This is a genomic window from Ureibacillus manganicus DSM 26584, from assembly GCF_000772945.1.
GTDB lineage: Bacteria > Bacillota > Bacilli > Bacillales_A > Planococcaceae > Ureibacillus > Ureibacillus manganicus.
In genome coordinates this window covers 1-57,671 of sequence record NZ_JPVN01000017.1, presented here as the reverse complement: position 1 = coordinate 57,671, position 57,671 = coordinate 1, and the positions used below count along the sequence as shown (strand labels likewise).

Below are 57,671 nucleotides of genomic sequence, written 5' to 3'. Positions count from 1 at the left end.
ACAGGAATAATCTTTATGAATTGAGGTAAAAGAAGTCCTATTGCAATACATAGAGAGGTAAAAACTATATTTCGAATGACATTATTCAATTAGACTCATCTCCTTTAAAAACGCTTGTCTCTGAATTTACGGTCAGAGAGCATGTTTCTGTATTAAAAATAAAATCACAGTACTTTTCTACTTGAAAAGTAGAGTAGTATTTTTCTTCAAGTGGTATCCATATGTTTATAAACTTATCTAACATCTTTTCATTCCTTTTAGATAATCGTCTAATTTGTTCTTTTGGACTCATCGTAAGGAAAACTTTATAATCGTAAATTGATTGCAGTTTCGGATGAAGACTGTAGACTCCCTCTATGATCGTAAGCCTCGCAGGTTGTAATTCTTTTCTACTAGACGAACCATCTGAGCATTGAAAAGCATTATAAGAAAATGCGCTATTCTCCTTCAAAGGATGAATAACTTCTTCTATAAATCTCTCGTAGTGAATATTTCCCCCAGGCTCATTTAATCGCTCATTAGTCCTTAAATTTGGTGGTAGGAAAAAATCGTCCATATGGATCACATTACAATCGAACTTTCCTCTAAGAAATGTTGAAAGTGTACTTTTGCCACTTCCGCATCGACCTTCTAAAGCCATGATGATTGGGGCCTTACTTCCCTCTACTATTTCATGAATTACTTCTACTAAAGGTAAGAATCGATCACCAAAATCATCTGTTTGTATTTCTTTCAAATCCTGATTAGCTGATTTACTACTCATTTCTGCAATCCCCCACTTAAAAAAGGGAATCGATAATGATTCCCCTCAATTTGGTAATGAAGTTGACTTATCTTTATGAGTTCACTGTTTCTACTTGTCTATTCCATTCATTTGCAATTCCTAACAGTTGATCGCTGAAAATTTCCATATCCATCACTTTTAGATTTTTTGAAATGATTGGCTTAAACTTCATATGATCCAATATATCCTTTTGAAGTTCAATACCTGGTGCGATTTCAGTAAGCTCTAAACCATCCTTCGTTAATGTAAAGACAGCTCGCTCAGTTACATAAATTACATTTTTAGAATGGGTAGATGCGTATCTTCCGCTAAATGTAATTTGTTGAACATGATTCGTAAATTTAGAAACTTTACCTTCTTGTAGGATTTGTAATCGACCATTATCAATGGCAACTTTTAGCCCATCAGCTGTGAATGTCGTTAGAAAAACAACCTTTTTAGCAGTTTGCGTTATATCGATAAAACCACCACAACCAACAGCTCTTCCACCAAAGTTTGATACATTCACATTTCCGAACTCATCGACTTCTGCTCCACCCATAAAAGTGACATCGATACCAGTTCCATGATAATAATCAAATAAGTATTCGTGCTCAAGGATTGCATCTGCATTCCTAGCTACACCAAACTCATTTTTCCCTACTGAACTACCACCAACGACTCCAGATTCCATCGTTAATACGATATCTTGCCCAATGCCTTCTTCGTTTGCAATGTTTCCAATAACATCTCCCGGAATCCCAATCCCTAAGTTAACGACATTATTTTTCTGCAATTCTTTAATTGCTCGACGTCCAATAATTTTTCGAATATCGAGTGGAATTGCATCGATTGATTCTTTTGGTGTACGAATATCGCCAGCGAATACTGGTGAAAAGACTTCACTAAATGTTTGTCTATGGTCCTTTGCAGGGTCTTCTACTAGTACATACTCATCGATTAAATAACTTGGAACCACTACTTGCTTTGGATGGAAAGATTCTTTTTGCGCTACATATTTTACTTGTGCAATCACTTTTCCACCATAAGCTTTAGCTGCCTGTGCAGCAGACAAAATTTCTAATTTGAGTGGTTCTTCATCTGTTGTAAGGTTCCCAGCTTCATCGATACTTGTTCCACGGATAAATACATAATCTAATGGAATCGATGGATATAGTAAAAACTCCTCGTCATTGATATGAATCACTTGAACAAGATCATCTAGAGCTTTAGTTCTTTCATTAAATTTACCGCCTTCAATTCGTGGATCGACGAAAGTCCCTAATCCGACAGGCGAAATTTGTCCTGGCAATTTATTTGCCATTGCACGCAATAGATGTGTTAGTTGACCTTGTGGCCAGCAGTAACAATCTACTTTATTTTCTTGAATTAACTTTCTTGCCTTTGGAGCTAACCCCCAATGTCCGCCAATAATTCGGCCAATTAAACCTTCCTCTGCGATATGTTCAATCCCATTTGTCGTGTCAGATTGCCCTGCAGTATGGAACACAGTCAAATTTTTTGGATGGCCAGTTTCTTTGAAATTTTCCCCTATGGAACGCAATATTTTATCACACTGACCAATTCCCCCAAAACCAACTAGCCCAATGGTACTATTGTCTGGAATTTTTTTCGCAAGTTCCATTGCATCTATTAAATTTGCCATATGATCCCCCTTGTTTATGTTCGTTCTCAACTTATGATTGAGGTATCGTAAACCTATGACATTACAGCAGACTTTTGTCCATTAAATGCATTACTAATATTCATCACAGAATGATTAAATAATTCTTTAGGCATTTCTTTTAAATTTGGAGAAATGATTGGCATAAAGTCCATATTGCTTAAAATGTCTCTTTCAATATCAATGCCAGGTGCATATTCTATTAACTCCACACCTTCTTGACTTAGTTTGAAGACAGCACGTTCAGTAACGTAATACACATGCTGTTTTTGCTCCCGAGCATAATTACCGCTAAATGTGATTTGTTTAACATTTTTTAAGAATTTGCGGTGTTTACCTTCAGTTATTATTTTTAATTTGCCATTAGAGATTTCAACATCAAGTCCACCTGCAGTGAAAGTTCCTAAAAATACTACCTTTTTAGCAGGTTGAGTAATATCGATAAAACCACCACAGCCAACGGCACGATCTCCTAATTTACTAACATTGATATTTCCTGCTGAATCCACTTCAGCCATTCCCATGAAGGTAAGGTCAACGCCGGCACCATTGTAGTAATCAAACAAATATGGATGCTCAATGATTGCATCAGCATTTTTCCCAATACCGAAATCAGTTCCTCCAGAAGGAACACCACCGATAACTCCTGATTCAACAGTTAAGTGAATATCTTTTAAAATACCTTCTTCACTAGCTACTGGTCCGATTGTATCTCCTGGAATACCAATTCCAAGATTCACTACTGCATTTGGGAATAATTCCATTACTCCACGTCGACCAATGATTTTCCTTACACCTAAAGGAATTGGTTGAAGCGCTTTTTGAGGGACTTTAATATCCCCAGAGTAAACTGGATCGTAAAATGCAGAAGATGTTTGTTTATGTTCAGTTGTTGGATCTTCTGCTAGAACGATTGCATCGACAAAAATGCCTGGAATAACAACGTCTTTCGCATGAAGAGTTCCTTTACGAGCGATATTTTTCACCTGAGCAATTACCTTTCCACCAAATCTTTTTGCTGTTTGGGCAACGGAAAGTGCTTCAAGTTTAATCGCTTCGTCTTCCATAGTGATGTTTCCAAATTCATCTGCAGTAGTACCGCGGATGATGGCTACATCTACATGAACTGAATTGTAAAATAAATACTCTTCACCCTTTATATCAATCACGTCTACTAAACTAGTCGTTTCTTTTGCTTTGTTATTCATTAACCCGCCTTCAACTCGAGGGTCAACAAACGTACCTAGACCTACTTTTGAAAGGTTTCCACTTTTACCAGAGGCCATTGCACGGAATAGATGTGTCAATTGCCCTTGTGGTAAGCAATGACACTCTACTTCGTTTTTGTGAATAAGTTCTCCCCATTTTGGAGCTAATCCCCAATGTGCGCCGATGATTCTATTTACAAGACCTTTATATGCTAAGTGTTCAATTCCATCAACACGATCACTGCAACCTGCACTGTGTATTAATGTTAAATTGGATGGCTGTTTTGTCTCTAAATATCTTCTTTCAATTTCTTTCAAAATCGTATCGCAGGAACCCATAATCGCAAATCCAGCCACCGCAATACTTGAATCATTTTTTATTAAATCAACTGCATCTTTGACAGATAGTAATTTATTTCCCATCAAGTACACCCCTATTTTAGAGAATAAAGCCCCCACCAACATTAATAACTTCAGATGTAATATAAGAAGCTTGGTCAGATGCTAAATAGGCAATCATGTTAGCCACATCTTCTGGTTTACCTGCTCTGCCCATCGGAATTTTTGAAATCATCGTATCCCAAACTTTTTCTGGTACACCACGTGTCATATCTGTTTCGATAAATCCTGGACAAATCGCATTACATGTCACATTAAATTTAGCTAGTTCACGAGCTGCCGTTTTTGTTAAACCAACCACACCTGCTTTTGCTGCTGCGTAGTTTGCTTGCCCGATATTTCCTAACCAACTTGCAGATGAAATGTTAATAATGCGACCCGATTGTTGTTCACGCATATGGATTGCTGCTGGTTGTAAAACGTTGAATACACCAGTTAAATTTACCCCAATCACACTATCCCATTGTTCTTGGTTCATTTTGTGAAGCATCGCATCGCGGTTAATACCTGCGTTATTTACCAAAATATCTAATTTGCCATGTTGAGTAATTGCATATTGTACTAATGCTTCAGCATCTTCACGTTTTGCAACATTCGCAACATATGAATCTACTTTATAACCTTTGTCACGGAATTCAGAAGCTGTAATTTCTAATCCTTCCGCGTTAATATCTGAAATAATTACTTGTGAGCCCAGACTTGCTAACTTTTCGGCAATTCCGCGTCCTAAACCTCGGGCTGAACCTGTAACAATGGCTACTTTTCCTGTTAAATCGATCATTGAAATTCTCTCCTTATATTAAAAATTACTCAGCGTTTTCGATAATAGTAGCGATTCCTTGGCCTCCACCAATACACATTGTGATAATGGCACGTTTTAGACCTCTACGTTTCATGTCATAAATTGATTTCACAGTTAAGATTGTTCCACTCGCACCAATTGGGTGTCCTAGTGCAATTGCTCCACCATTCGGGTTAACTTTTTCTTCATCAATTTCTAAATCTTTAATAACTGCTACAGATTGTGCAGCAAATGCTTCATTTAATTCGATTAAATCGATATCATTTAATGTTAATCCTGCTTTATCTAATACTTTTTTCACTGCAGGTGATGGCGCAAATCCCATAATTTCTGGGTCAACACCAGCTACCGCTTGTTCGCGAATATAAGCAAGAGGTTTTAATCCTAATTCGTCTGCTTTTTCTTTAGACATAATGACTACTGCCCCTGCGCCTTGGTTAATACCAGATGCATTCCCTGGAGTAACAGTTCCATTTTCAACAAATGCTGGTTTAAGTTTTGCTAACTTTTCAAGGGAAGTGTCGCGAGGATGCTCATCCTTATTAAAGATTGTTACTTCGCCTCTTCTGCCTTTTACTTCAACAGGTACAATTTCATCGTCGAAGTAACCGTTTTCAATTGCTTGTTTAGCCTTTTCTTGGCTCTTTAATGCAAATGCGTCTTGTTCTTCACGAGAAACGTTAAAACGTTCAGCTACTTTTTCAGCTGTAACACCCATTGCATATTTTCCAAATGGATCTGTTAATGCAGTTAATAAACCATCTTCTAAAATGTCATGACCCATTTTATATCCGTATCTGCCTTTTCGAACGTAGTATGGAAGTAAATCCATATTTTCTGTTCCAGCTGCAACGATAATATCCGCTTGGTTTGTTTGAATTGCTTGCACTGCACTATTAATAGCTTGTAGTCCTGAACCACATAGACGATTCACCGTTAATGCTGTTGAATGAGTAGGAATTCCTGCTTCAATTGCACACATGCGTGCGATAAAAGCGTTTTCAGCAACTTGCCCAACACTACCAACAATGACTTCTTCAACTGATTCCGCTGCTACACCCGCTCTTTGTAATGCTTCTTTAATTGCAATTGCACCTAATTCAGAAGGATGTAGATCCTTAATTGTTCCACCCATAGTTCCAATTGCCGTTCTTGCTGCCCCTACGATTACTACTTCTTTCATTTCATTATCCCCTTTCAAATGGTTGAAGTTTTGTTTACAATTTTAGAATCTAAACGATTAGATTTTTTGATATAGTTAGAGATTTCCATGTTGGAAAATCCACTAGTTTCGTGAATCTAAACGTTTAGATTTTATTTCAAAAAAATAATAGTTATTTAGATAACTAGCTTAATTATAAAATCATTTTTCTGATTTGTAAATACTTTTAGAATTATCTGTTAATTATTATTCAAATTAATGAGGATTTTGTGCGGAGGCCGCTTCATGGACAGTTCCTGCGCTTTTTCTCGCACTTTTGTCCATGAGACAGCTTCTCATGGACAGTTCCTTCACTTTTCCTTACGTTTTTGTCCATGAGAGCCCTGATATTGGACACTTCACCTACTTTTTTCATTCCTACTGTCCAATATCGCCACGTTATTGGACACTTCACTTACTTATTTCACTCCTACTGTCCAATATCGCCCGGATATTGGACACTTCTCTTACTTTTTTCACTCCTACTGTCCAAAATAGCTCCGATATTGGACAACTCACCTACTTTTTTCACTCCTACTGTCCAATATCGCCACGATATTGGACAACTCACCTACTTTTTTCACTCCTACTGTCCAATATAGCTCCGATATTGGACAACTCACCTACTTCTTTCACTCCTAATGTCCAATATAGCCACGATATTGGACAACTCACCTACTTCTTTCACTCCTAATGTCCAATATCGCCACGATATTGGACAACTCACCAGCTTTTTCCACTCCTACTGTCCAATATCGCCACGATATTGGACAACTCACCTACTTTTTTCACTCCTACTGTCCATTACAACCCATCACATACACACTTCCCCAACTTCCTCACGCTTGTGGATCACTCGTGCACATACGGAATCGTTAGCGGACCTAATGGCAACACCGCCACGGACATGTTTTCACCGTATTGTTCTCTTAATTCCTCTATAGTCTTCTCAATGTTATCTGTCGGCTTCAACAATGAATTTGTCACTTGTTCTTCTGATAATTGCGAATAAACATAGACATCTGCCCAAGTTTGGATCACTGCTTGTTTTTGCACTTGCCATTGATCAAACATTTTGAATTCAGGATTATTAATCATATCAAGCAACTCTTGTGGTGTTTTTGCTAATTGCAGTATTTTATAAAAGTTCCCATGGTCTGGAATACCATCTGAACATTCAGAAGCAATAATGATTGTGCCACCCTTTTTCACAATCTTTTGTGCTGCACTCATCCCTTTTACCGCTTGATATAAATTTTGGTCTAATGGATAACCAGAATTTGAAGTGATCACCACATCAAAACGTTGTTCACATTTTACCATTGCATGTTCTTCAACATAGGCACAACCTTTATCGTGTGCTTCATATAGCTCTCCAGCAAACACTGCAGTAATTTCTTTTTCTCTATTTAACGTAACATTTAGCATGAAATCAGGTTTACACATTCTATTGATTTCCCTTGTCATGTCTTGCACTGGATTTCCTTGCATGTTACCCCAAGTCGCTTTTGGGTCGCCAATCATTTTCGCATTGTGGAATGTCATGACCGTTTCAATTCCCGCAATACCCGGCATAATTCCTTTTGGACCACCTGAATATCCCGCAAAGAAATGAGGTTCGATAAACCCAGTGACGATTCTAAAATCGGCCTCTACATATTCATTGTTTAAATAAACATCGCAACCAAATCTACTTTCCCCTACTTTTACGAGTGCTTCGTTATTGTGACATTGATTATTAATAATACGAACGTTTTCAACAACCCATTCACCTAACATCTGAATAAATTCTTCTTTTGTTTGATCGCGGTGGGTACCTGTTCCATTAATAATAACAAAATTTTCCAACGGTACATGATCTAACTCCTTTATTAGCAAAGGAACTAATATATGATTCGGAGTTGGTCTTGTAATGTCACTAATTACAATTGCGACTTTATCTGTAGACTTTACTCGTTCCTTTAAAGGTGAACTTCCGATTGGGTTTCGTAAAGCTTCAATAACAGCTTCTTCCTCATTATCACATTTCGGTACATGTTTCGGCTCAACGATAAATGTATCCTCTGGAACATCAATCAACAGACCATCTCGGCCATAAAGTAAATTTACCTCCATTTGAAACTCCCCCTTCACACAAACTTATTTGCCGTGTTTCATCAACAACCGTGTAATTTGTTCTGCTGTATTTTCCAACAGCTCCTGTGCACCTTGAATTGCTTCATTTAATGTTAGTGGTCTATTGATAATACTAAAGACAGCTATAACGCCATATTGATATAGTTGCTCAATGCCTTTTCCTACCGTTCCTGCAAGGATAATTGTAGGGACGTTTTGTTTTTGAGCGATTTGTGCGACTCCCATTGGTGTTTTTCCAAAAACAGTTTGATCATCAATTTTCCCTTCACCTGTAATAACAAAATCAGCATCTATAATCACTTCTTCTAATTTTGTATACTCGATGACGATATCAATGCCTCTTCTAGTTTCTGAAGGGAAAAATGCTTGGAAAGCACCCCCGATTCCACCAGCTGCACCAGCTCCTGGACGGTCATGAAGGGAAACGTCAGTAACTTTTTCAATTTGGTCAGCCCAATTCTTCATTCCTTCATCCAAAAGTCGCACCATTGTTGATGTTGCACCTTTTTGCGGACCAAAAACGTGAGAAGCACCTTGAGGCCCAATCATTGGATTTTGTACATCAGATGCAATAATAAATACGCTATCCTTAATTCGACTGTCAAAACTACTTAAATCGACTTCTTTAATATTAATTAATTCCCCACCACCATGGGCAACCTCACTGCCATTTACGTCAAGAAGTTTCATACCAAGTGCTTGGAGCATACCAGCTCCACCGTCATTTGTAGCAGAACCACCAAGGCCGATCACAAATTTTCTAAATCCGTCATCCAGCGCTGTTTTTATTAACTCTCCGACACCATATGTAGTAGTTTTAAATGGATTCAACTCTCTTGAATCGATTAAATGTAAACCCGATGCACTAGCCATTTCAATTACACAAGTTTCAGAGTCTCCAAGGACACCATACGATGCTTCCACTTTTGCACCAAGTGGCCCTGTAACAGTAACTTGTTTTTGATATCCATTCGTAGAGGCAACCAATGTTTCCATTGTGCCTTCCCCACCGTCAGCCATTGGAATTAGTACAATATTTGCTTCAGGATCAGCCTTCTTTATGCCTTTTTCGATGGATTTTGAAACTTCAATTGCATTTAAACTTCCTTTAAAAGAATCCGGTGCGATAACAATTTTCATATTTTGTCCCTCATTCTTTTTATAATCGATAAAATTAGAATAATACTCTATAACTCTTAGTTAGAATTATAGAGTATTCGTTTTAAGCATTCGGCATAAACAATGTTTTAAAACCTTGACCCTGTTTCACAGAATTTATGGCCGCTTCCCAATCGTCTAAAGCAAATTTATGTGAGATTAATTTACTTAAAGAAACTTTGTTTTCCTTCATTAATGTTAAGGCGATGTCCCATGAAGTTGGATTTGATGCGAAACCATTTACATATTTAATCTCTTTCATTAATAGTAAATCAGAGTTAAATCGAATCGGTTTCCCAAATAAGCCAACTTGTATAAGTTCCCCTTGTTTTCTTAATAATTGGATACTATTATCTAAAGAAGATTCATGGCCAGCACATTCAATGGCAACATCAAATCCATAAGGTCCACCTAATTCTTGTAATCTTTCAAAAGCTTCAGGATTTTCAATATTAATGGCTTCATAGGCACCAAATTCTTTTGCAATTTCAAGTCGATCCTTATCTCTTGACGTTCCAACCACAACCACTTTCGCACCATTCGCAACACTTACTTGTAATGCAAGCATTCCCATTGCCCCGACACCGGATATGACAACATGATGGTTTGATGTAACAGTTCCTCTTTCGATCAAACATCTCACAACACAAGCTAAAGGTTCAGATAATGCTGCTTCGTCAAGACTAATATTTTCTGGGATTTTATAGACAGCTCTAGATGGAACAATTAAATATTCCGCAAAAGCACCGTTCACTCCAGAACCTATCGATTTTCTTGAGTTACATAACATCAAAACCCCTTGTTTACAATAAATACATTTTCCACATGTCACAGCTGCCGTTAAAGAAACAACTCGATCTCCAATAGAAAAATCTTTCACGTCACTTCCAAGCTCAACAATTGTTCCAGAAAATTCGTGACCCATCACAACGGGCATATTTACTGGATATTCATCGTAAATAATATGCATATCCGTACCGCAAATCCCTGCAGCATGTACTTTTATCTTAATCTGTTCGTTAGATTCAATTGCAGGTTCCTGTATATCTTGTAGAGCGACACCTGAGTAACCCTCGTTCACCTTCAATAATGCTTTCATTGTTTCACCTACTTTTTATGAAATAAATGATGCTTCAGTCGTTAAATAAAATTTCACCAGTTCATCATCAATTGTTAGCCCTAATCCAGGTAAATCTTTTGGAGTTGCAACTCCATTTTGAATTGTATAATTTTCACCTGCGATTAATGAGAAGCTACTATTTTTTCCTTTCGTTGACACAACCTCGATCATTTCAACATTTGGAAAGGCTAATGCTACATTTAAATGAAGCGATGCATAATAGTGTGGGAATAATTTCAGGTTGTGAGCTGCTGCTAAAGAAGCAATTCTTTTCCATTCAGTTATTCCACCACAAAGCGTTGTATCAGCTCTTACAACATCGACTACTTGGCGGTTCATGATGTCGAGAAACTCCCAACGCCCTGCTATAAATTCACCCATTGCAATTTTTGTATCGATTTTATTTCTTAAAAGAGACAAACCTTCCTTATTTTCAGGTGGTAAAGGTTCCTCGATAAATGAAAGATAACAGCCTTCCTTCTCGGCTTTATTGACCCATCTTGCAGTTTCATGAAGATCTGTCCAACTACCATTCGTATCAATTGCTAATGAAACATCATCTGGAAGGAATTTTCTAAGAGCGACAAAGCGCTCATAGTCTTCTTCCATCGAAGCCCCACCGACCATTAACTTCAACTGTTTGTACCCATGTTCGACGTACTCCTCATATTCCTGACAAAGTTGTGTAATATCTTTGTTTGGAGCGTAGTACCCACCAGCCATTAGGACAGGAATAGATTTTTTATAGCCTCCTAATAATTCATAAAGAGGCATATTCGCTTTCTTCCCTTTTAAATCCCATAAGGCTAAATCTACAAGGGAAAGTGCTCGCATGAATAAACCTTGACGTCCATTTAAACGATTCCCAATATATGCTTTTTCCCAAATAGCTTCTATATTATTAACATCTTCACCAATAACAAATGGTGCAATATTTTTTAAAATAGCCGTGCTTAAATCTCCACCGCGCGTGAAAGCAAGTCCAACTCCAATGCGGTCAAGATTCGTAATAACCTCTACCAAACAATATTCTCTACTATTAACTGAATAACTTCCTAGCCAAACTGGATCATCTAGAGGAATATTTATAGTAGATACTTTAATATTTTTGACAATCTCCATTCTGGCACTTCCTCATCATTCATCTTAAAAGTCCAATAAACGAACCTTACTTTTTCACAGGTTCAATTAACTCGATTAAATACCCATCTGGATCGATACAATAAACAATTTTTGCACCTTTGTTTAAACCAGCAGTTGAAACAATCGGTAAATTTGACCTGAACTGTACACCTTTTGAAGCCAGTTCACTATAGACCTTATCTAGATCACTTACGTATAAGCAGAAATGACCTGAACCATAATCGCAAGGTCTGACGCTACTTGGATGACGTTCGACTCCTACATATTCTAAAAGTTCTACCATTGCATCACTACCTGGCACCTTTAAAAAGGCTACTCGGATTTTTTCAGCAGGAACATTTACAATCTTCATGATATATTCCTCTGTCGCATCTCTTAGTGAATACAGTTCCAAGCCTAATAATCCACAGTAAAAATCTAAAGATTTCTCCATCGATTGAACTGTCACACCTGCATGGTAAAAACCAGTCACATATCCTCCCACTATCACTCACCTGCTTTCAAAAATTAAACAATCTTCCAATCTTTTGATTCCAGAATAGCTGATAAGTCCTTCATAAATTGAGCTGCAACTGCACCATCGAGGATTCTATGATCAAAAGATGCCGTAATCGTTAAAATAGGCTTTACGACAATTTCATCAGCTTCATTGACAACTGGTTGTTTCACCACTGAGCCAACTGCTAGTATTGCAGCTTCTGGCTTATTTATGATTGCGTTAAATTCATCTACCCCAAATGCCCCTAAATTTGAAATTGTAATTGTACCTTCATTCATATCATTTGGTGTTAATCGATTTGTTCGAGCTTTTTGAATTAGATCATCTCTTTTTCTCGCAATGTCAACTAAAGATAATTGATCTGCATCTTTAACGACAGGTACAACTAAACCACCATCAATTGCCACTGCTAAACCTACATTGATCTTATTATTCTTTTGAATACGCATTTCATTTTCAGTTTCTATGAAATAGTTATTTACAATTCTATTCTTCTGAATTGCCTGCGAAACTCCTTGAATTATAAAATCATTTAAAGAGATTTTAATATTTAACTCGCTTAGCTTATTTTTTATGTCATTGATGTTTGTGACATCAATACTTTTCTTAATCATAAATTGTGGAACATCGCGGAAACTTTCCGTTAATTTCTTAGCAGTTAGTGAGCGAATAGTAGTTAACTTTTCAAATTCGACATTTGAATCTATTACATTATGTTCTACATTCGTCGTTTGGCTTACAGGATTCACTTGTTTTGAATAAGAAGTTATATCCCTTAAAATCACTCGATTTCTAGGGCCAGATCCTTTAATTGACTGAATTTCTTCTGCTGTCAGTCCCATTTCGTGAGCCTTTCTTCTTGCAGCAGGTGATACTGGTTTGTTTGGAAAACGCGGATACATTGGCGCATTTTTCGAACTTGTAGCCGCCACTATTATCGACTCTTCTTGAACTACAGGCGGGTCCTGAACATTCACTGGATTAGTAGTTTTTTCATCAGTACCTTTTTCACCATTTTCTAAAATACAAATCGTTTCTGACACTTTAATCGAATCACCTTCATCAAAAAGACGCTCAATTACAGTACCTGCAGTTGGTGCTTCGATTTCAAGAACAGATTTATCTGTTTCAACTTCAAGTAAAACATCGTTCTTGTTTACAACATCACCAGCTTGTTTTAACCACTTCACAATTGTTGCTTCTTCCATCGTTAAACCCATTTTCGGAAGGTTAACAGGTATTTTCAAATTTTCTCCCTCCCCTCAGCCAATTATTTTACTTCAATATAAAGCGCTTCTTTAACCGCTTTTACTATATCTTTTACTTGTGGTAATACTTCTTTTTCTAATTCAAGATTGTATGGAATCGGAACATCTTCCGCGCCAACTCGAATAATTGGTCCGTCTAAATAGTCAAAAGCATCTTGTTGAACTTGACTCACGATTTCTGCACCCCAACCAAACGTTGTATGTGCTTCGTGTACAACGACTAAACGGTTCGTCTTTTTAACTGACTCAATAACTGTTTCAGTATCGAGTGGAGCCAAACTTCGAAGATCAATAATTTCTGCATCAATACCTTCTTTTTCAAGCTCTTTTGCTGCATCTAAAGAGAATTGCACCATTCTTGAAAGAGAGACAATCGTTACATCAGAACCTTTTCGTTTAATATCTGCTTTACCTAGAGGAATTGAATAGTCTTCTTCAGGAACTTCTCCCTTCGTGTTATAGAGCATTTTATGTTCTATAAAAATGACTGGACCATTCTCTGCAACCGAGGACTTTAATAATCCTTTCACATCATAAGGTGTTGATGGACAAACTACTTTGATCCCTGGGAATTGGGCGAATAATCCTTCTAAACTTTGAGAATGTTGAGCCCCATTTCCTCGTCCCCCACCGCCTTGCGTACGGATAACAAGTGGAACTTTCGTTTGCCCGCCAGACATATAACTAAATTTTGCAGCCTGATTTAAAATTTGGTCAATCGCTACTAAAGTAAAGTCAACCCACATAATTTCAATGATTGGTTTTAAACCTGTCATAGCTGCACCGATTCCAAGACCGATAAAACCTGACTCTGAAATTGGTGTATCAATTACTCGTTCCCCGCCAAACTTGTCGTAAAGTCCCTTTGTTACTTTAAACACACCACCGTAATGACCAATATCTTCACCTAACAAAAATACCGATTCATCTTCTCTTAATATTTCATCCAAAGCCTCATTAATCGCTTCCGCGTAAGTAATCTGTCTAGTCATATACACATCCCCCTAAAAAACATCTGTGAAGATTTCATCATAGTTTGGTTGCTCGCTATTAAGAGCAAATTGATAGGCTTTTTCGACTTTCAATTCAATTTCATGAGAGAGCTGTTCAACAATTTCGTCTGTAACAAGCCCTAGCTCGATAAGCTTATTCGTAAAGAGTAGAATTGGATCTTTCTTTTTCCATTCATTGACTTCTTCTTTCGTACGGTACGTTTCAGCATCCCCAAACATATGACCTTGTTGTCTATACGTCTTCGCTTCGATAAATGTCGGACCACCATTATTACGCGCTCTTTCTACTGCTTCTTGCGTTACTTTACTTACTGCTTCTACATCGTTTCCATCAACGATAACAGCTGGAATATGGTAAGCTAATGCTCTTTCTGCAAGATGTTCGTTTGGCACCATATCTGCAATTGGTGACATTTCAGAATATAAATTATTCTCACAAACAAATACGACAGGTAATTTCCAAATGGACGCTAAATTTAATGCTTCATGGAATACACCTTGATTTGTTGCACCATCGCCAAAGAATGTAACAGAAACTTGGGAAGTTCCTTTCTTTTTAGCGGTAAAAGCTGCACCAGTTGCAATTGGAATCCCTGCACCGACGATTCCATTGGCACCTAAAAAACCAATCTCTAAGTCAGTAATGTGCATTGGTCCGCCTTTTCCTTTGCAATACCCGTCAACTTTCCCCATCATTTCTGCAAATAACTTCTCCATAGAGGCACCCTTTGCAATTGCTTGACCTCTTGAACGATAAGTTACCGTTAAATAATCATCTTTATTTAACTGACTGCAAACGCCCACAGCAACGCCTTCTTGGCCAATATATCCGTGCAAAGAGCCTCCCATTAGCCCTGATTTGTACAATTCAATCGATTTCTCTTCAAATTTCCGTATCGTAATTAATTGATCTAAAATTCGTAAGCTTTCTTCTTTCGAAAATAGCAAGTTTGCTGGATCTGATACTTCGAGGTTGAACAATTGTCGTCATCCTTTCCTTATTTCGCTTTTACTTGATCACGGTCAGATACTAACTCTCCACCAATACTAAAAAGGTCTGCTTTTAGTTCGATGAGTTCGATTCTTACATTGTCTGGAGTAATTTCTAAACTGTCGCACACTGCCTTTGTTACTGATGAGACAAGCTCTCTTTTTTTCTCGATACTTCTTCCTTCAACAAGTTTTAAAGCTATATATGGCATACATTTACCCCCTGTTTGTTTTTAGGAAAAATAAAAATGGGGTATTTAAAGATAAAAGTAATTTATCTACTTTTGAATCTTCAATATCCCCAAATTTTTAAGCTCTTGCACCCATACCACCATCGATACGATAAGCAGCTCCTGTTATATAAGAAGCTTTGTCTGATGCTAAAAAGTATATTAAGTTAGCAATCTCTATCGGATCTGCATATCGATTCATTGGTATTTTCGCCTCGTATTCCTTTCTAGATTTCGAAAAATCACCTGGTGTTCTCATGCTATCAATTGAATCGATCATTCGAGTTTTTACAGGACTTGGGCAAATGGCATTCACGCGAATATTATTCGTTACATTTTCAAGAGCGGCTGTTTTTGTAAGCCCTATTAACGCGTGCTTTGAAGAACTATAGACTCCTAATCCTGGAGAACCAGCGACACCTGCAACCGATGCAAGATTTACAATCGACCCACCACGGTTTTTCATATGTCGAATACAATGTTGCATGCACAACAGTGGCGCAAATACATTTATTCGATAAACACTTAGTAAGTCTTCAAGTTGAATATCCTCAAAGTCACATAGCTTTCCTTCAGTACCAGCGTTATTAACAAAAACATCCACTGCTCCATAGGTTTCTATGATTGTCTGAAACATTGAATCTATTTCAGATTCTTCGTTCAAATCCACCTTAATCGTAAAAATATTATTGTTGTATTGTTCTTTCATTTCTTGTAGTCTCTGTTCGTTGACATCAGCAATTACTACCTTTGCCCCAGCGTTATAGAATAAGTCCGCCGTTTTAGATCCAATTCCACCTGTACCACCTGTAATAACAACAACCTTTTCTAAAAAATCCATTTTGACCCCCAAATTGTATTAATGAGTGTACACATCAGAATTTACTGAGGTAATAAAATTGATGGTAGATAAGTAGCAACTTGTGGTACAAATACAACCAAAACTACGACGGCTAACATAACTAAGAAGTAAGGGATAACATAAGGGATTGTCTCTTTTAGTTTTCCTTTTCCTATACCGACCGCAATATTTAAAATCGCTCCAACTGGTGGTGTAATACCTGCAAATACTAAACTTGCTACGATAACAAATCCAAAGTAAATTGGATCATAACCAATCGTTACTACTAATGGAGCTAAAATTGGAGCAAGGATAATTGTTGCTGCAATTGTTTCGATAAACATTCCTAAGAATACGATGAACACAACAATTAATAATAATAGAAGTGTTGGATTATCTGTAATGCTTGTTAGGAAGCCTACTACCATTAATGGAAGTTTTCCAAACGCTACTAACCAACCTAAAATACCAGCACCTGCAATAATAACTGCGATCATTGACGTTGTAGCAGCTGATTCAACAAAAACTTTGTAAAGGCCTTTCATATCTAACTCTTTATAGACAAACATACTGATAACTAATGCATACACTACTGCGATAACTCCAGCTTCAGTTGCTGTAAAGTAACCTAATACAATTCCACCTAAAACGATTAAAGGCATAATTAATGCCCAAACTGCTTCAACTGTAGCTTTACTAATTTCTTTAAAGCTTGGTTTACCATCTTCTTTTAAGTTTAATTTTCTACCAAAATAATAAGTAAGTAACATTAAACCTAATCCCATAAGTAACCCAGGAATAATCCCAGAGATAAATAATCCAACGATCGAAACGTTAGTAATTACCGCATAAAGAATCATCGTTAAACTTGGAGGAATAATCGGTCCTAATGATCCCGCACAGGCAAGAATCGTTGCCGCAAGTCCTGTAGGGTAACCCTTTTTCTTCATGGCTGGCATCATTACACTTCCTACTGCAGCAGTATCAGCAGCAGCAGATCCAGATACACCGGCAAAAACAATACTTGTTAAAACTGTTGATAATCCTAAACCACCACTAATATAGCCGACGAGTGCATTCGAGAAGTTCACTAACCTTCTCGAAATACCGCCGTGTTCCATAATCGATCCAGCTAAAACGAATAACGGAATCGCAAGTAGTGCAAACGAGTTAATCCCTGTAAACATTCGTTGAGGTATGAGGGCTAGTCCTAACCCACCGTCTGCAAATAAACTAAAGAGTGAGGAGGCTCCCATCGCAAATGCGATAGGGACCCCAATTGTAATTAATAATAAAAAACTAATCACTAGAACTATGAGCAAGATTCTCACCTCGATTTTTCATTAATTTAAAGTAAAGTTCAATTTGTGCAGCTATCATTAAAATTGCTCCTACTGGCAATGCCGCATAAACAAGTCCCATTGGGATTTGCATAACTGGTGATAACTGAGTCATGTTCATGATTGCTAATTGTGAACCGTAAAATGCAATGACAACTAGGAATAACAAACTACAAATATTTCCTATCGTAAATGTAATTTTCCAAACCTTCGTTGGCAGAACATCTTCAACTAAATCAAATCGAATATTCATACCACGGCGAATCATTGTAAACGCACCGATAAATATTAACCAAACAAACAAGAATCTTGAAAGTTCTTCTGTCCATGTAACATTCGATATTTTAAACAAACGTGCAAGTACTTGTAAAAATACATCTGCTACGAGTAGTGCAAATAATATTACACTTAAGGTATCTGCTATTTTTGCTAAGTGTTTCAATACAATCACTCCTTAGCTTTTTTAATAATTTCGTGGTACTTCTCTAATTTGTTATCTTTTACATATCCTTCAGTAACTTTTTCAGAAATTGGATCCATTCTTGATACATCAATATCTAATGTCTCCATTCCTTTTTCTTCCATCAACTCTCTTGCAGATACATTCGCAGCTAAAGAATCTTGGAAATATGCATCAACTGATTCATCCAACGTTTCAAGAACTAGCTTTTGATCTTCAGCACTTAATTTCGCCCAAGTTGCTGTACTAATATTAATTGTTTCGAATGTTAAGTTGTGGTTTGTTTCAACGATATATTTACCTAAATCCCAAATGTTAATTGTAGATAAAAATTCCGCGTTACTTTCTAATCCATCTACTACACCTGTTTCCATTGCTGATAATGCTTCTCCAGTTGGTAACGCTACTGTTTGAACACCTAACTCTTTAAATGTTCCTACGATTTGTGGAGATTCAAGTGTACGAAGCTTTAACCCGTTAAAATCATCTAAAGAGCTTACTTTCTTATCTTTACCTAAAACTGTAAATCTGTATCCTACTGGTTCGATTACTAATGTTTTAATACCAATTTGTTCTTCAATTTCTTTTTTGAATACATCCCCTAATTCACCTGATACGATTTCCATACCTTCTTCCATCGAATCAAACATTTGAGGTAAATCTAGAATTCCAAGTGGAGTATAGTAGTTTGATACTACTGCTGTATCCCCTAAAGACATGTCAACTGTACCGATTTTTAAACCTTCGATTAAGTCGCGTTGATCCCCGATTTGACCATTTGCGTATACATCAACTGTAATTCTTCCATCAGTTTTTTCTGCAATTTTTTCTGCAAATAATGTAGCTTGCTTACCTAACGTGTGATTTTCAGATAAATGGTGACCGAATTTTAATACGATTTTATCTGATGATGAACCTGACCCACCATTAGAGCTTGATCCGCATGCCGCTAACACAAATAACGCTGTGAACAATAACACTGACAAAATAATTTTTTTCATTAGAATATCCCCCTTGTTTTTTTTAATCTTTTAATCTGTTTCAAACCCACCGCAAACATTGATTGCTTGTCCATTTATATAAGATGAATAATCCGAACAGATAACAGCTGCAAACTGTCCGACATCTTCAGGTGTTCCTAATTTGTTTAAAGGAATTTTATCTAAATATTGTTGTTCAATTTCACCTGTTGTTTTGTTTTCAAGAGCTGATCGATTATTTATAATTGACTCGATCATACTTGTTCGAATAATTCCTGGGCATAAAGCATTTGTTCGAATACCATATTGGCCGTAAGCTTCTGCAAACGATTTCGTAACACTAATTACTGCTGCCTTACTCGCGGCATAATGTGCGCCATATGGTCTTCCCTTTTTCCCTGCTACTGACGAAAGATTTAATATACAACCGCTTTCATTTTCCATCATCAATTTAACAATTTCTTTCGAAAGGAAAAATGTCGTCTTAAGATTGATGTTAAACACTTGGTCCCATGATTCTTCAGTAATATCTGAAATGTTTTCTGTTCTATATATCCCAGCGTTGTTAACTAGAATGTCTACTGAATTGAAATGCTGTTTAATCTCATCAATGATTTCAGGTATTAAACCTACATTTGAAAGATCTTTTTGAATTGAAACGATTTTAGCTTCACCATTTAGGTTTTGAAGCTCAAGAGCTGTTTCGGTAATCTTTTCATTAAGATCGATGAGTACAACGTTTGCACCTTCTAATACAAACTTTGATGCAACTTCTTTACCTATCCCCTGATAGCTTCCAGTAACAATTGCATTTTTCCCTTGTAGCAACAAGCTCTACACCCCACTTTGCTTTGGTGGTTGGAACAATTCTAATGTGATTCCATCAGGATCGTAGAAGTAAATCGTATAACCACCTTTGTTTCTCCCTGCAACAATACTGATTGGTTCTTCGGCTTTAAACTTTACACCTGCAGCTACTAATCTATTAAACTCTTGATGTATATCCTCTACGACAAAAGCAATATGACCTACACCTGTATTCTTCGTTTCAAGCTCGATATCATTTCCCACTGGATTAACATACTCTACAAGTTCAATCACATGACCTGAAACTCCATGATCTACATTTGGAATCCCAAACATTACAACCTTTAAGTGAGCGTTTTCATAATTTACTAATTTTGAAGTATATTCATTGTTTTGAACTTGTTCATGAACCACTTCCAAGCCTAGAAGATCGGAATAGAAACGTTTAGATTTTTCAATGTCTTTTACTGTAAAACTAAAATGCCAAATTCCTTTTACCAAGTGATCCCTCCTTTATTGAACAGTTTCCCTGTGATATCCTAACCATTTTGAAATCTCTATGGATGTCTTTTGTAATTCACTAACGATTAGGTGTTCCTTTGACTTCATACGATCTGTTGGGCCACCCACACTAATTGCAGCTATTACATTATCTGTCCAGTTAAAGACAGGTACTGCAAAACAAGTTAAACCTAACTCAATCTCCTCATCATCCATGCAATAACCCATTTTCTTAACCCGACGAAGTTCTTCTATAAGGAATGTAGGATCTGTCATTGTATTTTTTGTAAAAGAGCTATATTGAGTACTTTTCACAATTTCATGAATCTGATCATCATTTAGATGTGCTACGATAATCTTCCCAACAGCCGTTGCGTAGAACGGTCTTCTGATTCCAAGGTCAGCACCTGTGCGAATAGAATAGGAGCTTTCGACTTTGTAAATATGAATGATTTCATTTGGTTCGATTAAGATTGATAAAAATGAAGTTTCATTTGTGATTTCAGTAAGTTTTTTCAAAAAATCAATTGAAACATCTACTAATTCTTGTTGTTGTAAACCTTTAACTCCAAGTTCAATGATCTTCAAACCAGTTGAATAACGCTCCGTTTTTGCATCAAAGGATATATAATTCATTCGTTTGAGTGAATCTAATATTCGATGAGTGGTACTTTTTGGTAAAGAGAGCCTATTTACAATATCGCTGTATGTAAGACCTGATTTTTCATCGCAAATTGCTTCTAGAACTAACAGTACTTTGTCATTTACGTTGTTTGTCATGATCCAATCGCCTCGAGCATCATATTTTGGAACTGAGTTCCATTTCATGTTATTCATGTTATTGAATATTCAGAATTTAGTCAATAAAAATTAAATAAAAATTCTGACTTATTTTGTCGAAATTTGTCTAACGGGACGATTGGACTATGACAGCAAAACTTTGAAATATCGAGAAAAAACAATACTAAAATAACGAAATTCGTTATTGTTTAACTAGCTCGCCTTTTGCAATTTTCTTACCAGACGCATCGTATTCATAGAATCCTGAGCCTGATTTTACCCCTAATTTTCCAGCTTCAACCATTTTCACAAGTAACGGACATGGGCGATATTTGGAATCTCTGAATCCTTCATAAAGCCCTTCCATTGTTGCCGTCAATGTCTCGATTCCAACAAAATCAGCTAAAGTTAATGGACCCATTTTATGGTTGGCACCAATTTGCATAGCTGCGTCAACATCTTCAGGTTTCACACCTTCCATGACTAAGTAAGCAGCTTCATTGACCATAGGAACTAATAAACGATTCACGATAAACCCTGGGAAGTCGTTACAAAGCACAGGTCTTTTCCCGATTTTTTCACCAAATTCAAGTGCAAGATTCGTGATTTCTTCGGATGTTGCTAAACCTGGAATCACTTCTAATAAGCCCATTACTGGAACTGGGTAGAAGAAATGAGTACCAACAACTTTATGTGGTCGTTTTGTTACTGAACCAATTGCAGAAATTGATAATGCAGATGTATTAGAAGCTAAAATAGCGTTTTCATTAATAGTCTCATCAAGTTGTTTAAATACCTTCTTCTTCAAATCTAGGTTTTCTGGAACTGCTTCGATCACTAAATCCACATCGTATGCATCTTGAAGCTCATTTGTTATAGTAATATTTTGTAATGTCGCATCAACATAAGATGCATCGACTAGACCTTTTTTCACTTTCTTTTCAAGTAGAGACTTAATTTTTTCAGTTCCTTTGTTCAATTGTTCCGTAGAAATATCCACCCAAGTAACAGGAAACCCTGCTTCTGCAATCACTTGAGTAATTCCTGAGCCCATTAACCCTGCACCAACGACAGCAACTTTTCTAATTTCCAAATTATCCAACTCCAATCTAATCGTTTAGATTTTTTATAATGAAGGCCTAAATAGTAATCTATTTCGGCCATACATAACATTAACAACTACTTCTTATGATTAACTCTGGTGGTAAAATGATTTCATTTTTCTTTTGTGTTTCTTTATTCTTTAATACATCAATTAATACTTCTGCTGCTTCCCTACCGAGTTGTTTATTATTCATATCAATGGAACTAAGTCCAATGAGTTCACCAAATTTATTATTATCCGTTCCCATTAAATACATATCATCAGGAACTTTAATATTATTTTCTGATAATGCTTTGTAAGCACCAAATGCTAAAGGATCTGAGGAGCAAAATATACACTCTGGTAGTTTACTATCTTTTATTAATTTAAGCGTATTGTTATATCCAGTTTCTTCGTTGAATTCTTCGCGGGTAAAGATCCACTCATCCTTTACTTCAAGTCCTTCTTTTTCCATCGTTTCTTTAAAAGCTAGAAGTCGCTGATTAAAAGTCCAGTATTCTTGTGGACCTGCGTAAAATGCAATATCCTTAATTCCTTTAGAAATGATATATCGAATCGCTTTTTGAACTGCTGCATAGTTGTCTGTTCCCACAAACCATTCATTATCAAATAACACATTTGGCTTACGATTCACAAACACATAAGGGATATTACTATCACTTAATACAGTGTAGTCAACAATTCGATCTAGCGAAGATGTTGAAAGAAACACACCATCCACTTGTTTGCTTATTAAGTTATCAATATACTTTTTTTCTTTTTCTATATCATTTTCGGTATTACATAGAAACACTTCGTAATTCTTACTCCAAGCCACTTCTTCAATCCCAGAGATTAACTCCGGATAAAAGGGGTTCGTGATATCTTTAACGATAATCGCTAATGTTGAAGTTTTTGACTTTTTTAAACTTCGAGCAATCGTATTTGGTCGATATCCCATTTCCTCAATGACTTGTAAAATCTTATTTTTTGATTTCTCACTAACGATAGGTACGTCATTAATGACTGCGGATACTGTCGCAACAGAAAAGCCAGACCTCTTTGCTACATCTTTGATCGTTAATTTCTCGGTGCCTTTCAATACTTTCACTCCAGATTATTATTAGTATTATTTCTACTATCTCTAGTATAAATAATTACTACGAACACTACCAAGGAAGAAATTTCTAATCTAATCGTTTAGATTTCTGCCTTGTACTTAAATTATAGATGCTTTTTTCTGAATAGTAAATATATTTTGTAAATTTTGTGTAAAGGGTTACAAAAATCTACTTTCGATATAGAGGGATATGTTTTTGTTGTTCCACTCATTACCATGGTAGTACTTTTCTCAAGCCTATGAGGACCTTTTCTGGCCGATTATCTAACTCAAAAGGTCTTCATCAAGCCTATGATGACCTTTTCTGGGCAATTATCTAACTCAAAAGGTCTTCATCTACCCTATGAGGACCTTTTCTTGCCGATTTTCTAGCTTAAAAGGTCTTCATCTACCCTATGAGGACCTTTTCTGGGCAATTATCTAACTTAAAAGGTCTTCATCTACCCTATGAGGACCTTTTCTGGGCAATTATCTAACTCAAAAGGTCTTCATTAACCCTATGAAGACCCTTTCCGGTCGATTATCCAGCTCAAAAGGTCTTCATCAAACCTATGATGACCTTTTCTGGTCGATTATCTAGCTCAAAAGGTCTTCATCTACCCTATGAGGACCTTTTCCGATCGATTATCCAGCTCAAAAGGTCTTCATCTACCCTATGAGGACCTTTTCCGATCGATTATCCAGCTCAAAAGGTCTTCATCGAGCCTATGAGGACCTTTTCTTGCCGATTATCTAACTTAAAAGGTCTTCATCTACCCTATGATGATCCTTTTCAGACCGCTCATCTACTCAAAAGTCTTCATCACCTCTACTAAGAGTGTTCTACAAATTGAAGTAGCAAAACGTACTGGAATTGTCTTTGGAGATCTAGAGGGCAACTTTAATCCACATAACAAAATTACTCGTGAAGATATGACAGCAATGCTTATGAGAGCACTTGAATACAAAGAGGATAGTAGACTAGAAGCAACTTCAACATCTAATAAGTTCGCTGATGAAAACAACATTAGTACTTACGCGATAGATGCTATTCAAAAAGCAACTGCTCTAAATATCATTAAAGATATCGGTAACAACAAATTTGCACCTAAAAAAGACACAACACGTGCTGAAGCAGCAGTAATGCTTTACCAGGTTCTAAAATTATTAGAAGAAATTTAGACTGCAGTTAGGGGCAGTTCAATGTCCCATTTCATAAAATGAAAAAGTCGATTTATCACAAATACTGTGATCAAATCGACTTTTTTCATGGGACAAAACAACAGTTTATTATCACAGTCAAAAAAAATAGGACGAGGTACCTCCCCTCGTCCCGCTCAACTCTAATTCACCTTAAACCCAGATACATCTTCGTCCAATAAGAACGAGCTTCCACGTTGTTTATATCCCGAGATGAAGAAGATTGCCACAATCGCAGCTGTTAGAACTGCGCCACCAACGTATGAAGCAGTCAGTGGAATACCGAAGCCCATTTTTGATTCATACAGGATATATACAAAACACATAGATGTCATAAATGTTGCTGGAACCGTTGCGATCCAGTGATTTTTGTGAGATAAGAATAAATACATTGCACCGACCCAAAGTGCAATTACAGCAGTTACACCGTTTGCCCATGAGAAGTAGCGCCATAAAATATTAAAGTCGATTCTTGTTAATAAGAATGAAATAACGAATAAAGGAATCGCAATCCATAAACGACTTAATAATTTACCTTGAGCGAATTTGAAATAATCAGCAATAATCATACGTGCTGCACGGAACGCAGTATCACCAGAAGTGATTGGTAAGATGATAACCCCAATTACTGCAAGCGTACCGCCAATTGTACCCATCATTAGTAATGAAACTTGACTAACTACAGCAGCAGGACCACCAGCTGCTAATAATTCATTTAACCCACCATAACCGCCGAATAGACTCATTGAAGCAGCAGCCCAAATCATCGCAATAATCCCTTCAGCAATCATCATACCGTAGAAAATTTTGCGACCTTGATTTTCATTTTGTGTTGTACGAGAAATAATTGGTGTTTGAGTCGCATGGAATCCAGATAATGCCCCACAAGTAATCGTAAAGAAGATTAATGGGAAAATCGGTAAACTATTTGGATGCATGTTAGCAAATGTTAATTCAGGAATTGGTGCTCCTGTGAAAATCAAACCAATACCGATACCAACTGCAGAAATAACTAAAACCGCACCGAACCATGGGTAAAGGCGACCGATAATTTTATCAACAGGAAGCAATGTTGCAAGAATATAATAAGCAAAAATAACTGCAACAATCACAGCAAGTGCAACCTGTCCATTCAATAAATTACTAATTAACATCGCTGGTGAAGTAACGAATACAGTACCAACTAAAATAAGTAATAAAAGTGCAAAAACATTTACAACGTGTTTCATAAACTTACCTAAAAATTTTGCAGCCAGTTCAGGAAGGTGCGCTCCCTTGTTACGAATAGAAATCATTCCTGTTAAATAATCGTGAACAGCTCCTGCAAAAATACATCCAACGACTATCCATACAAATGCTACAGGTCCATATAATGCTCCTGCAATTGGTCCAAATACTGGCCCAGTCCCTGCAATATTTAATAACTGAATTAGAGAGTTTTTTGGCGTTGACATTGGCACATAGTCAACTCCGTCTGCATTAACAAATGCCGGTGTTGGTCGAGCTGGTTTTGAACCAAATACTTTCTCGACAAACTTGCCATACGTGAAATAACCCACAATTAGAAGGGCAATACACACTAAAAACGTAATCATTTTCTCATCCCCACCCCTATTAGAAAATTCTGATACTTACAAAAATAATAGTATCATATCATGTTATATAACAGCAATCACAAATTTAATATATTAATATAACAGAATATGATAGGAATTTTTCAAAGTTGAAAACCCTTACATTTATTTATGCAGCAAAGAAGAAATTTATTTATGTTTCTACAAAAATTTCGGCTAAAAAAGTTTTCTACATTTTATAAACTCACAGGATTTATATGAGCTTTCTACAATTTCAACACACTTCTTTACACATGGAAACAGCTTTTAATGATCACAATTACGCTATATAATTAAAAAAAGTGAAATCTCACTATCGATTTCACTTTTCCTATTCTTACACTATATTTTAATTTCAAGACATGTGAAGGTTTAATTTTTTTCTTTTTGCTTTAATATATGCCCCATAAAATTCAACATGGTCATAGCAGCTACACGTGTAGTAGAATTAGTAGGATCATATTGTGGAGCAACCTCAACAAGATCAAAGCAAATTACATTTCCCTTTTCCGCAATGCCAATTAATATATCATTCAAAAAGTCATATGAGAATCCGCCTGGAGATGGTGATCCTGTTCCAGTGGCTAAAGAAATATCAAAACAGTCAATATCAATAGTAACGTAATATTTATCAGCTTTTGGAATTTGAGAAAGTACCCCTTCAACACCAATGGACTGTGCTTCTTTTGCAGAAATTAGATGACTATTGAATTCCTTCGCTGCTTCGAAATCTTCTTTTCTACTACTTCCAAGACCACGCAAACCGATTTGAATCATGTCTTTAATATGGCCCATCTCAGACATTCTTCTCATTGGACTACCATTTCCAAAACGTTGTCCACCTGGCGCGTCAGACCAGTCAAGATGTGCATCTAATTGTATTACTGTTATATCACCTTCGTCACTTAAAGCCCGCGCAATCGGAATGGAAATCGAGTGGTCGCCTCCCATAATTGCTGGAATTGCACCTTTTTCCCTAATTTTTCTAACTGCATATTCAATTGCGTCAAAGGAACCTTGGATATCTCCGTGGACGACATCTGCGTCTCCAACATCAACGATTTTATTCGGTGCTGCTAAGAACACTTCATCTCTTTCTGGATCATAAAATCCAGCATCGCCACGACTATAATGAGTAGACACTTCACGGATTCTTCTAGGTCCAAATCGACATCCAGATAAAAAACCTACCCCTGTATCATATGGAACACCTAATACTGCAATGTCTGCATCTAAGTTTTCTAAATCACCACATATTGGATACTTTGCAAAGGATGCAATTCCTGTAATGGGCATGTTAATTTTATTCATGATAAATCCTCCAATTTCGATAAATGTAGTAGAGTTTATTGTAAATAATTACAGTTACTCCCTATGAATCAATTAAATAGTTAATTACGGTGCAAAAATATTCGTAAAAATTACAATTGACGGAACCCCAACTAAATCAATCAGCATTGATCCACTAACTGGGATGATAAAGAACGCCTTTCGTGAAATCACTCCGTATTTGTTTGTAATTGAATCCATTACAGCTAATCCATTTGCCGTTGCACCTAAACCATGTCCAATAAATCCAGCCGATAATAAAGCAGCATCATAGTTTTTACCAGTAAATCTAAAGACAACTAACCAAGCAATTAGAATAATACACACTGTTTGTACTAATAATATGATAATTAAAGGTAGAGCAAGGTCGTACAATTCCCAAATCTTAAGATTCATCATTGCCATTGTTAAGAAAAGTTCTAGAGATATAACAGAAATAATCTCAATGCCTTTTCTATTCATTTCAACAAATTGTTTTTTGCTATTTATTGATGCAAATAGCAATCCTAAGAATAAACTAAATACATGTCCTGGAACTGTGAATCCTGTTGCATCTGTAATCCATCTTGCAACATTCGTCCCTACTCCTAAAACGATAATAATGACCGCAATTAAAGTGAATACATTTCTTACAGTAATTTGGTCCTCTATTTTAATTCCTTCTGAAGCATCTAAAGATCTATTCCAGCCTTCATCTGTTTCAATTTTTAAGTTATTTCGCTTTATTAACCAGTTACCTAAAGGTCCGCCAATTAGACTTCCTGCAACAAGTCCGTATGTTGCAGCCGCCATACCTACTGTTAATGCACCCGTTCCACCAGATTCTTCGATAAATGGAGCCATTGCAGCAACCATCCCATGGCCACCTTCTAAAGCGGCCGCACCTGAAGCAATTCCTAAAAGTGGATCAATTCCTAGTAATGATGCTAAAGCAACACCCAATCCATTTTGAAAAATAGCAAGTCCCCAACAGATTAAAAGATAATAGAATAATAGCTTACCACCCTTTTTAATAAGGGCAAAGCTGCCACCAATACCTATCGTTACAAAAAAGATAAACATAAACAGATCGCCTAAAGTTTTATCAATGGTTATCGTAATATTCGCTCCGTTTAAAATCCAAACAGCAATCGCAAAACCAAAGCCCCCAATTACTGGAGCAGGTATACAATAGTTTCTGAAGAAACTGACTTTGTTACTTAACCATTTACCTATAAGTAATAACAAAACTCCTAATGCGACTGAGGTTATCAAATTTAATGTTAGAACACCATTTTCATAGACCATTTATCCGCCTCCTTTAACCGAATTTTCTAATTATTAACGAAACTATAACATTATATTTACATTTACAATCATCAAATTAGTTTATGAATTTATAGAAAAATTTTATAGGTGGCTTTGTTTGTAAATTTTTCATATAAATTCAATACAAAAAAACCGTTCTAAGTATGATAAAAAACACACACTAAACGGTTCATGATCTTAATTATAAAGTTCTTCAATTAACTCAACGATGGGAGATTTCTCTTTTTCATTTAAATAGATTATTGAAATTTTGGTACTTACTTCAGTAATACAATCAATAGGTACTTGCACTATTGTGCCATTATCTAATTCTTCTTGTACGGCGTGCTCAGGTAAAAAACACAGCCCCATATTCTTTTTTACTAATCGTTTAGCTGCTTCCATATTATCTACATGAATAATAATTTTTCTTTGAATCTTAACAGGTTCTAACAACCGGCTAATTAGCAGCCAATCGGTAGAATTATGGTCGTAAAAAACAAATTCATAGTTGGATAGGTCTTCCTTAGTCATTCTCTCTTGCATTTTAATTAGCGGGTGATCTGGACTTGCATAAAGTCCGACATGACTATTTAAAATTAAAATCGAATTAATTTTGGGATGCGTAATTTCTCTTACAATTCCAAAATCTACTTCCTGATTAAGTACTTTAGAAACAACCTCTTCTGAATGATAAGATTGAATTGTAATGTTCAATTCAGGGAATTTGTTTATTAAATGAGGGATTATTTCAGGTAGTAAATAACTTGATACAGAGTTAGAACACCCTATACTTATTTGATCAGGTATATAAAGTTGTTGATTTAATTTATATATACCCTTTTGATACTGTTCTAAAATCTTCTCAGCAAATGGCAGAAAGTTCTTCCCTGCCTCAGTTAAAAGTGACTTACGGCCATCTCTTTTTAACAACGTTGTATTTAAGTCATTTTCCAAAGATCGAATCCGTGCTGAAATAGAAGGTTGTGATAAATACAATGCCTCCGCAGCCTTACTAAAGCTACCAGAATAGACAACATAAATAAATGCTTCTAAATTTTGAATGTTAATGATTATCTACTCCTTTGAAATTAATATGTCTTTCTTTTTTAATCTAACTAAATTACTTTCAATTAATATATATTTCTACAAGTTAAGAAGGAATACCTTTTAGTTGAATTTGATTCATCTTTTAATACAAGGAGGGCACATCATTCCATACACTTTTTAGCACGTACCACTGAAATTTTTTACAAAAATAAGGGGAATTAGTTTGAGAATATAAAAAATACCTTCACATTACATAATGGAATTGAAAGGAAAGTAAACCAATGTGAAGGTATTACTTATTACACCACTTTTCATAGTTAATTCTAATAACTCATTAAAATTGGTTCCATCTACATAAGCACCGTCACCTACATGAACTGCCGTGATAATTCGATCAGTTGTTGTCATCATAAATTCCGTTTTGTACCCAAAAAAATGAGAAGTTTTACTTTTGTGACCTATTCTGTCCCCTTGGCACTACCTTCTCTCATAATCTCCAACATTTGTTGGGCAATTTGATAGAACGTTTCAAATTCATCGTATGTAAAGTGATTAAGCTTTTTGATAATCTTTGAATATTCTTTTTCATCGAGTTTTTTATGATAATCGAATATTCGTTTTCCTTTTTCCGTTAAATTTAAAAAAACTCTCCTTTGATCTGATGAATCTTTTACCTTAAAGACAATTTCTTTATTAATTAATTTTTCCACCATCTGTGAAATTGCACCTTTTGTTTTATTTGACATTTTGGCAATTTCAGAGATTGTAATACTTGAATTTTCCCCTATTAAGTTAATCGTATGGGCCTCTACCATAAAAATCTCATCATCCGTTCCATATTGTCTTGGAATCGATTCATATTCGCTAATTTCTCTGGATAATTCGTAAAGCGTATCCATTATCGAATAGACCAATTTATTTTTATCCATCATTTTAATTCCTCCCATCTACACCAATTATACCATTATTGGTATCTTAAAATAATTAAATTTTCTGAAAATTTAATATTGATTTCAATTAGTTCAGGTGCTAAACTAATTTTAATTTACTAGGGAGGGAGAAATTATGCAACTCTTTGACACTGTTGTAAATAGAAGGAATAGTAACTCTGTAAAGTGGGATGGGGGTGAACTTATCAAATCAATTGGTTTTACAGAACGTTTTGACAATGATACATTGCCCCTATTTATAGCTGATATGGATTTTCCAGTCGCGGAACCCATTATCCAAGCTATGCAAAAAGTCATTGACAATAAAATATTTGGTTATTCAATCATTCCAGATGAATACTATCAGTCGATCCAAAATTGGTTTAGCAGAAAATATAATTGGCAGATCGAAAAACAACAGATCGTTTATAGCCCAGGAACCGTTAATGCCATCAATACATGTGTAAAAGCATTTAGCGAACTTGGAGATGGAATCATCATTCAACGTCCTTCTTACCCGCCATTTGCAACTGCTATTGAAAATAATGGACGTACAATCGTTGATAACCATCTAGTACTAGATGAAAACAACCAATATCAATTCAATTTTGAAGAGCTAGAAATACAAGCGCAAGACCCTAAAAATAAATTACTCATCCTTTGCAACCCACATAATCCTTCTGGTCGCATTTTTACAAAAGAAGAACTTCGTAGAATCGCAGAAATTGGCGAAAGAAATAACTTAATTATTATTAGTGACGAAATTCATGGAGATTTAATACGGAAAAACGCAGCCTTTCATCCATTAGCATCAATCACAAATTATGATCATTTAATTACTCTCACTGCTATTAACAAAACATTTAATGTAGCTGGTTTACATTGCTCAAACACGATTATTCAAAATGAAGAGTTAAGAAAAAAATATGAAACGGTACAAGGAATGCAGTCCCCTACGCCTTTCGCAATTGCTGCACTCATTGCAGCTTATAACGAATGTGATGAATGGCTGGGTCAACTAAAAGAATATTTGGATGGAACATTTGAATGGGTGGATCGATTTTTAAGTGAACAGATGCCTCAAGTAAAATACCGTATTCCCGAAGGCACCTATGTCTTATGGATGGATTTTAGTGGCTATAACTTAACACCACAAGAAGTGCATGATCGAATTTATAACAAGGCGAATGTTGTCTTAGAAGATGGGAAAATGTTTGGAAAAGAATATGAAGATTTCCAAAGAATCTGTCTCCCATCACCAAGAAGTCTTGTACAAGAAGCATTTGTTCGAATTGCGAAAGAGTTCAATTAAAGATAGGAGGTTATTATTATGGTAAATAAAACTTCACTAGACGTTTTAAAAGAGGCACTGGATATAGAAGATTATGTCATACGTACTCGCCGTTTTTTACATGAAAACCCGGAAATTGGACTACAAGAAAAAAACACTATTCAATATGTCACAAATGAGTTAAATAAAATGTCCATACCTTTTGAGATTGTGGAGAATGGCGGCATTATTGGCTATATAGTGGGCAACAAACCAGGGAAAAAAGTGATTTTACGTGCTGATCTAGATGCGTTACCTATGAAGGAATCGGAGTTCAATTTAAAACAAAAGAAAGAAGTCGTTTCCAAAAACGATGCCGCTGCTCATACATGTGGCCACGATGCTCATACAGCTATGCTACTAGGTGCTGCAAAAATTCTAACAGCACACAAAGAATTAATAAATGGAACCATTATTTTAGCCTTTGAACAAGCGGAAGAAATTGGTGGTGGAATCTATAATCTTTTAACTAGATTACATGAAATCGGTGCAGATGGAGTTTGGGGAACACATTTAAAATCGGATATTCCTGCAGGGAAGATTTCTGTTGAAGCAGGTCCTCGGATGGCTAGTGCGTTCGCATTTAAAGTGATGATTGAAGGAAAAAGCGGTCATGGTTCAAGACCCGATTTATCCATCGCACCACTCGATTGTTTCACAGACTTCTACCAAAATATCAAGTCAATGCGATTAACTGGATTGAATCCTTTTGACCCAATAGCTCTTTCAATTGGAACGATTGAATATGGAAATGCTGCTAATATTATTCCACAAACATTGACGTTTTCAGGAACGTGTAGATTTTTACACTTTTCTCAAGGGAAACAAGCTGAAATTAAGTTTAAAGAGATTTTAACTAAAATTTGTGATCTTCATCATTGTCAATTCAACTATATTTCAGAACCAAAAGCGATGGATCTGATCGTCTACAACAACGAACAATGTTCTCAAATTGCTACTGAAGCCGTTTCAAAAGCTTTAGGGAGCGAAGTGAATTATAAATATCCAGCATGGATGGCATCGGAATCCTTTTCAATCTATCAAAAATATTTCCCAGGGGTTTTTGCATTCTTAGGCATTGCAAATGAAGAACTAGGTTCAGGTGCAGAACATCATAATGAAAATTTCGATATTGATGAAAGCGCTTTAAAGATAGGTATTGCTTCAACAGTTGAATATGCTATTAATTTTTTGAATGCAGGTGCAGATATTAAATTTACACCTTATAAGAGATCTGTAAAAGACTTATTTATAGATAATGGTTTTCAAATTTAAGATCTTAAGAGGCACACTTTATGTTTTTCATAGTCTTTATCACCAATAATTGCGATAAGGAGAACCAGCAGTGGAGACTAACACACTAAAAAAATCTGTCTTGTTTGTTCTATTAATAACCGTTGTAGTTTCCGGTATTTCTCAAGGTTTGCTCATGCCAGTTATATCCATAATCTTTGAACAACAAGGGATTTCACCAACAATCTCTGGATTTCACTCATCAGCTTTTTATATTGGAATATTAATTGCGTCACCTTTTATGGAAATGGTTATTCGTAAATTTGGGTTTAAAAATGTAATCTTAGTCGGTTTAACCATAACATTTATCTCTAACCTTCTATTTGTCGTTTTTGAATCGATCTTCATTTGGTTCTTGTTAAGACTATTGATCGGTATTGGGGCGAATATGTGCGCACTAGCATCTCAAACATGGATTACTTCCACCGTTGGGCAAAAACAAAGAGGTCTAATTATCTCAATTTATGGATTATGTTTCGGATTAGGATTTGCTATTGGACCTTATGCTACTAGTCTAATAGAATACAATGAAAATCTACCATTTCTCATATTAGCCTGTTTAAGTATTACAGTTTTTATTATTGTCTTGTTTTTAGAAAATAGACATTCCATTCAGTATGACGAGCAAGTTAACTTTCGTTTAATGGATTTCTTTACTAGATTTAAACTCGTTTTAAATTACGCTTGGGTTGCCTTATTATTCCCTTTTACCTATGGCGTTTTAGAATCTGTCATTAATGTCAATTTACCTACTCAAGTATTACGATCCAATCTTGATTTAACATTAATTTCCGTGCTCGTTTCAGTATTTGCATTAGGAAGTATCTTATTTCAAATTCCTTTAGGAATCATGAGTGACCGTTTTGGAAGAAGAAAAATTCTAGCGATTGCAACTGCCATTGGTACTATCTCATTTGTTGTTGGTGTCATTTTCTTTAACAATATTATTTTATTAATCTCTATGTTATGTATAGCAGGTATGTTTGTTGGGTCCATATACTCTTTAGGAATTGCTTACATGATCGATTTAATACCAAAACAACTCATTCCAATGGGGACTGTATTATCAGGAATTGTGTTCAGTTTTGGTAGTATACTCGGTCCTATAATCGGGGGTGGATTATTAGAAACAATTCCTCATTTTAATGTGTTATGGATTTTTATAGTTTTACTACTCTTTATTTCTATCGTTTTAGCAAAGGGGTTTCAAAAAGCAATGTAAATTATTTATACACAAGGGGGAAATTTATGGTTACGAAGATAAACTCTAAAATAGAATCTAAAAATGAAGTGAAAAGTCCAATGAAAAAATTCAAATTTAGATTACCGAATGTCATTATTATGATGTTACTAATGATGTTAATAGCGTGTATATTAACTTATATTATTCCAGCAGGAAATTTTGAGTATTCTGAAGATGGCAAATTGATTCCTGGTACTTATCATAGTGTGGAAGGTACTCCTGTCAATCCAATTTATGCATTAACACTTATATTAGAAGGTGGAGTTAAAGCTAGTAATGTAATTATTACTATTCTTTTCATGGGTGGTTTACTAGGTGGGATATTCCAATTAGATTCGATCAATAAAATTATCAGTGCTTTAATTATGAGATTCGAAAATGCTGGACCTAATGTTCTTGTATTAGGTATGTTCTTATTAATGTCCTTCATAGGATTTTTCCTTGGCGGCGACATGATGATTGTATTTGTCACATTAGGGGTCATACTAACCCGTAAGTTAAAGTTAGATCCGATAACAGCATTAGCAGTTACATTTTTACCTCTATTTCTTGCATTTTCAGTTGCTCCAAATGGCGAAGCATATATTGCGCAACTATTTGCTGGTATTCCACTTTACTCAGGATATATTGGACGAACAATTATGTTTTTAATTTTCATGCCAATTACAGCAGCTTATGTCGTCCTATATGCTCGTAAAGTTTTAAAGGACCCTTCAAAAAGTGCAATGGGAAATACAGAATGGATCACAATGAATGGTCAAGAAGAAAGTGAAGTTAAAATTGATAAAGCACAGAAAGTTACTTGGCAAGACGTAGTCGTTATTGGAACTGTTATTATTTCTCCAATTATTTTAGCTTATGGAAATCTTGTTCTAAATTGGGCGGCACTTTATAATAACGGCGCAGTAATTACAGTATTCATGTTAGCATTTATAGTTGCTTTTGTTGTGAAAAGAAAATCATTAGATGAGATGGTTGGAGCTTTTACTAAGGGACTAAATGATATGGTTGTAGTTGCTGTTGTAATTGGTTTAGCAAGAACCGTAAGTATTATTCTAGAAAAAGGTAATATTTTGAGTACTGTTATTAACTTCATGACAAGTTCATTAGGAGACTTCTCACTTGGTATTACATCTATTTTTATTTTCTTAGTTGCACTTATATTCAACTTCTTAGTACCATCTGGATCTGGAATGAGTGGAGTGATGATGCCTATTTTACAACCCGTTGCAGATATGCTTGGAATGACTGATCAAGTATTAGTTACTTCAATACAATTTGGAGGAGGTTTAGGAAATTTAATCATTCCTACTCTTGGTGCTACTATGGGAGCGATAGCTATCGCAAGAGCAAACTTCGGTTCCTGGATTAAATTTATGATCCCTTTATTCATTATATGGATGGTTGTAGGTTCAATAATTCTCTACTACATTGCATCGATTGGATGGGTTGGGTTTTAATATTAGTGTTTTGTGATTCAGGGACAGAGGGACAGGCATAACCTGTCCCCCCTTTCCACCACTATTCTATCGCCAATTCATTAATAACCTCTTTCGTTACCTCAAGAAATTGTTCAGTTGGTAAGCTTTTTACACTATTTTTTAATGTCACTAAATTAAGTTTCGCACTAATTGTAGGATTCACTAACTTTACTAAAGGTGGCATCTTGTAATCTTTTAATTTTGTAAATAGTTCAGGTGCAAAAGCTATACCCAGCCCTTCTTTTACCATATTTAACATTGGGATTGTTTCGGTGCCCCAATAAATAATTTTTGGTGTATATCCATGAACTTGACAAGCTTCTAAAATAAAATCTGAAATTCCTAATCCCATGGTTGTATGAGGCATAAGGAAGTTTTCGTTTGATAGTTTATCTAAGCTAATCGTTTCATATTGAGCGTATGGATGATTGTGTGGTAAAGCTACATATAGATTTTCAGAAAGTAATGCTGTTGTATGTAAATCGTTTTCACTAAAAATATTTCTCATGATTCCAATATCCATTTTGTGTTGTCTGAGTTGATCTAAAATAAAAGCTGCATTTCCTTCTAATACACGTATTGTTATTTTTAAGTTTCGTTCATTTAGTCTTTTAACAACTTCAGGAATGATTGTTAAATTGGCAATGGTCGAACACCCTATTGTAACCTCCGATTGTTTCCCATTACTAAACTCTACGATTTCATTTTTCACTTGTTCGGTTGATAATAATAACTCTTTACCGCGCTTATATAATAGTTTACCTGTATCATTTACTATTACTTTTTTCCCCTTCCTTATAAATAAAGGTGTTCCTAATTCTTCTTCTAATTTCTTTAAGGCAATGCTTAAAGGAGGCTGGGTCATGTTTAGTGATAACGCAGCTTTAGATATCGATCCCTTTTCTATTACCTCAACAAAGTATCTCAAACGCTCTGAATCCATTTATCTCACCCCTTATATAAAAAATATATATTTAATAGTTATAATATATATTTTACATATTATACGGCAACATCTAGAATTTTCACCAGGGGGAATAATTAGAATTTTCACTCAAAATATTACTCGGAGGGGTTCAAATGAGATTTTTGAAATTAGTAAGCACCTTATTATTAATAGTTGTTCTAGCTGCGTGTTCAACTAGCGCTAGTAGTGGGAGTACTACAAACGGTAGCGATTACCCAAGTCGTACGATTAACATTACAATTCCATATGCTGCTGGAGGTAGTGGCGATTTACAAGCTCGTATTATTGCAGAATTTTTACAAAAAGAATTAAAGCAAACCGTAAATGTAATTTCTAAACCTGGTGGAGCTGGTTCAATTGGGATGAATGCAGTCAAATCATCTAAAGCTGATGGATACAATATTATTTTAACTGCTGTAGGACCTTCCACATTAACTCCAAATTCAAATGATGTTGGTTATACCGTAACAGAGGATTTCGAACAAATTGCTCAAATTTCAGAGGCACCTTATGGAATTGCTGTAAATGAAAGTTCTACTGTTAAATCTTTGGATGAGTTACTTGATCAAGCTAAAAATAACCCGAAATCAGTAACTTATGGAACTACTGGTGCCGGCCTTCACCAACATGTTGTAACTTCTGCATTCCTTGCTACTTTAGACGGTGTAGAGATGGAGCATATTCCATTTGAAGGTGGTGCTGAAGCTGTAAGTGCTCTATTAGGAAATCATACGACAGCATCTGTTAACACTGTTTCAGAAATTATTCCTCATAACGGGAATGGTTTAAGAATTTTAGCAGTTACATCTGAAGAAAGATTAGAAGATTTACCCGAAGTGCCTACTTTTGGGGAACTTGGCTTTGAATTAATCGGGAATGGTGCATGGTTCGGCTTTATGGCGCCAAAAGGAACACCAGAAGAAATTATTACTACATTAGATGAAGCAATTAAAAAAGCACTTGAAGATGAAGATGTTATTGCTCAATTTAAAAATGCAGGTTTACCAATACGTTATTTAAACTCTCAAGATTTTAAAACAAAAGTAGAACAAGAGAATGTTAAAAATGCAGAAGTCATTCAATCGCTTAAGTAAATAAGGAGCGTAGAACTATGAAAAAAGAAGTGATCGACCTAGGAGCAGGTACCCTGCTCTTCTCTTTGGCTACTATTGGATTTTTCTTCACTAGTCAAATAGATTCTAACCAACCATATGGACCATCATTTTTTCCTAAACTAATTCTAACATTATTAATGATTGCTTCCATTATTTTAGTTGTAAATACCATTTTTAAGTGGAAGGCAAGTAAAGATACATTCCAACTTGATAAAAATATACTATTAACAATTTTCATATTTACTGGAGTACTAATTGGATATGTTCTGCTATTCTTTGTTACTGGTTTTATCATCTCAACAATCGTATTTTTATTAGTAGCTCAGTTTATATTTGGAGTTAGGAAACCTGTTCTTTTAATCGGGGTTTCTGTGATTCTTCCTATTCTTTTATATCTCATATTCACAAAAGCTTTCAATATACCATTACCAGGATTTTTTGAGTAGGAGGGGAAATACATGTCCACAGAAGTAATTGAAGGTATTTTATATGCATTAGTACCTGCTGCTATTATTGCAAATTTACTCGGTGTAGCATTAGGTATTGTATTTGGATCACTTCCTGGTCTTACAGCAACAATGGGGATTGCCTTACTAATTCCTTTAACATTTGGTATTGACCCAGTAGTAGCATTCAGTGCCCTACTTGGTGTATACGTTGGAGCAGTTTATGCAGGTTCTTTAACTTCTATTTTAGTCGGCACTCCTGGAACAGCTGCGGCAGCGGCAGCACTTTTAGAAGGTCCTGCATTAACGAAAAAAGGAGAAGCAAAAAAGGCTTTAACTATGACAACAGTTGCTTCTGCTGTTGGTGGTTTACTCAGTTGTTTAGCGCTAATTTTAATTGCTCCACAACTTGCTAATGTAGCTTTAACATTTGGGCCACCTGAGTATTTTGCCCTTGGTTTATTTGGCATTTCAATTGTTGCAGGTGTTTCAGGTGATTCCCTTTTAAAGGGTCTTATTGCAGGGTTAATCGGTTTCTTTATTGCACTTATTGGAATGGATCCGATTACAGGGACAAACCGCTTTACTTTCGAAAATGCTAATCTATTAAATGGAATAGATGTCGTTCCAGCATTAATAGGATTATTTGCTATTTCAGAAGTACTAACAAGACTTGAAGGAAAATCTGAGCAGATGAAAGCAAGGCTAGCAGAAACGTCGATTGGTATGAAATTTACCGATTTAAAGAAAAATTGGTTTAACATTTTACGATCATCTGCAATTGGTACATTTATAGGAATTATTCCTGCTACAGGTTCTGGAGTGGCTTCATTTGTCGCATACAATGAATTAAAAAGAGCCTCAAATGAAGAAGATAAGAAGAAATTTGGAAAAGGAAATATCGACGGTATTGCAGCTACTGAATCAGCAAATAGTGCTGTAACAGGAGGTGCTCTGGTACCCCTACTAACTTTAGGAATTCCAGGGGATGTTATAACGGCTGTATTGTTAGGAGCTTTAATGATTCAAGGTCTAACACCTGGACCAACATTATTTACTACAAATGGTGATATTATTTATGGAATCTTTACAGCATTAATCATTTCGAATATTTTCCTACTCATTTTAGGTCTTGGTGCCGCTAAAGTGCTACCAAAAATTTTACAAATTCCCGAATCTATACTAATGCCTACGATCGTTGTCTTTTGTATTTTAGGTTCCTATTCTATTTCAAATTCAACATTTGATGTACTAATTATGTTAGTATTCGGTTTTTTAGGCTATTTACTATTGAAGTTTGGGATCCCATTAGCCCCTTTACTTCTTGCAATGATTTTAGCACCAATTATCGAAACAAACTTTAGACGATCAATGTTATTATCACAAAATGATTTCTCTATTTTCATCACAAGACCTATTTCAGCTGTTGTAATTATTGTTACTCTTTTCATTCTTGGGCGGATCCTCTGGAATGAAATGAAGAAAAAGAATCTAAAACAGCAGTCTATCGAAGGAGAATCATAATGAATGACAGCCTATTAAAAAAAGTTTATAACGACATTGAAAACAAATACGAAGATTCACTAAACCTTTTAGAAATTATCGTGAATATTGATAGTCCTACAGTCAATAAAGAAGGTGTAAACCTTGTCGGCCATGAAATTAGAAGAAAACTAGAGTCAGAAAATATAGATTATGAAATTTTAGAAAATGAGAATTACGGCAACCATATCATTGCAACTATTAAGGGGAAGAAAAAAGGTAAAATCTTACTAATGGGCCATAAAGATACTGCATTACCAGACGGAACAGCGAAAAATAGACCTTTCAAGATAACTGAAAATCACATTGCTGGACCTGGAGTATCAGACATGAAATCCGGTTTAGTCACAATGATTCAAGCAGCTAGTTCCCTTAAAAATTTAGCAGCAGATGAAATATGTGATATTCAATTGCTATTCACTCCAGATGAAGAATTGGGCTCACCTATTTCAAAGAGTGTAATTACTGAACTAGCTAAAGATGCTTCTTGCGTCTTCAATTTAGAACCTGGAAGACCAGACGGTTCAATAGTTACTGCACGTAAAGGATCAGCACATTTACGTATCGATATTGAAGGGAAAGCAGCTCATTCTGGCGCTTTTATCGAGAATGGAATAAGTGCCAATGATGAACTCGCACAAAAAATGATTCATATTAAGAAATTAATGAATATTGAAGATGGGATTACCATCAATTTTGGAAAACTAAATGGTGGGATTGGAAATAATGTTGTATCCCCTTGCGCTTATACAAGCATACATCTTGCTTTTTGGAAATTAGAAGATTATAAAAAAACGTATAAAGAGATTGAAGGAATAGTAAACACAAGTTATATAGAAGGAACGAAAAGCAAACTATCAGGTGACATTGGTATGCTTCCGATGGAAAAAAACGAAGGTGTTCTGAAGCTTTTGGAAATTGTAAAGAATGCTGCGAATTATTTAGACATTAATATTACGGAACAAACAACTAAAGGTGCTGCTGATGTTGGATTTACTGCCGCTTTAGGAATCCCTTCCATATGCGGAATGGGGCCAATTGGTGGAAATTGGCATGCAGAAAATGAATACATGGAGTTAAACTCATTAATTCCACGTACAAAATTACTGGCGAGCTCAATCTTATTGTTCTGTAAACAACTCTAATACGACCGTAAAGCACTATGCCAATTCGAACAATTGCATGGTGCTTTTTCAAGGGAGAAAGTAGGAATTACAATGGCAATTGGTATTGTTTTTCACTCCATTGCACTTATTACAATTATGATTATGATTGGGGCATTTATAACGAAACAAATAGAGTTTAACAATGATATAAGGAATATGTTTACGACTTTAATCGTGAACATAGCAATGCCCTGTATTATTCTTTCAAGTATATTTAAACTTGATATGACCAATGAGCTACTTTCCAATGCGTTCCTTGTCTTATTTCTATCTATTATTATTAATATATTAGGAATTATTATTGGTGGACTAATTGCTTCACGAGTATATCCCCAGTTAGATCGAACTCGTGAAATTGCTATTTTATCAGGCCTTGGGAATACCGGTTTCATCGGTATCCCCCTATGCGCAATTCTTCTAGGTCCCGAAGGTGCTCTTTATGCTGCAATGTTTGACGCAGGAGTAGATATCACTTTATGGACTGTAGGATCCTTAATTTTACAAAAAGAGAAAAAAGTAAATCTAAACACGCTAAAATCTCTTATTAACATACCTATGATTGCAATCGTATTCGGTTTAACATTTTCAATCATACAGATTAAACCTTATGTATTTTTCCTTGATTTGTTTAACCTGCTAGCTTCACTAGGTGCACCATTAGCGATGTTCTATATTGGAATGTTATTAATGAATCTTTATAAAGCGCGTGCTGTTAATTCGTTAGCGACCTACAAAAAAGCACTTTGGCTTCCGATTACAATTAAACTTATATTAGTACCTTTAATCGTATTAAGTATTGGGAATCTGTTGAGCCTAGATAATACAATATTCCAAACCGTGTTCGTACAATCCATGATGCCCTCTTTAACGTTAGCATCAATTCTTTTTTCAAAATTTTCATCAGATGATGAAATGGGTGCAGCAACGACAGCGATTTCAACAATTTTTGCAATGTTCACCATTCCATTAATGATATTAATTTTAAATATGATAAGCTTTTAGGGGTCACAGTACAGCTTTGTAGTCCTTTTCTAGCCGTTGAAAGTTCAGACGAGGGACCTTGTCCACTCGTCTCACCCTATCCCAAAAAATAAAACCTCCTAACATCCGATGTAATTTTGATAAACTTCATTCCCTAATCGATCTTCTAAAACTAAACAATTCAAATCCCACTAACAGAAAAAAAGCAGGTACCTAAAGAGGTACCCACCTTATTTTCACACATTAACACTGTCAAGTTGTTTAGTATGGGATTCTTCATCAACTTTTGTGTCGTTGATATTATCAGACCCTAACCCATCTTCTGTAGCTCCAACTACGACTGCTGCCGATGCGTCACCTATGACGTTAACTGAAGTTCTGAACATGTCTAGTACACGATCGATACCAGCTACAAGAGCGATTCCTTCTAATGGCATGTTTACTGATGCGAGTACCATGGCAAGCATAATGACCCCTGCTCCTGGGACCCCTGCTGCGCCGATGGATGCCAAAACAGCTGTTAACACAACGGTTAATAATTGTAAGAAGGTTAAGTCCATTCCATAAAATTGGGCAATGAAGACAACCGCTATCCCTTGATAAATGGCAGTTCCATCCATATTCAAAGTTGCTCCAAGTGGGAGAACAAAGCTGCTTATTTTTTTCGATACACCTAGATCCTGTGTGTTTTTCATAGTAACAGGTAAGGTTCCAGCACTACTACATGTACTGAAGGCAACAGTGGCTGCCGGAGCGATTCCTTTAAAGAATTTTAAAGGGCTCATCTTGGCAAATTTCTTAACTGCTAGTGAATAAATGAAGACAGCATGAATAATACAAGCTATGGCTACAGCTAGAATTACTTTTAATAGCGGCATTAATACATCTACCCCATATTGGCCAACTACTGGTGCGACCAATCCTAATACACCAATTGGTGCTACCCACATGACGATTCCCGTTATTTTATACATGACTTCTGCGAAACCTTCAAAGAATCGATAAACTGGTTGCGCCGGTTTCCCAACGAGTGAAATGGCAATCCCGATAAAGATCGCAAAGAATATAATTTGTAATACATTACCTGTAGCAAGTGCAGCGAAAGGATTATCTGGAATGATATTTAGTAAAGTAGCAATTACCCCACCAGTTTCATTCACTGTTGTTGCCTCTTCAGGTGCACTTATATTCAGACCCTTTCCTGGATTGATCAAAAAGGCAATAGCCAAACCGATGATGACTGCAATTGCACTAGTTATCAAGTAGTAACTAATTGTCTTTGCACCGATTCTCCCCAGGTTCCTCGGATCCCCTGTACTAGCTACCCCAACAACTAGTGATGCTAAAATTAATGGGGCGATAATGAATTTGATGAGACGTAAAAATAAATCCCCAAGTGGCTTTAATACTTCAATCGAAGGACCAAAAGCTATACCTAACACAACTGCAAGCACGAATGCAATAAAGATTTGAGCCAACAAATTTCCTTTTATCTTAAACATTTATTTCTCCCCTTTATTATTCTTTGGCATTGAACACAGATTAACTAACGTGTAATTTCGTATTACATTTTTTCTTGTGTCTGACAAAGGGGTATTTCTAAGATGTTTTAGAGTACTTTTGAACGTGTTGTTTTTCTAAAAATTCATCCACTATAAAAACGCTTACAAAAAAGTGCATGGCTATATCTTCTGTCAAAAAAAGAGATTCACCTTTCGTTATCCACTGTCCCAACAATTTCAAGACTTGCTCCTTGCCTAACTTAGAACCGCAATAGATTCTATTTCGATCAATACGTCTTTTGGTAAACGGCTCACTTCTACTGTAGATCTGGCAGGTTTATGATCCTTAAAAAAGCTGCTGTATTCTTCGTTTATAATTGGAAACTGAGCCATATCTTTTATGAAAATGGTCGTCTTCACTACTTGATCAATCGACAAATTTTCTTCGTGTAAAATGGCTTCTATATTTTGTAGAACTTGCCGGGTTTGCAGGACGATATCATTTTCTACTACTTGTCCAGTTTCAGGGTTTATTGGAATCTGGCCCGAAAGATAAAGCATATTGTTGACTTTGACTGCTTGTGAGTAAGGTCCGATTGCTTCCGGAGCTTTTTTAGTTGTGATGAATTCCATTTAATCACTCCTTTATTGAAAATTCTTTTTCTTCCCTTATTTTTTTCAGGTAGTTATAAATCGTAAATTTTGATACACCCAAGACTTCAGATAAGTACTCGACAGATCCTTTGATTAAAAATGCGCCTTTTTCCTCTAATTTACTGACACATTCAATCTTTTCTTCCATATCAAGCAAGGTTTGCGCTTTAGGAAAATCTTTTAATACAGAGTTCACCATGTCTTCCAATACTTCGTGTACAGAGGAATAGAAATTTTCGGTTTTTTGCTCGGATTTATTAAACTTTAGTAGTTCCTCAATTTCTCCGCTGATCTGAATCAATAAACTAATATCATAGTTAATGCAAAGAGCCCCAATTACATGGTTTGATGAATCTCTTAAAAAGATGGTAGAAGATTTCAGCACACTTCCTGTCTTCAAAATCGTCTCATAGTTGGTGATGTCTGCTATCTCGAGATCATCTTTTTTCAATTCTTGTAATACAAGGTTTGTGATGGGTGCTCCCTTTTTACGATTTGTAAGGTTCCCTTTAAGATAAAAAAGAGATTCCTCCAGATTACTAAAATCATGTACCGCTACCTCACACCGCTGGCCAAACATGGCGACAAGTGTGTCTGCTGTACGACAAGCTTGATCGAAAATGGTTTCATGTTCTTTTTTCACTTAACCAAATCCTTATGGTCTTCATAAATTGATGCTTCCTTCTCAAGCATTGGTACTTCTACTTTCACTGTATCTGGGTATTTGATGCCTGCCCCCGTATTCAATGCAACTACTGTTTCTCCTTCTTTAATCCATCCGCTTTCTCTTAATCTACGAATTGCTACAAACGTAGAAGCTCCCTCTGGGCAAATAAAAGCACCTTCTAATCGAGAAATCTTTTCTTGTTCCTCGACCATAGATTGGTCGTCAATCGCGATTGCACAGCCATCTGTTTGATAGATGGCATCTAAAACTAAAAAGTCCCCTAATGCCTTAGGAACATTAATGCCAAAAGCTAGTGTACTAGAGTCTTGCCAAAACTCGGACTCAGTCTTTTTCTCTTCCCAAGCTTTTACGATTGGTGCACAATTCGATGCTTGTACTGCTACCAATCTAGGCAATTTTCCTTCCACCCAACCCAAAGACTTTAATTCTTTCAAAGCCTTATAGATTCCGATTAATCCTACTCCCCCACCTGTCGGATACAAAATAACATCAGGCATCTTCCAACCCATTTGTTCGGCAATTTCTAGTCCCATCGTTTTCTTGCCTTCGATTCGGTAAGGTTCCTTCAATGTCGATGCATCGTATAGATTGTTATCCTTTACGGCTTTCGCTACAATTTTTCCTGCATCGCTGATCAATCCATTAACCAGATAGAGTTTTGCACCTGATGAAGCTACCTCATTCCTAGTGATTACCGGCGCATCCACTGGCATGACAATCGTTGAGTTGATACCCGCTCTTGCTGCATAAAGAGCCCACGCTGCACCTGCATTCCCATTGGTCGGCATCGCCAGTTCTTTTACACCTATTTCCTTTGCTTTTGAGACCCCAACTGCTGCTCCTCTAGCTTTAAAAGTACCAGTCGGAACAAGCCCTTCATCTTTCATAAAGAGATTTTCCACGGACATGTCCTTTCCTAGTGTCGGCATTGAAATAAGAGGTGTCATGCCTTCACCGAGTGAAACGACATTATTGGAATCTTCAACTGGCAATAACTCATGATATCTCCATAACGAAGGCTCCCTAGTTAGTAAATCTTCTCGTTTTAAATTTTCTTTTATTTGATCCCAATGATAGTCAACCAACAATGGGGATCCGCAAGAACACAACTGGTGTTGTTCTTTGGTGTCGTACGTCTTTTCACACTTCGGGCAAAACAGATGAGAAACAAAACTGTATTTCATTACTATCTACTCCCTTCAATTTAATTACAACTTTACCAATCCATAACTTCAATTGCAAGAAAATTTTAAATATTCAAATAAAATTTTAATTGGGTATTGTATTGTTTAAATGAAATGTTTACGATTAATTAGAAAGCATACATAATTGGAACTTTTATGCACTTAAGGCATTAGAAATCTAAAAAATTAGGAGATGGCTGTATGAATTTACGAAATAAAGCAATGGTAGTTACTCGCTTCATCCCTGGCTTAGTAGTTTGTTTTGTTGTCATGATGTTGGGGGTTTATGGTGCAGGGCTTATCGGAGATTTGCTCTTATTAATAGGGGTTTTGTCAGAAGGTAGTAGCAGTCCAATCTCAGGAATCTTCGTCGCAATACTATTGGGGATTTTGATACGTAATACAGTTGGACTCCCGGATCTATTCACTAAAGGAATCAGTTTCGCCGTAAAATATGCGTTACGTGCCGGAATCATTTTACTCGGTTTACGATTGAGTTTAACGGAAGCACTTAAACTGGGGGCATGGGGACTTCCTCTCATTATCTCTTGCATTTCAGTTGGATTGATAGTCACTCTTTATTTCACAAATAAAATGAACCAATCGGCTCGCCTGGGGGCATTAATTGCGAATGGTACTGGGATTTGCGGTGTGACTGCAATTATGGCTACAGCACCGGTTATTAAGGCGGAGGAAAATGAAATTTCATATGCCGTTGCCAATATTACCATTTTTGGTTTAGTGGGAATGCTTTTTTATCCATATCTAGCAAACTTCTTTTTTGCTGATGACCCGATTAAGGCTGGATTATTTTTAGGAACGGCCATTCATGATACAGCACAAGTAACTGGGGCAGCATTAATGTATGACCAAATGTTTCATTCGGAAAAAGTCGTAGAAGTAGCGACCATTACCAAACTTACGAGAAATTTATTTATTATTGCCGTTATCCCAATTGTCGCTTACTTCTTCTATCGAGGGAAGCGTAGTAATGGGAAAGAACAGAGCGTAAACCTTCCAAAATGGTACAAACTGTTCCCTCTTTTCATACTTGGCTTCTTGTTCTTATCATTAATCCGGACGATTGGGGATGCAACCTTATCATCGACAGGAATGGCTTTTAATCTGTTTGAACCATCTGCTTGGAAGGACTTCTATAGTTTCTGGAGTACATTTGGATCCACCTATCTGCTCGGGCTAGCAATGGCGGGCGTGGGTCTATCAACGAATCTAAAAATCTTTAAAGGAATGGGCATTAAACCATTTTACATCGGTTTAATCGCTTCCCTTTCTGTCGGAGTCGTCAGTTTGCTGCTCATTTCTATTTTTGGGGATTTGATTGTTTTGTAGGGATTGTTATAATGGGACGAAGGTACATTGGGGACAGGCACACTGTCCCATCGTTTATAATAATTGCCTTTAATATAGATTTTTTTAAAAATTGCTAGGTGCCTGTCTCTTCTAACCAGTTAAATCAGTTGCGGATTTGTTTTCACTTCACTCTTTCTAACTCAGATCTTTTCCCATTTCCCTTACGCTTGATCTTTTCTTCTGTGATTTTTTTACTAGTTTAACCTCTATAGGGAATCCTGAGTTTACTCTTGGCGGATTCAAAAATTGATTTAGTTTTTGTTCAAATATCTTATAATCATTTTTCTGTTTCGGTGTTAAAAACTGAACATAATTTGTTAATGCAAGATTTTTTAATATTTCTTGCATATGCTTTAGATTTGAATTATGGATTTCAGAATGACTACTTTTATCATAACTTACTAGCAATCTATGCTTATAGAGAATTGTTTTCACAATTTCATAGTTTTGTGGGTTTGATTGAATTATTTCTTCAAGACATTCATTAGCAGAATTAATAGTTGCTATATCTTTAAACACAGTTTCATTCGTCGCTCTTTTAATGTACCCCAATGTTTTTGTTTTGAATTCATTATTCAAATATCTATCAAAAATATTATCTTTTAATCCTTCATTGATTTTTGATTCATTTATATCAGTTAATCCATGTATTCCTACACCAGCCTCTTTTGCTTTTGCAACCTTTTCAGGTTCAACTCTTGCAACACGTTCATACTTTTTAATTGTTGGCACAGTAACACCACAGGCTTTAGCAACTTCTTTGATATCATAATTTTCGTTTTCCATTAATTTTCTTATCATTTTTTCTAAATCAAATGCGGATCTCTTTTCAGAATGCAATTCCAATCTGAGTCTCTTAATAATTCTCCCCTCTTCAGAAGATCTTGCGTCCACCGTACAGTTAACTTCTTCCTCATTTAAAAATATTAATGCATAATATCGACGATAACCATCAACGAGAACATATTGATTTACACCTACTTCTTCAACAATTAACGGTACTTGTAATCCATTCTCTTTAATGTCATCTGCAAGACTGATATCCTTTTCGTTTTTTCTAAAAGTTGTCTCAGGTTCTATTTGACTAAGTTTTATCTTCTTAATGTGTTTACCTATGACAATTCACCCATTTCCCTTTTTGATAAAAGGTATTCAGTAATGGGATTGTCCAATTACAAAGAGAAAATTTATTTGGAATTTACATAATTTATTATTACTAACAATTTCAAGTGATATTTAGTACTACGCCATATAATAAATATGTAAATAGTCTTAGGAGGGATATGATAAATGATTAGTTAAGTTTTATAAGAATAAGTAAATGAATACTATGCATGTTACAATTTTTGTAATTTCAATCTACTATCCACTCTACTTATTAGTTTATAATAAATATAAATAGAAAGTAAGATACCCAAAATGGAGGATGTAAAATGACATGTATAGCCTGTAATAATTTAGATTCAATATCAAGCTGCTTACAACGTGATGGAAGAAATTCACTTTGTTTAAGTTGTTGCGAAAATATTCGATCTTGGGATTTATGTGATACCAATTGTGAATATTTCCCCAAAGAGGTATCTCATGCACCATTAGTTAAAGGCTTTGAACTAACACGCGTTTACGATGGACATACTCATACGTTTGTTGAGGACATGTTTTTACCTAATATCTTCAGTCAATTATATTGCGAAATCTCATTTTGTAATGTGAATGTATTTGACCCAAATCATATTGAGGTGGACCTTATTTTTAAAATAAAAGAAATTACAAAAGTAAATAATGAGGAATATTTAAAAGATGATTGGAAAATTGCTGAAAATGGAGAGCATTTAAGAGGACTTGTTCCTATTCTGCAAATCTATACTTTTGAACATGGCTCAACAAGTGTTGTTCCAAATTCGTTCAGCATCGATAACCATCCTTTTATGAAGCAAGAGATGACGTCCTATCATTATAAAACTTGGCAGCCATTTTCATATGCTAAAAAAGATTATATTAAAGTTAAAGAAAAACAAGAGTTTCAAGAGGATATAATTGTAGGAAGAGTAATTGAAGGAGAAGGTTTTTTTGGCAAGAACGATACTTTATGGACAGAACTACTTTTAGATAAAGAATATAAAATTTCATTAGATATTAGTTATAATAACCTAATAATAGATAAGAAAAATCAGCAGATTAAAATTCCATTTGGATTATATTTTCCATTTAATTATGTAAATTATTTGGATTATTCACTAGTTGTTTCAGATGATTTAAATCTAGAAAAAGAATCTAAGTATTCAATGATTATTCCAAATAAAATCAGAGATGAACAACTATTTGCATTACCATTGGAAGGGAATATGAACACTATCGAAGGTGGTGGATATGTTCAAGATTGATTCTATATTAGAAATACCTAATAATTTTTATTACGATAGATACTGTGTTTTCCATCACAATATTACATTAAAAGTGGAAAATGGATTTACAGTAAATTCTAAAGTATCTAAGTTTCCATTATTAACCGGACTTTACAATTCCATGAAAAGACTTTATGAAGGTAAATATGCACCTGCACAAGTAAGTTTAATAAATTCATCGGATAGAATCAGAAAGGTAAAATTAGTATCAAAAATACATGGACTTTCTAAAAAATTTGAAATAAACGTAAATATAAGACCTCATGAATATAAGTCCCTACCTATCCTTCCCTTCTTAGATGAAAAAAAGATATTAGAAATAAATGAAATAACAACAAAAAACTTAGAAATAAATATTTATGAAAATAATAAAAGAATATATTCAGAAACAACTGAAATAGTAGTACATCCAGTTGAAAGTTTCATTTACCATTTTCAAGATCAGGGATCCTCATTTAAGACCTATCTTTTCCAATTGTTAGCATGTTACTGTACACCTCACACGAGAGAGATTGAGAAAATAATATCAGAAGCATCTAAATCAGTAGGAAGAATTTTGGGTACATTATCTAATAATTTTAACAAAATGATCAACGAATTAGAAGCTATATACAATGTTTTATCTAAAGATATGACATACGTAACTAGATCTTTTAATTTCTCATTAGACAACAAAAATGACGGTCAAAGAATAAGTTTACCTAGCACTACACTTGAATTAAAATCAGGCAATTGTATAGATTTGTCATTATTACTGGCAAGTGCCTATGAATCCTGTAAACACGAAGTAGAATTAGTGTTAATTCCAGGTCATGCTTTTTTAGCGGTTAAGTTAACAGGAATGTGGGTATATATTGAAGCTACTTGTCTAGGAAACAGTAGTTTCAAGAAAGCACTTGAAATAGGCACTTCACAATTTGACAAATACTTTAACAATCATAACGAACCTAAAACTAGTGGTGCAAGAATGGTTTCCTTAAGGCTTGCAAGGGAAAATGGGATTCTTCCATTTGAGTAAATAATATATTTAATAAGATGGTAGGTCTTTCAAGGAATTAAAGTATACCTATTTAAAATTTATAATTTTAAGGGACAGTGGTTCATGTGTCCCCAAAGAACGGGTTTCCTTTTTTATATTTATTGTTTCACAAATTTAATTTGATTAAACTTTTTAAAAAATAGCGGGACATTGTAGCTGTCCGAGATCACTGAAAAAGTCCACATTACTGGAATGGAATTCCTGGAATATGGTAATGCAATTATAATTCTCCAACAACTACATCACTTTTCATGTTTAATTCTAATAATTCATCAACTTAGTTCCATCGACATAAACTTCGTTACTTACTTGGACTGTTGTGAGAATTCGTTCTTCTGTTGTCATCTTATATTCTGTCTTGTAGCCAGAAAAATGTGAAGTTTTACCATGAGCTCGGGCTCTTTTGCTGGTACCATAATATTTACTGTAATTTTTCTCAAATTCTTTATTAATAAAGCTTAAATCTAAACAGCATTGGTGAATGAATGAGGTAGGATGATAGTAATCTTTCTAGCACATGAAGGAAACAGTTTCAACGCAATTGTTGTCAAACTTAATTTGGATGGATTCTTGTGACGTTAAGAGGTGAGCTATTGTTATATCCTTTATGCCTATCTACTTTCAGTAATTGTAATAAATATGGCGGATCGAAGTACCTGTCCCCTATTCCCTTGGTACAGTGTCCTATTGAATTTAAAAGTGGGACGAGGTATGATGTGATCCCCCGTCCCGTGTAGGGATTGTTAGATAACATACTGTGATGGTATTTGTGCAAACGGATTCGTAAGTTAATAGAGAAAGAATAAAAGGAATACTGCTGAAGAAAAATTATGCGAAGTGACTGGATCACTTGGCGCCTTTATATGTTTTTAATTTTTCCTGACATAATGGCGCGTTTCGAAGAAGACCCACACATCAAAGGTTCGGAATTACTTTTCTTGTTGTTTTGTCCATTTTCGTCAGGAATCCCTCATCCTCCAATCCCAACCTTGACTTTTCCCCTATGAATCTATAAGATATAACAGAAACACATACACCCATGCTTATATGGGAGAGGTTCATAGCTGATACCCTCTATAAAAAACTATGGAAACATGACGATCCATGCCATGTCCATAATTGGACGTGGCATTTTATGTTTTTATCATATGTTTTATAGATCAATGAAAAGAGCCTCTTCTTAAAAAGTGTTGGGAAACACATTTTTAGGAGGTTTTTTTATGTCTGGCAGAAGCCATGAAGACGGTTTAAAAGATTTAACATTACTAGGAAATCAAGGTACAAATTACGCTTTTAATTACTCACCTGAGGTATTGGAGTCCGTAGATAATCTACATTCAAATCGTGATTATTTCGTAAAGTTCAATTGTCCAGAGTTTACGAGTTTATGTCCCTTAACCAATCAACCGGATTTCGCAACGATGTATATATCGTACATACCGGATAAAAAAATTGTGGAAAGTAAATCGTTAAAGCTCTATTTATTTAGCTTTAGAAATCACGGTGATTTTCATGAAGACTGTGTAAATATCATCATGAACGATTTAATTAAATTATTAGACCCAAGATACATAGAAGTATGGGGGAAATTTACTCCGCGCGGTGGAATTTCAATTGACCCATGGTGTAACTACGGAAGACCAGGAACAAAATATGAAGAAATCGCGAATTACCGTTTAATGAACCATGATTTAAACCCAGAAAAGATAGACAATCGTTAAAGTTCAATCATTTAATAGAAGAAATTTAGCTTTATAACTAAGGAGTTTTCACATGAGAATTTTATTTTATTTACTATCCATCGTCATTGCTAATGTGGTAACGGCTAAATTTGCCCCGTTACAACTTGGCTTATTTATTGTCCCAATGGGAACGTTGTTAATCGGAGCAACCTTCATCTTTAGGGATCTTGTACAGAATAAATACGGACGTACAAAGACATATCTGTTTATTCTTACAGCGTTAATCTTATCCGCATTAGTTTCGTTTATGTTAGGTGATACATTATTAGTAGTGGTTGCATCTGCAATCTCATTTGTGGTTTCAGAAACAGCGGATACAGAGATTTACTCACGTTTAAAACTTCCGATGGCATGGAGAGTTTTCTATAGTGGAATAGTTGGAGGACTCTTAGATTCAGTTTTATTCGTCGTAATAGGTTTAAGTCCTCTGGGCGCAAATGTTCTACCTTGGGAAGCCATCCCAGCTGCTATTACTGGGCAAGTAATTGTTAAGACTTCCATCCAGCTGCTTGGTGCATTAGTGTTGAAACAAGTATTCATTAATGAAGAAAAGCGCTCTACGTTTGCATAATAGAAGTGGGACGAGGGAACAGGCATGTCCCCTCGTCCTTCCTTTTATGCATATCTAATTTCAGTAATGCAAAAAATAATGGGACGAGGTACCTGTCTCCCTCGTCCCGGCTGATTAATTACTGTTCCTAATAATAGTATTAGCTCTTTTCGAATCAATGTTTAAGTCAATGATTGTCAAGATTGATGGGTTATTGATATCTTGTAAAATGACATAAAAATGATCTTGTCGAAAATCAGGAGCATATTGTGTATTTGCTGTAAATTGGATTCGGTTACGACCAACCGCTTGAGCAAACACACCATTTGCTGTACTGCCAAAATAAGCACCTGCATTATCCCATCCAGACGATACAGAAATCAGAATTCGGTCATCCCCGCCAATTGGTGTTGGGTTAGTTAAAAATACATTTGCATCTCCTCTTCCATCACCTGCAAGTCTCAATTTCACATTTGTATAAGTTGACATATTCAAATGACTACTTGTAATTACTAGAATATCTTCAGCCTGCGAATCACTCCATTCATATGTGACAAGTGGCGTTAAGGATTTTAATCCGGATGATTCGCTAATGGACGTTGCATTTCCAACATAATCGAGTATTGCTCCTGCAACCGGTCTTATCTCTATTTTGTCACCTTGCACTTTCGCACCAGTATAAATTAGGTGCACCCTTACTTCCGTTTCTCCTCCTACAAGCGGGCTTACACCATCTATGGCTGTTATATGTGATACAGTGACAATTAGTGGGTTGAAATCTCCACCAATTTTATTCAATACAGCATTAAAGTCAGCAGCTTCTAGTGGGCCAAGTGCATTCTTATCTCCACCATAAACTGGTTCAGAAAATTTAAGGTCAACATAATCATCAGCCATAACAGAACTACTTTGCATAAGTGGTGTCACTGTATCCACGTCAACAGTCCCAATTCCCGATAGACTTTCTGTGTTTATAGTTTGCGAATTACCAGCTATATCAGTCATTTTAAATTCGAGACTCACCGTACCGTTTACTAAGCCTTGTTCACTTATAGTAATGTTAATTCCATAAGTGGTTGGGTTATTATCTCCCAAATCATCCACAACAGCTTTGCTTATTGTAGTACCACCTATTTTCCCAACAACATCAGAAATTGTAACACTTTCATTAGCCGTCACCAAAAGTGTGACTACATCGTTAATTCCAGCTTTTGTTGGTACGAATCCACTTGTTGTTGTTAAGTTTGCTGAAACTACTATTGGCGCTGTATGATCAATTTTAAAGAATGCCATTGTTTCGCGGTTTAGTGGATCAATTACCCTTAATACATATTCGCCTTCATCCGAAATCTCTGTTCCGGAAACGAAATCTTGTTCTTCTCCACCATTAAAGCTAAGTTTTGCCGTAGTTTCAGTGAAAGTTGGAATTGCTCTTTGATAACTCATTCCATTTTCAACACCATGGATAATTGGAACAGTTCTATCAATAACGAAATTAGCAACTGTTTTATTACCTGCTAAGTCAGAAACTTCTAGTACATATACACCATCATCTATAACAAGATGATTAGTTTCGATTACATCAAACGCTCCGTTATCTTTGCTTAACTTAGCAGTACCTTCATTAAATAGAATCGTCAATTCTTTGTCAGTGTATGTTTGATCCAGTTTAAAGATCGTCTCATTTTGTTTACCCGTAATTTCAGGTGGAACATTATCAATAGTAAAGCTAACGGTTGTTTTGTGTCCTACTGCATCAGTTACTTCAAGGGTATACTGGCCGTTTTCTGTTATCTTGGTACCTGATACAAAATCTTTGCCAGTTCCACCATCTTTCGTTAAGATAGCCGTTCCTTCATTGAAGGCTGGAGCTACACTTTGATAATGCTTGCCATCTTCTACTTCTGTGATGATTGGTGCAGTTTTATCGATAGTAAATTTGAAGGTCGTAACATTTCCTGCTTCATCGGTTACTTCTAACGTATATTTCCCATCTTCAACAACAGGTGTTCCTGATAAAAATGAATCAAATTCACTGTCATTTTTGGAAATTCGTCCTGTTCCTTCATTAAAGGTTGGGATGAACTGACTATTTCGGATTTCTCCATTGTCTAAACCACTAATCACTGGCGGTATATTATCTACAGTAAACTGCACACTCGATTTATTGCCAGCTGCATCTGTAACTTCTAGCATATATAGGCCGTTTTCTATCAGCCTAGTGCCAGATACATATTTTTCACCTGTTCCACCATCTATCGTTAAGATAGCTGTTCCTTCATTAAAGACTGGGGCTGCACTTTGATAATGCTTGCCATCTTCTACTTCCGTGATAATTGGTGCAGTTTTATCGATTGTAAATCGGACAATTTTAACATTTCCTGCTTCATCTTTTACTTCTAGTGTATATTGACCTTCTTGATCAACAACTGTTCCTGATGTATAAGATTCAAACGCTCCTCCATTTTTGGAAATTCGTCCTGTTCCTTCATTAAAGGTTGGGATGAACTGACTATTTCGGATTTCTCCATTGTCTAAACCATTAATCACTGGCGGTATATTATCTACAGTAAACTGCACCCTCGATTTATTGCCAGCTGCATCTGTAACTTCTAGCGTGTATAGGCTGTTTTCAATCAACCTAGTGCCAGATACAAATTTACTGCCTGGTTCACCATCCTTAGTTAAGATAGCTGTGCCTTCATTAAAAGCTGGGGCTACGCTTTGATAATGCTTGCCTTCTTCAACTTCTATGATAATTGGTGCAGTTTTGTCGATCGTAAATTGAACGGTTGTTTTGTTACCTGCTAGGTCTTCTACTTCTAACTTATAATGACCTTCATCACTTACAGTGGAGCCTGAAATAAACTCTTTGAATTCACCATCATCCTTAGAAATCCGTCCTGTTCCTTCATTAAACGTCGGAGTATATTGGGAATTTCGGATTTCTCCATCTACTACACCACTAATCTCCGGCGCTTGATTATCGACAGTAAACTGCACGCTCGTTTTGTTGCCTGCTGCATCAGTTACTTCAAGAGTATATCGGCCGTTTTCTGTTAGCTCAGTGCCAGATACAAATGCAGTACCTACTCCACCATCTTTCGTTAAGATAGCTGTTCCTTCATTAAAGGCTGGAGCTACGCTTTGATAATGTTTACTATCTTCCACATTTGTGATGATTGGCGCAGTTTTGTCGATTGTAAATTGAACAGTTGTGGCATTTCCTGCTTCATCTATCACTTCTAACGTATATTGACCTTCATCACTTACAGTAGAGCCTGAAATAAACTCCTTGAATTCATCGCCGTTTTTTGAAATTCGTCCAGTTCCTTCATTAAACGTCGGAGTAAATTGGGAATTTCGGATTTCTTCATTTACTACACCACTAATCACTGGGGCTTGATTATCTACAGTAAACCGAACGCTCGTTTTATTTCCTGCAGCATCTGTAACTTCTAGCGTATATATTCCATTTTCTGTTATCTCGGTACCTGAAACAAAATCAGTACCTGTTCCACCATCCTTCGTTAAGATGGCTGTTCCTTCATTGAAGGTTGGGGCTACGCTTTGATAATGTTTACCTTCTTCTACATTTGTGATAATTGGTGCAGTTTTGTCGATTGTAAATTGGACGGTTGTTTTGTTTCCTGCTTCATCTGTTACTTCTAACATATATTGACCTTCATCACTTACATTAGAGCCTGAAATAAACTCTTTAAATTCACCGCCGTTTAATGAAAGTACTCCTGTACCTTCATTAAACGTAGGAGTAAATTGAGAATTTCGGATCTCCCCATCTATTACACCATTAATAACAGGGGCTTGATTATCAACTGTAAACTGCACGCTCGTTTTATTGCCTGCTGCATCTGTTACTTCTAGTGTATATTGGCCGTTTTCTGTTAGCTCAGTACCTGTTACAAATTCACTCCCTGTTCCACCATCCTTCGTTAATAAAGCTGTTCCTTCATTAAATGCTGGTGCAACGCTTTGATAATGCTTGCCTTCTTCAACCTCTGTGATGATTGGCGCAGTTTTGTCGATCGTAAATTGGA

Annotated in this window: 51 protein-coding genes, 2 pseudogenes and 1 riboswitch (1 of these 54 running past the window's edge); of the genes and pseudogenes, 15 read left to right on the top strand and 38 right to left on the bottom strand. The window is 35.8% G+C overall.

Annotation, left to right across the window (positions count from 1 at the left end; translation table 11 throughout):
• From CD29_RS13850 to CD29_RS13735, 24 genes are all read right to left on the bottom strand, one after another.
• On the bottom strand, positions 1-89 hold the 5' end (the start) of the coding sequence (locus CD29_RS13850) for an ECF transporter S component (protein WP_036188012.1). Its footprint begins 448 nt before the window's first position; only the first 89 of its 537 coding nucleotides appear in the window; it begins with the start codon at positions 87-89; its stop codon lies beyond the left edge, outside the window.
• Positions 86-763, bottom strand: a complete 678-nt coding sequence (locus CD29_RS13845; protein ID WP_052124170.1) for a uridine kinase family protein — start codon at positions 761-763, stop codon at positions 86-88. The genes CD29_RS13850 and CD29_RS13845 overlap by 4 nt, the downstream gene beginning before the upstream one ends.
• 73 nt (positions 764-836) lie before the next feature.
• Positions 837-2,429, bottom strand: coding sequence for an acyl CoA:acetate/3-ketoacid CoA transferase (locus CD29_RS13840; RefSeq protein WP_036188009.1), 1,593 nt, complete (start codon positions 2,427-2,429; stop codon positions 837-839).
• Between the two features lie 53 nt (positions 2,430-2,482).
• Entirely contained in the window at positions 2,483-4,078 is a 1,596-nt protein-coding gene (locus CD29_RS13835) for an acyl CoA:acetate/3-ketoacid CoA transferase (RefSeq protein WP_036188007.1), read from the bottom strand.
• Between the two features lie 16 nt (positions 4,079-4,094).
• On the bottom strand, positions 4,095-4,835 hold the full coding sequence (fabG, locus tag CD29_RS13830; protein WP_081976267.1) for a 3-oxoacyl-ACP reductase FabG: 741 nt from the start codon (positions 4,833-4,835) through the stop codon (positions 4,095-4,097).
• 25 nt (positions 4,836-4,860) lie between these two features.
• Positions 4,861-6,039, bottom strand: a complete 1,179-nt coding sequence (locus CD29_RS13825) for a thiolase family protein (RefSeq protein WP_036188004.1) — start codon at positions 6,037-6,039, stop codon at positions 4,861-4,863.
• An 870-nt stretch (positions 6,040-6,909) separates the two neighbouring features.
• Positions 6,910-8,172 carry a nickel-dependent lactate racemase gene (gene larA, locus CD29_RS13820; RefSeq protein WP_036188001.1) on the bottom strand — a complete coding sequence of 421 codons (1,263 nt, stop codon included), beginning with the start codon at positions 8,170-8,172 and terminating at the stop codon, positions 6,910-6,912.
• 24 nt (positions 8,173-8,196) lie between these two features.
• Complete coding sequence (locus CD29_RS13815) at positions 8,197-9,333, bottom strand: glycerate kinase (RefSeq protein ID WP_036187998.1); 1,137 nt, start codon at positions 9,331-9,333, stop codon at positions 8,197-8,199.
• Between the two features lie 82 nt (positions 9,334-9,415).
• Complete coding sequence (locus CD29_RS13810) at positions 9,416-10,450, bottom strand: zinc-dependent alcohol dehydrogenase (protein WP_036187995.1); 1,035 nt, start codon at positions 10,448-10,450, stop codon at positions 9,416-9,418.
• Between the two features lie 15 nt (positions 10,451-10,465).
• Entirely contained in the window at positions 10,466-11,593 is a 1,128-nt protein-coding gene (locus CD29_RS13805) for a mandelate racemase/muconate lactonizing enzyme family protein (protein WP_036187992.1), read from the bottom strand.
• Between the two features lie 46 nt (positions 11,594-11,639).
• A complete protein-coding gene (locus CD29_RS13800; protein ID WP_140422912.1) occupies positions 11,640-12,086 on the bottom strand; it encodes a VOC family protein in 447 nt (148 codons plus the stop codon).
• 35 nt (positions 12,087-12,121) lie between these two features.
• Complete coding sequence (locus CD29_RS13795; protein ID WP_036187987.1) at positions 12,122-13,360, bottom strand: dihydrolipoamide acetyltransferase family protein; 1,239 nt, start codon at positions 13,358-13,360, stop codon at positions 12,122-12,124.
• Positions 13,361-13,383: 23 nt separating this feature from the next.
• Positions 13,384-14,373, bottom strand: a complete 990-nt coding sequence (locus tag CD29_RS13790) for an alpha-ketoacid dehydrogenase subunit beta (RefSeq protein WP_036187985.1) — start codon at positions 14,371-14,373, stop codon at positions 13,384-13,386.
• A 12-nt stretch (positions 14,374-14,385) separates the two neighbouring features.
• A complete protein-coding gene (locus tag CD29_RS13785) occupies positions 14,386-15,375 on the bottom strand; it encodes a thiamine pyrophosphate-dependent dehydrogenase E1 component subunit alpha (RefSeq protein WP_197061770.1) in 990 nt (329 codons plus the stop codon).
• 17 nt (positions 15,376-15,392) lie between these two features.
• The gene (locus CD29_RS13780; RefSeq protein WP_036187983.1) at positions 15,393-15,596 is read right to left on the bottom strand and encodes a 2-hydroxymuconate tautomerase family protein; all 204 of its coding nucleotides are present in this window, start codon (positions 15,594-15,596) and stop codon (positions 15,393-15,395) included.
• Positions 15,597-15,693: 97 nt separating this feature from the next.
• Positions 15,694-16,455, bottom strand: a complete 762-nt coding sequence (locus CD29_RS13775) for an SDR family NAD(P)-dependent oxidoreductase (protein ID WP_036187981.1) — start codon at positions 16,453-16,455, stop codon at positions 15,694-15,696.
• Positions 16,456-16,496: 41 nt separating this feature from the next.
• A complete protein-coding gene (locus CD29_RS13770; protein ID WP_197061769.1) occupies positions 16,497-17,762 on the bottom strand; it encodes a TRAP transporter large permease in 1,266 nt (421 codons plus the stop codon).
• The gene (locus CD29_RS13765; RefSeq protein WP_036187979.1) at positions 17,755-18,237 is read right to left on the bottom strand and encodes a TRAP transporter small permease; all 483 of its coding nucleotides are present in this window, start codon (positions 18,235-18,237) and stop codon (positions 17,755-17,757) included. Before CD29_RS13765 ends, CD29_RS13770 begins: the two co-directional genes overlap by 8 nt.
• Before the next feature lie 5 nt (positions 18,238-18,242).
• Positions 18,243-19,256 (bottom strand): TRAP transporter substrate-binding protein, encoded by a 1,014-nt coding sequence (locus CD29_RS13760; RefSeq protein WP_036187978.1) that lies wholly within the window; start codon positions 19,254-19,256, stop codon positions 18,243-18,245.
• Between the two features lie 30 nt (positions 19,257-19,286).
• Complete coding sequence (locus CD29_RS13755) at positions 19,287-20,063, bottom strand: SDR family NAD(P)-dependent oxidoreductase (protein ID WP_169716187.1); 777 nt, start codon at positions 20,061-20,063, stop codon at positions 19,287-19,289.
• A gap of 6 nt (positions 20,064-20,069) precedes the next feature.
• Positions 20,070-20,543, bottom strand: a complete 474-nt coding sequence (locus tag CD29_RS19720; protein ID WP_052124169.1) for a VOC family protein — start codon at positions 20,541-20,543, stop codon at positions 20,070-20,072.
• 12 nt (positions 20,544-20,555) lie between these two features.
• Positions 20,556-21,380 carry an IclR family transcriptional regulator gene (locus tag CD29_RS13745; RefSeq protein WP_081976265.1) on the bottom strand — a complete coding sequence of 275 codons (825 nt, stop codon included), beginning with the start codon at positions 21,378-21,380 and terminating at the stop codon, positions 20,556-20,558.
• Between the two features lie 145 nt (positions 21,381-21,525).
• Positions 21,526-22,416 carry a 3-hydroxyacyl-CoA dehydrogenase family protein gene (locus CD29_RS13740; RefSeq protein WP_036187974.1) on the bottom strand — a complete coding sequence of 297 codons (891 nt, stop codon included), beginning with the start codon at positions 22,414-22,416 and terminating at the stop codon, positions 21,526-21,528.
• Positions 22,417-22,495: 79 nt separating this feature from the next.
• A complete protein-coding gene (locus CD29_RS13735) occupies positions 22,496-23,518 on the bottom strand; it encodes a LacI family DNA-binding transcriptional regulator (RefSeq protein ID WP_081976264.1) in 1,023 nt (340 codons plus the stop codon).
• 768 nt (positions 23,519-24,286) lie between these two features.
• Here CD29_RS13735 and CD29_RS13730 point away from each other — a divergent pair.
• Positions 24,287-24,688 carry an S-layer homology domain-containing protein gene (locus tag CD29_RS13730; RefSeq protein WP_052124168.1) on the top strand — a complete coding sequence of 134 codons (402 nt, stop codon included), beginning with the start codon at positions 24,287-24,289 and terminating at the stop codon, positions 24,686-24,688.
• Between the two features lie 161 nt (positions 24,689-24,849).
• On the opposite strand, the gene CD29_RS13725 is transcribed toward CD29_RS13730, so the two are convergent.
• The 6 genes and pseudogenes from CD29_RS13725 to CD29_RS13705 all read right to left on the bottom strand — a co-directional run bounded on the left by CD29_RS13725 (position 24,850) and on the right by CD29_RS13705 (position 30,800).
• The gene (locus CD29_RS13725; protein WP_036187969.1) at positions 24,850-26,301 is read right to left on the bottom strand and encodes a carbon starvation CstA family protein; all 1,452 of its coding nucleotides are present in this window, start codon (positions 26,299-26,301) and stop codon (positions 24,850-24,852) included.
• A 390-nt stretch (positions 26,302-26,691) separates the two neighbouring features.
• A complete protein-coding gene (speB, locus tag CD29_RS13720; protein ID WP_036187967.1) occupies positions 26,692-27,630 on the bottom strand; it encodes an agmatinase in 939 nt (312 codons plus the stop codon).
• A gap of 84 nt (positions 27,631-27,714) precedes the next feature.
• Positions 27,715-28,935 carry a sodium/glutamate symporter gene (gene gltS, locus CD29_RS13715; protein WP_036187965.1) on the bottom strand — a complete coding sequence of 407 codons (1,221 nt, stop codon included), beginning with the start codon at positions 28,933-28,935 and terminating at the stop codon, positions 27,715-27,717.
• Between the two features lie 198 nt (positions 28,936-29,133).
• Entirely contained in the window at positions 29,134-30,000 is an 867-nt protein-coding gene (locus tag CD29_RS13710; RefSeq protein WP_268870993.1) for a LysR family transcriptional regulator, read from the bottom strand.
• A 282-nt stretch (positions 30,001-30,282) separates the two neighbouring features.
• Positions 30,283-30,459 (bottom strand): annotated as a pseudogene (locus tag CD29_RS20310) (IS5/IS1182 family transposase); the annotation flags it as partial.
• A complete protein-coding gene (locus tag CD29_RS13705) occupies positions 30,444-30,800 on the bottom strand; it encodes a MarR family winged helix-turn-helix transcriptional regulator (RefSeq protein WP_235801843.1) in 357 nt (118 codons plus the stop codon). The gene CD29_RS13705 and the pseudogene CD29_RS20310, both read right to left, overlap by 16 nt.
• 250 nt (positions 30,801-31,050) lie before the next feature.
• Here CD29_RS13705 and CD29_RS13700 point away from each other — a divergent pair, with 250 nt between their 5' ends.
• The 4 genes from CD29_RS13700 to CD29_RS13685 all read left to right on the top strand — a co-directional run bounded on the left by CD29_RS13700 (position 31,051) and on the right by CD29_RS13685 (position 36,240).
• The gene (locus CD29_RS13700; RefSeq protein WP_036187961.1) at positions 31,051-32,226 is read left to right on the top strand and encodes a MalY/PatB family protein; all 1,176 of its coding nucleotides are present in this window, start codon (positions 31,051-31,053) and stop codon (positions 32,224-32,226) included.
• An 18-nt stretch (positions 32,227-32,244) separates the two neighbouring features.
• On the top strand, positions 32,245-33,519 hold the full coding sequence (locus CD29_RS13695; protein WP_036187958.1) for an amidohydrolase: 1,275 nt from the start codon (positions 32,245-32,247) through the stop codon (positions 33,517-33,519).
• 70 nt (positions 33,520-33,589) lie between these two features.
• Entirely contained in the window at positions 33,590-34,759 is a 1,170-nt protein-coding gene (locus CD29_RS13690) for an MFS transporter (RefSeq protein WP_081976262.1), read from the top strand.
• Positions 34,760-34,785: 26 nt separating this feature from the next.
• Positions 34,786-36,240: a Na+/H+ antiporter NhaC family protein gene (locus CD29_RS13685; protein WP_036187955.1), complete on the top strand. Its 1,455-nt coding sequence runs from the start codon at positions 34,786-34,788 to the stop codon at positions 36,238-36,240.
• Positions 36,241-36,301: 61 nt separating this feature from the next.
• Here the strand turns inward: CD29_RS13685 and CD29_RS13680 are convergent, their stop codons facing one another.
• Positions 36,302-37,204: a LysR family transcriptional regulator gene (locus CD29_RS13680; protein WP_036187952.1), complete on the bottom strand. Its 903-nt coding sequence runs from the start codon at positions 37,202-37,204 to the stop codon at positions 36,302-36,304.
• Between the two features lie 137 nt (positions 37,205-37,341).
• Here CD29_RS13680 and CD29_RS13675 point away from each other — a divergent pair, with 137 nt between their 5' ends.
• The 5 genes from CD29_RS13675 to CD29_RS13655 all read left to right on the top strand — a co-directional run bounded on the left by CD29_RS13675 (position 37,342) and on the right by CD29_RS13655 (position 42,499).
• The gene (locus tag CD29_RS13675) at positions 37,342-38,322 is read left to right on the top strand and encodes a tripartite tricarboxylate transporter substrate binding protein (protein ID WP_036187949.1); all 981 of its coding nucleotides are present in this window, start codon (positions 37,342-37,344) and stop codon (positions 38,320-38,322) included.
• Positions 38,323-38,339: 17 nt separating this feature from the next.
• Positions 38,340-38,789, top strand: coding sequence for a tripartite tricarboxylate transporter TctB family protein (locus CD29_RS13670; RefSeq protein WP_036187946.1), 450 nt, complete (start codon positions 38,340-38,342; stop codon positions 38,787-38,789).
• A 12-nt stretch (positions 38,790-38,801) separates the two neighbouring features.
• A complete protein-coding gene (locus tag CD29_RS13665) occupies positions 38,802-40,313 on the top strand; it encodes a tripartite tricarboxylate transporter permease (protein ID WP_036187943.1) in 1,512 nt (503 codons plus the stop codon).
• Positions 40,313-41,476: a M20 family metallopeptidase gene (locus CD29_RS13660; RefSeq protein WP_036187940.1), complete on the top strand. Its 1,164-nt coding sequence runs from the start codon at positions 40,313-40,315 to the stop codon at positions 41,474-41,476. The genes CD29_RS13665 and CD29_RS13660 overlap by 1 nt, the downstream gene beginning before the upstream one ends.
• Before the next feature lie 72 nt (positions 41,477-41,548).
• On the top strand, positions 41,549-42,499 hold the full coding sequence (locus CD29_RS13655; RefSeq protein WP_036187937.1) for an AEC family transporter: 951 nt from the start codon (positions 41,549-41,551) through the stop codon (positions 42,497-42,499).
• Between the two features lie 215 nt (positions 42,500-42,714).
• Here CD29_RS13655 and CD29_RS13650 read toward each other — a convergent pair whose 3' ends face one another.
• The 4 genes from CD29_RS13650 to CD29_RS13635 all read right to left on the bottom strand — a co-directional run bounded on the left by CD29_RS13650 (position 42,715) and on the right by CD29_RS13635 (position 46,506).
• Entirely contained in the window at positions 42,715-43,980 is a 1,266-nt protein-coding gene (locus CD29_RS13650; protein WP_052124166.1) for a dicarboxylate/amino acid:cation symporter, read from the bottom strand.
• A 255-nt stretch (positions 43,981-44,235) separates the two neighbouring features.
• Complete coding sequence (locus tag CD29_RS13645) at positions 44,236-44,613, bottom strand: RidA family protein (RefSeq protein ID WP_036187934.1); 378 nt, start codon at positions 44,611-44,613, stop codon at positions 44,236-44,238.
• A 4-nt stretch (positions 44,614-44,617) separates the two neighbouring features.
• Complete coding sequence (locus tag CD29_RS13640; RefSeq protein ID WP_036187931.1) at positions 44,618-45,277, bottom strand: helix-turn-helix transcriptional regulator; 660 nt, start codon at positions 45,275-45,277, stop codon at positions 44,618-44,620.
• Complete coding sequence (locus CD29_RS13635; protein WP_036187928.1) at positions 45,274-46,506, bottom strand: threonine synthase; 1,233 nt, start codon at positions 46,504-46,506, stop codon at positions 45,274-45,276. The genes CD29_RS13640 and CD29_RS13635 overlap by 4 nt, the downstream gene beginning before the upstream one ends.
• 201 nt (positions 46,507-46,707) lie before the next feature.
• On the opposite strand from CD29_RS13635, the gene CD29_RS13630 reads away from it, so the two are divergent.
• Positions 46,708-47,856 (top strand): YeiH family protein, encoded by a 1,149-nt coding sequence (locus CD29_RS13630; protein WP_036187925.1) that lies wholly within the window; start codon positions 46,708-46,710, stop codon positions 47,854-47,856.
• 156 nt (positions 47,857-48,012) lie between these two features.
• Here the strand turns inward: CD29_RS13630 and CD29_RS13625 are convergent, their stop codons facing one another.
• Positions 48,013-48,771 carry a helix-turn-helix domain-containing protein gene (locus tag CD29_RS13625; RefSeq protein ID WP_140422911.1) on the bottom strand — a complete coding sequence of 253 codons (759 nt, stop codon included), beginning with the start codon at positions 48,769-48,771 and terminating at the stop codon, positions 48,013-48,015.
• Positions 48,772-48,783: 12 nt separating this feature from the next.
• Positions 48,784-48,972, bottom strand: a pseudogene (locus CD29_RS20955) (ParB/Srx family N-terminal domain-containing protein); the annotation flags it as partial.
• 338 nt (positions 48,973-49,310) lie between these two features.
• Between CD29_RS20955 and CD29_RS13620 the strand changes: the two are divergent.
• The 4 genes from CD29_RS13620 to CD29_RS13605 all read left to right on the top strand — a co-directional run bounded on the left by CD29_RS13620 (position 49,311) and on the right by CD29_RS13605 (position 53,634).
• A complete protein-coding gene (locus tag CD29_RS13620) occupies positions 49,311-50,261 on the top strand; it encodes a hypothetical protein (RefSeq protein ID WP_036187919.1) in 951 nt (316 codons plus the stop codon).
• Positions 50,248-51,300 (top strand): hypothetical protein, encoded by a 1,053-nt coding sequence (locus CD29_RS13615; RefSeq protein ID WP_036187914.1) that lies wholly within the window; start codon positions 50,248-50,250, stop codon positions 51,298-51,300. The genes CD29_RS13620 and CD29_RS13615 overlap by 14 nt, the downstream gene beginning before the upstream one ends.
• A gap of 1,068 nt (positions 51,301-52,368) precedes the next feature.
• A riboswitch (PreQ1 riboswitch) is annotated at positions 52,369-52,415 on the top strand.
• A gap of 126 nt (positions 52,416-52,541) precedes the next feature.
• The gene (gene queF / locus CD29_RS13610) at positions 52,542-53,042 is read left to right on the top strand and encodes a preQ(1) synthase (RefSeq protein WP_036187911.1); all 501 of its coding nucleotides are present in this window, start codon (positions 52,542-52,544) and stop codon (positions 53,040-53,042) included.
• Between the two features lie 52 nt (positions 53,043-53,094).
• On the top strand, positions 53,095-53,634 hold the full coding sequence (locus tag CD29_RS13605; protein WP_036187908.1) for a VUT family protein: 540 nt from the start codon (positions 53,095-53,097) through the stop codon (positions 53,632-53,634).
• Positions 53,635-53,748: 114 nt separating this feature from the next.
• Here CD29_RS13605 and CD29_RS13600 read toward each other — a convergent pair.
• Positions 53,749-57,671 (bottom strand): Ig-like domain repeat protein (locus CD29_RS13600; RefSeq protein ID WP_036187905.1); only part of this gene is annotated, 3,923 nt, incomplete at its 5' end.

Excerpts from the sequence above, each read along its gene's own strand:
- CD29_RS13705 (WP_235801843.1), bottom strand. The coding sequence starts at position 30,800 with ATGGTAGAGGCCCATACGATTAACTTAATAGGGGAAAATTCAAGTATT.
- CD29_RS13725 (WP_036187969.1), bottom strand. The coding sequence starts at position 26,301 with ATGATTACGTTTTTAGTGTGTATTGCCCTTCTAATTGTGGGTTATTTC.
- gltS (WP_036187965.1), bottom strand. The coding sequence starts at position 28,935 with ATGGTCTATGAAAATGGTGTTCTAACATTAAATTTGATAACCTCAGTC.
- CD29_RS13635 (WP_036187928.1), bottom strand. The coding sequence starts at position 46,506 with ATGAAATACAGTTTTGTTTCTCATCTGTTTTGCCCGAAGTGTGAAAAG.
- CD29_RS13825 (WP_036188004.1), bottom strand. The coding sequence starts at position 6,039 with ATGAAAGAAGTAGTAATCGTAGGGGCAGCAAGAACGGCAATTGGAACT.
- queF (WP_036187911.1), top strand. The coding sequence starts at position 52,542 with ATGTCTGGCAGAAGCCATGAAGACGGTTTAAAAGATTTAACATTACTA.
- CD29_RS13645 (WP_036187934.1), bottom strand. The coding sequence starts at position 44,613 with ATGGAATTCATCACAACTAAAAAAGCTCCGGAAGCAATCGGACCTTAC.
- CD29_RS13680 (WP_036187952.1), bottom strand. The coding sequence starts at position 37,204 with ATGGATTCAGAGCGTTTGAGATACTTTGTTGAGGTAATAGAAAAGGGA.
- CD29_RS13790 (WP_036187985.1), bottom strand. The coding sequence starts at position 14,373 with ATGACTAGACAGATTACTTACGCGGAAGCGATTAATGAGGCTTTGGAT.
- CD29_RS13605 (WP_036187908.1), top strand. The coding sequence starts at position 53,095 with ATGAGAATTTTATTTTATTTACTATCCATCGTCATTGCTAATGTGGTA.
- CD29_RS13630 (WP_036187925.1), top strand. The coding sequence starts at position 46,708 with ATGAATTTACGAAATAAAGCAATGGTAGTTACTCGCTTCATCCCTGGC.
- CD29_RS13835 (WP_036188007.1), bottom strand. The coding sequence starts at position 4,078 with ATGGGAAATAAATTACTATCTGTCAAAGATGCAGTTGATTTAATAAAA.
- CD29_RS13620 (WP_036187919.1), top strand. The coding sequence starts at position 49,311 with ATGACATGTATAGCCTGTAATAATTTAGATTCAATATCAAGCTGCTTA.
- CD29_RS13655 (WP_036187937.1), top strand. The coding sequence starts at position 41,549 with ATGGCAATTGGTATTGTTTTTCACTCCATTGCACTTATTACAATTATG.
- CD29_RS13700 (WP_036187961.1), top strand. The coding sequence starts at position 31,051 with ATGCAACTCTTTGACACTGTTGTAAATAGAAGGAATAGTAACTCTGTA.
- CD29_RS13670 (WP_036187946.1), top strand. The coding sequence starts at position 38,340 with ATGAAAAAAGAAGTGATCGACCTAGGAGCAGGTACCCTGCTCTTCTCT.
- CD29_RS13815 (WP_036187998.1), bottom strand. The coding sequence starts at position 9,333 with ATGAAAATTGTTATCGCACCGGATTCTTTTAAAGGAAGTTTAAATGCA.
- CD29_RS13660 (WP_036187940.1), top strand. The coding sequence starts at position 40,313 with ATGAATGACAGCCTATTAAAAAAAGTTTATAACGACATTGAAAACAAA.
- CD29_RS13685 (WP_036187955.1), top strand. The coding sequence starts at position 34,786 with ATGGTTACGAAGATAAACTCTAAAATAGAATCTAAAAATGAAGTGAAA.
- CD29_RS13760 (WP_036187978.1), bottom strand. The coding sequence starts at position 19,256 with ATGAAAAAAATTATTTTGTCAGTGTTATTGTTCACAGCGTTATTTGTG.
- CD29_RS13780 (WP_036187983.1), bottom strand. The coding sequence starts at position 15,596 with ATGCCATATATAGCTTTAAAACTTGTTGAAGGAAGAAGTATCGAGAAA.
- larA (WP_036188001.1), bottom strand. The coding sequence starts at position 8,172 with ATGGAGGTAAATTTACTTTATGGCCGAGATGGTCTGTTGATTGATGTT.
- CD29_RS13745 (WP_081976265.1), bottom strand. The coding sequence starts at position 21,380 with ATGAATAACATGAAATGGAACTCAGTTCCAAAATATGATGCTCGAGGC.
- CD29_RS13665 (WP_036187943.1), top strand. The coding sequence starts at position 38,802 with ATGTCCACAGAAGTAATTGAAGGTATTTTATATGCATTAGTACCTGCT.
- CD29_RS13810 (WP_036187995.1), bottom strand. The coding sequence starts at position 10,450 with ATGAAAGCATTATTGAAGGTGAACGAGGGTTACTCAGGTGTCGCTCTA.
- CD29_RS13650 (WP_052124166.1), bottom strand. The coding sequence starts at position 43,980 with ATGTTTAAGATAAAAGGAAATTTGTTGGCTCAAATCTTTATTGCATTC.
- CD29_RS13805 (WP_036187992.1), bottom strand. The coding sequence starts at position 11,593 with ATGGAGATTGTCAAAAATATTAAAGTATCTACTATAAATATTCCTCTA.
- speB (WP_036187967.1), bottom strand. The coding sequence starts at position 27,630 with ATGAATAAAATTAACATGCCCATTACAGGAATTGCATCCTTTGCAAAG.
- CD29_RS13845 (WP_052124170.1), bottom strand. The coding sequence starts at position 763 with ATGAGTAGTAAATCAGCTAATCAGGATTTGAAAGAAATACAAACAGAT.
- CD29_RS13840 (WP_036188009.1), bottom strand. The coding sequence starts at position 2,429 with ATGGCAAATTTAATAGATGCAATGGAACTTGCGAAAAAAATTCCAGAC.
- CD29_RS13775 (WP_036187981.1), bottom strand. The coding sequence starts at position 16,455 with ATGGATTTTTTAGAAAAGGTTGTTGTTATTACAGGTGGTACAGGTGGA.
- fabG (WP_081976267.1), bottom strand. The coding sequence starts at position 4,835 with ATGATCGATTTAACAGGAAAAGTAGCCATTGTTACAGGTTCAGCCCGA.
- CD29_RS13615 (WP_036187914.1), top strand. The coding sequence starts at position 50,248 with ATGTTCAAGATTGATTCTATATTAGAAATACCTAATAATTTTTATTAC.
- CD29_RS13695 (WP_036187958.1), top strand. The coding sequence starts at position 32,245 with ATGGTAAATAAAACTTCACTAGACGTTTTAAAAGAGGCACTGGATATA.
- CD29_RS13730 (WP_052124168.1), top strand. The coding sequence starts at position 24,287 with ATGATGATCCTTTTCAGACCGCTCATCTACTCAAAAGTCTTCATCACC.
- CD29_RS13675 (WP_036187949.1), top strand. The coding sequence starts at position 37,342 with ATGAGATTTTTGAAATTAGTAAGCACCTTATTATTAATAGTTGTTCTA.